56 protein-coding genes and 3 tRNA genes (1 of these 59 running past the window's edge) are annotated in these 55,574 nt (G+C 70.4%); 27 read left to right on the forward strand and 32 right to left on the reverse strand.

All coding sequences use genetic code 11. From position 1 onward, the window contains the following. The 6 genes from H7A69_RS03560 to H7A69_RS03585 all read right to left on the reverse strand — a co-directional run. Nucleotides 1-239 (reverse strand): WXG100 family type VII secretion target (locus H7A69_RS03560; RefSeq protein ID WP_182045834.1); only part of this gene is annotated, 239 nt, incomplete at its 3' end. Nucleotides 240-473: 234 nt separating this feature from the next. Then, on the reverse strand, nt 474-926 hold the full coding sequence (gene rplI, locus H7A69_RS03565) for a 50S ribosomal protein L9 (protein ID WP_069712629.1): 453 nt from the start codon (nt 924-926) through the stop codon (nt 474-476). Nucleotides 927-940: 14 nt separating this feature from the next. Then, nucleotides 941-1,198 (reverse strand): 30S ribosomal protein S18, encoded by a 258-nt coding sequence (gene rpsR, locus H7A69_RS03570; protein ID WP_017887834.1) that lies wholly within the window; start codon nt 1,196-1,198, stop codon nt 941-943. Between the two features lie 50 nt (nt 1,199-1,248). Further along, complete coding sequence (locus tag H7A69_RS03575) at nt 1,249-1,827, reverse strand: single-stranded DNA-binding protein (RefSeq protein ID WP_182045835.1); 579 nt, start codon at nt 1,825-1,827, stop codon at nt 1,249-1,251. A 3-nt stretch (nt 1,828-1,830) separates the two neighbouring features. Next, nucleotides 1,831-2,202 carry a 30S ribosomal protein S6 gene (gene rpsF, locus H7A69_RS03580; RefSeq protein ID WP_069712631.1) on the reverse strand — a complete coding sequence of 124 codons (372 nt, stop codon included), beginning with the start codon at nt 2,200-2,202 and terminating at the stop codon, nt 1,831-1,833. 177 nt (nt 2,203-2,379) lie between these two features. Further along, nucleotides 2,380-3,816 carry a CCA tRNA nucleotidyltransferase gene (locus H7A69_RS03585; RefSeq protein ID WP_182045836.1) on the reverse strand — a complete coding sequence of 479 codons (1,437 nt, stop codon included), beginning with the start codon at nt 3,814-3,816 and terminating at the stop codon, nt 2,380-2,382. A 124-nt stretch (nt 3,817-3,940) separates the two neighbouring features. On the opposite strand from H7A69_RS03585, the gene H7A69_RS17265 reads away from it, so the two are divergent. The 6 genes from H7A69_RS17265 (at nt 3,941) to H7A69_RS03615 (ending at nt 12,771) form a co-directional block, all read left to right on the forward strand. Further along, on the forward strand, nt 3,941-8,092 hold the full coding sequence (locus H7A69_RS17265) for a DUF6049 family protein (RefSeq protein WP_220456186.1): 4,152 nt from the start codon (nt 3,941-3,943) through the stop codon (nt 8,090-8,092). Nucleotides 8,093-8,180: 88 nt separating this feature from the next. Next, entirely contained in the window at nt 8,181-9,179 is a 999-nt protein-coding gene (gene trxB / locus H7A69_RS03595) for a thioredoxin-disulfide reductase (RefSeq protein ID WP_182045837.1), read from the forward strand. 62 nt (nt 9,180-9,241) lie between these two features. Further along, entirely contained in the window at nt 9,242-9,568 is a 327-nt protein-coding gene (gene trxA, locus H7A69_RS03600) for a thioredoxin (protein ID WP_022832611.1), read from the forward strand. A 202-nt stretch (nt 9,569-9,770) separates the two neighbouring features. Next, a complete protein-coding gene (locus H7A69_RS03605; protein WP_182045838.1) occupies nt 9,771-11,075 on the forward strand; it encodes a PLP-dependent aminotransferase family protein in 1,305 nt (434 codons plus the stop codon). A gap of 41 nt (nt 11,076-11,116) precedes the next feature. Continuing rightward, the gene (locus H7A69_RS03610; RefSeq protein WP_182045839.1) at nt 11,117-12,079 is read left to right on the forward strand and encodes a D-alanine--D-alanine ligase; all 963 of its coding nucleotides are present in this window, start codon (nt 11,117-11,119) and stop codon (nt 12,077-12,079) included. A 218-nt stretch (nt 12,080-12,297) separates the two neighbouring features. Then, the gene (locus tag H7A69_RS03615) at nt 12,298-12,771 is read left to right on the forward strand and encodes a YdcF family protein (protein WP_182045840.1); all 474 of its coding nucleotides are present in this window, start codon (nt 12,298-12,300) and stop codon (nt 12,769-12,771) included. A 21-nt stretch (nt 12,772-12,792) separates the two neighbouring features. On the opposite strand, the gene H7A69_RS03620 is transcribed toward H7A69_RS03615, so the two are convergent. The 9 genes from H7A69_RS03620 to rpmH all read right to left on the reverse strand — a co-directional run bounded on the left by H7A69_RS03620 (nt 12,793) and on the right by rpmH (nt 18,355). Continuing rightward, nucleotides 12,793-12,987, reverse strand: coding sequence for a hypothetical protein (locus H7A69_RS03620; protein WP_182045841.1), 195 nt, complete (start codon nt 12,985-12,987; stop codon nt 12,793-12,795). A 268-nt stretch (nt 12,988-13,255) separates the two neighbouring features. Then, nucleotides 13,256-14,233, reverse strand: coding sequence for a ParB/RepB/Spo0J family partition protein (locus tag H7A69_RS03625; RefSeq protein WP_182045842.1), 978 nt, complete (start codon nt 14,231-14,233; stop codon nt 13,256-13,258). Further along, nucleotides 14,233-15,126, reverse strand: a complete 894-nt coding sequence (locus H7A69_RS03630) for a ParA family protein (protein ID WP_069712637.1) — start codon at nt 15,124-15,126, stop codon at nt 14,233-14,235. The genes H7A69_RS03625 and H7A69_RS03630 overlap by 1 nt, the downstream gene beginning before the upstream one ends. Before the next feature lie 81 nt (nt 15,127-15,207). After that, the gene (gene rsmG / locus H7A69_RS03635) at nt 15,208-15,852 is read right to left on the reverse strand and encodes a 16S rRNA (guanine(527)-N(7))-methyltransferase RsmG (RefSeq protein WP_182045843.1); all 645 of its coding nucleotides are present in this window, start codon (nt 15,850-15,852) and stop codon (nt 15,208-15,210) included. After that, nucleotides 15,849-16,385, reverse strand: coding sequence for a protein jag (locus H7A69_RS03640; RefSeq protein ID WP_411469346.1), 537 nt, complete (start codon nt 16,383-16,385; stop codon nt 15,849-15,851). Before H7A69_RS03640 ends, rsmG begins: the two co-directional genes overlap by 4 nt. Next, complete coding sequence (gene yidC, locus H7A69_RS03645; RefSeq protein ID WP_182045844.1) at nt 16,386-17,348, reverse strand: membrane protein insertase YidC; 963 nt, start codon at nt 17,346-17,348, stop codon at nt 16,386-16,388. It abuts the gene before it with no gap. Nucleotides 17,349-17,356: 8 nt separating this feature from the next. Beyond that, on the reverse strand, nt 17,357-17,737 hold the full coding sequence (gene yidD, locus H7A69_RS03650) for a membrane protein insertion efficiency factor YidD (protein ID WP_182045845.1): 381 nt from the start codon (nt 17,735-17,737) through the stop codon (nt 17,357-17,359). Next, nucleotides 17,734-18,096, reverse strand: a complete 363-nt coding sequence (gene rnpA / locus H7A69_RS03655; protein ID WP_182045846.1) for a ribonuclease P protein component — start codon at nt 18,094-18,096, stop codon at nt 17,734-17,736. Before rnpA ends, yidD begins: the two co-directional genes overlap by 4 nt. Nucleotides 18,097-18,217: 121 nt before the next feature. Beyond that, on the reverse strand, nt 18,218-18,355 hold the full coding sequence (gene rpmH, locus H7A69_RS03660; RefSeq protein ID WP_019181680.1) for a 50S ribosomal protein L34: 138 nt from the start codon (nt 18,353-18,355) through the stop codon (nt 18,218-18,220). A gap of 485 nt (nt 18,356-18,840) precedes the next feature. Here rpmH and dnaA point away from each other — a divergent pair, with 485 nt between their 5' ends. The 10 genes from dnaA (at nt 18,841) to H7A69_RS03710 (ending at nt 30,234) form a co-directional block, all read left to right on the forward strand. Next, on the forward strand, nt 18,841-20,307 hold the full coding sequence (gene dnaA, locus H7A69_RS03665; RefSeq protein WP_069712642.1) for a chromosomal replication initiator protein DnaA: 1,467 nt from the start codon (nt 18,841-18,843) through the stop codon (nt 20,305-20,307). Nucleotides 20,308-20,830: 523 nt separating this feature from the next. Continuing rightward, nucleotides 20,831-21,976, forward strand: coding sequence for a DNA polymerase III subunit beta (gene dnaN / locus H7A69_RS03670; protein ID WP_069712643.1), 1,146 nt, complete (start codon nt 20,831-20,833; stop codon nt 21,974-21,976). Nucleotides 21,977-22,042: 66 nt separating this feature from the next. Beyond that, on the forward strand, nt 22,043-22,930 hold the full coding sequence (gnd, locus tag H7A69_RS03675; RefSeq protein ID WP_182045847.1) for a phosphogluconate dehydrogenase (NAD(+)-dependent, decarboxylating): 888 nt from the start codon (nt 22,043-22,045) through the stop codon (nt 22,928-22,930). Nucleotides 22,931-22,963: 33 nt separating this feature from the next. Next, on the forward strand, nt 22,964-24,142 hold the full coding sequence (gene recF / locus H7A69_RS03680; protein ID WP_182045848.1) for a DNA replication/repair protein RecF: 1,179 nt from the start codon (nt 22,964-22,966) through the stop codon (nt 24,140-24,142). Further along, nucleotides 24,142-24,642 (forward strand): DUF721 domain-containing protein, encoded by a 501-nt coding sequence (locus H7A69_RS03685; RefSeq protein WP_182045849.1) that lies wholly within the window; start codon nt 24,142-24,144, stop codon nt 24,640-24,642. Before recF ends, H7A69_RS03685 begins: the two co-directional genes overlap by 1 nt. Before the next feature lie 133 nt (nt 24,643-24,775). Next, the gene (gene gyrB, locus H7A69_RS03690; RefSeq protein ID WP_182045850.1) at nt 24,776-26,785 is read left to right on the forward strand and encodes a DNA topoisomerase (ATP-hydrolyzing) subunit B; all 2,010 of its coding nucleotides are present in this window, start codon (nt 24,776-24,778) and stop codon (nt 26,783-26,785) included. Between the two features lie 133 nt (nt 26,786-26,918). Further along, entirely contained in the window at nt 26,919-29,576 is a 2,658-nt protein-coding gene (gene gyrA / locus H7A69_RS03695; RefSeq protein WP_182045851.1) for a DNA gyrase subunit A, read from the forward strand. Continuing rightward, nucleotides 29,569-29,976, forward strand: a complete 408-nt coding sequence (locus H7A69_RS03700) for a DUF3566 domain-containing protein (protein WP_182045852.1) — start codon at nt 29,569-29,571, stop codon at nt 29,974-29,976. The genes gyrA and H7A69_RS03700 overlap by 8 nt, the downstream gene beginning before the upstream one ends. 76 nt (nt 29,977-30,052) lie before the next feature. Then, nucleotides 30,053-30,129: transfer RNA gene (locus H7A69_RS03705), tRNA-Ile, on the forward strand. Between the two features lie 32 nt (nt 30,130-30,161). Further along, nucleotides 30,162-30,234, forward strand: a tRNA-Ala gene (locus H7A69_RS03710). 693 nt (nt 30,235-30,927) lie between these two features. Here H7A69_RS03710 and H7A69_RS03715 read toward each other — a convergent pair. Next, complete coding sequence (locus H7A69_RS03715; RefSeq protein WP_182045853.1) at nt 30,928-31,503, reverse strand: hypothetical protein; 576 nt, start codon at nt 31,501-31,503, stop codon at nt 30,928-30,930. 117 nt (nt 31,504-31,620) lie between these two features. Between H7A69_RS03715 and H7A69_RS03720 the strand changes: the two genes are divergently transcribed. Then, nucleotides 31,621-32,160, forward strand: coding sequence for a peptidylprolyl isomerase (locus tag H7A69_RS03720; RefSeq protein WP_069712650.1), 540 nt, complete (start codon nt 31,621-31,623; stop codon nt 32,158-32,160). A gap of 5 nt (nt 32,161-32,165) precedes the next feature. Then, nucleotides 32,166-33,032: a rhomboid family intramembrane serine protease gene (locus tag H7A69_RS03725; protein ID WP_182045854.1), complete on the forward strand. Its 867-nt coding sequence runs from the start codon at nt 32,166-32,168 to the stop codon at nt 33,030-33,032. A 336-nt stretch (nt 33,033-33,368) separates the two neighbouring features. Here H7A69_RS03725 and H7A69_RS03730 read toward each other — a convergent pair whose 3' ends face one another. Further along, the gene (locus H7A69_RS03730) at nt 33,369-33,623 is read right to left on the reverse strand and encodes a cell division protein CrgA (RefSeq protein WP_069712652.1); all 255 of its coding nucleotides are present in this window, start codon (nt 33,621-33,623) and stop codon (nt 33,369-33,371) included. An 82-nt stretch (nt 33,624-33,705) separates the two neighbouring features. On the opposite strand from H7A69_RS03730, the gene H7A69_RS03735 reads away from it, so the two are divergent. Next, nucleotides 33,706-34,350 (forward strand): anthranilate synthase component II, encoded by a 645-nt coding sequence (locus H7A69_RS03735; protein WP_069712653.1) that lies wholly within the window; start codon nt 33,706-33,708, stop codon nt 34,348-34,350. Between the two features lie 157 nt (nt 34,351-34,507). Here H7A69_RS03735 and pknB read toward each other — a convergent pair whose 3' ends face one another. The 7 genes from pknB to H7A69_RS03770 all read right to left on the reverse strand — a co-directional run bounded on the left by pknB (nt 34,508) and on the right by H7A69_RS03770 (nt 43,733). Next, the gene (gene pknB, locus H7A69_RS03740; protein WP_259346072.1) at nt 34,508-36,343 is read right to left on the reverse strand and encodes a Stk1 family PASTA domain-containing Ser/Thr kinase; all 1,836 of its coding nucleotides are present in this window, start codon (nt 36,341-36,343) and stop codon (nt 34,508-34,510) included. 121 nt (nt 36,344-36,464) lie between these two features. Beyond that, nucleotides 36,465-38,237 carry a protein kinase domain-containing protein gene (locus H7A69_RS03745; protein WP_182045855.1) on the reverse strand — a complete coding sequence of 591 codons (1,773 nt, stop codon included), beginning with the start codon at nt 38,235-38,237 and terminating at the stop codon, nt 36,465-36,467. Next, a complete protein-coding gene (locus H7A69_RS03750; protein WP_182045856.1) occupies nt 38,234-39,688 on the reverse strand; it encodes a peptidoglycan D,D-transpeptidase FtsI family protein in 1,455 nt (484 codons plus the stop codon). Before H7A69_RS03750 ends, H7A69_RS03745 begins: the two co-directional genes overlap by 4 nt. Next, on the reverse strand, nt 39,685-41,124 hold the full coding sequence (locus H7A69_RS03755; RefSeq protein ID WP_182045857.1) for an FtsW/RodA/SpoVE family cell cycle protein: 1,440 nt from the start codon (nt 41,122-41,124) through the stop codon (nt 39,685-39,687). Before H7A69_RS03755 ends, H7A69_RS03750 begins: the two co-directional genes overlap by 4 nt. Beyond that, nucleotides 41,121-42,491, reverse strand: a complete 1,371-nt coding sequence (locus H7A69_RS03760) for a Stp1/IreP family PP2C-type Ser/Thr phosphatase (protein WP_182045858.1) — start codon at nt 42,489-42,491, stop codon at nt 41,121-41,123. The genes H7A69_RS03755 and H7A69_RS03760 overlap by 4 nt, the downstream gene beginning before the upstream one ends. 7 nt (nt 42,492-42,498) lie before the next feature. After that, nucleotides 42,499-43,056, reverse strand: a complete 558-nt coding sequence (locus H7A69_RS03765; RefSeq protein WP_182045859.1) for an FHA domain-containing protein — start codon at nt 43,054-43,056, stop codon at nt 42,499-42,501. Then, nucleotides 43,053-43,733: an FhaA domain-containing protein gene (locus H7A69_RS03770; RefSeq protein WP_182045860.1), complete on the reverse strand. Its 681-nt coding sequence runs from the start codon at nt 43,731-43,733 to the stop codon at nt 43,053-43,055. The genes H7A69_RS03765 and H7A69_RS03770 overlap by 4 nt, the downstream gene beginning before the upstream one ends. A gap of 110 nt (nt 43,734-43,843) precedes the next feature. On the opposite strand from H7A69_RS03770, the gene H7A69_RS03775 reads away from it, so the two are divergent. Then, nucleotides 43,844-43,930: transfer RNA gene (locus H7A69_RS03775), tRNA-Leu, on the forward strand. 296 nt (nt 43,931-44,226) lie between these two features. After that, complete coding sequence (locus H7A69_RS03780) at nt 44,227-45,222, forward strand: matrixin family metalloprotease (RefSeq protein ID WP_182045861.1); 996 nt, start codon at nt 44,227-44,229, stop codon at nt 45,220-45,222. Nucleotides 45,223-45,224: 2 nt separating this feature from the next. On the opposite strand, the gene H7A69_RS03785 is transcribed toward H7A69_RS03780, so the two are convergent. The 3 genes from H7A69_RS03785 to H7A69_RS03795 all read right to left on the reverse strand — a co-directional run bounded on the left by H7A69_RS03785 (nt 45,225) and on the right by H7A69_RS03795 (nt 48,197). Next, the gene (locus tag H7A69_RS03785; protein ID WP_182045862.1) at nt 45,225-45,911 is read right to left on the reverse strand and encodes a response regulator; all 687 of its coding nucleotides are present in this window, start codon (nt 45,909-45,911) and stop codon (nt 45,225-45,227) included. Continuing rightward, on the reverse strand, nt 45,908-47,197 hold the full coding sequence (locus tag H7A69_RS03790) for a sensor histidine kinase (RefSeq protein WP_182045863.1): 1,290 nt from the start codon (nt 47,195-47,197) through the stop codon (nt 45,908-45,910). The genes H7A69_RS03785 and H7A69_RS03790 overlap by 4 nt, the downstream gene beginning before the upstream one ends. A 316-nt stretch (nt 47,198-47,513) precedes the next feature. Next, the gene (locus H7A69_RS03795) at nt 47,514-48,197 is read right to left on the reverse strand and encodes an SDR family NAD(P)-dependent oxidoreductase (RefSeq protein WP_182045864.1); all 684 of its coding nucleotides are present in this window, start codon (nt 48,195-48,197) and stop codon (nt 47,514-47,516) included. A gap of 148 nt (nt 48,198-48,345) precedes the next feature. Between H7A69_RS03795 and H7A69_RS03800 the strand changes: the two genes are divergently transcribed. Then, the gene (locus tag H7A69_RS03800) at nt 48,346-49,227 is read left to right on the forward strand and encodes a manganese catalase family protein (protein ID WP_182045865.1); all 882 of its coding nucleotides are present in this window, start codon (nt 48,346-48,348) and stop codon (nt 49,225-49,227) included. Between the two features lie 98 nt (nt 49,228-49,325). On the opposite strand, the gene H7A69_RS03805 is transcribed toward H7A69_RS03800, so the two are convergent. The 3 genes from H7A69_RS03805 to H7A69_RS03815 form a co-directional block, all read right to left on the reverse strand. After that, on the reverse strand, nt 49,326-49,640 hold the full coding sequence (locus tag H7A69_RS03805; RefSeq protein ID WP_182045866.1) for a hypothetical protein: 315 nt from the start codon (nt 49,638-49,640) through the stop codon (nt 49,326-49,328). 11 nt (nt 49,641-49,651) lie between these two features. Beyond that, nucleotides 49,652-50,092 (reverse strand): Hsp20/alpha crystallin family protein, encoded by a 441-nt coding sequence (locus tag H7A69_RS03810; protein ID WP_069712665.1) that lies wholly within the window; start codon nt 50,090-50,092, stop codon nt 49,652-49,654. 108 nt (nt 50,093-50,200) lie between these two features. Next, entirely contained in the window at nt 50,201-50,671 is a 471-nt protein-coding gene (locus H7A69_RS03815; protein WP_182045867.1) for a MarR family winged helix-turn-helix transcriptional regulator, read from the reverse strand. 62 nt (nt 50,672-50,733) lie between these two features. Between H7A69_RS03815 and H7A69_RS03820 the strand changes: the two genes are divergently transcribed. Together H7A69_RS03820 and H7A69_RS03825 are read left to right on the forward strand one after the other, a co-directional pair. Continuing rightward, nucleotides 50,734-51,261: a phenolic acid decarboxylase gene (locus H7A69_RS03820; protein WP_182045868.1), complete on the forward strand. Its 528-nt coding sequence runs from the start codon at nt 50,734-50,736 to the stop codon at nt 51,259-51,261. Continuing rightward, nucleotides 51,261-52,052 carry an alpha/beta hydrolase gene (locus tag H7A69_RS03825; RefSeq protein ID WP_182045869.1) on the forward strand — a complete coding sequence of 264 codons (792 nt, stop codon included), beginning with the start codon at nt 51,261-51,263 and terminating at the stop codon, nt 52,050-52,052. Before H7A69_RS03820 ends, H7A69_RS03825 begins: the two co-directional genes overlap by 1 nt. 50 nt (nt 52,053-52,102) lie before the next feature. Here the strand turns inward: H7A69_RS03825 and mgrA are convergent, their stop codons facing one another. Continuing rightward, nucleotides 52,103-53,146, reverse strand: coding sequence for an L-glyceraldehyde 3-phosphate reductase (gene mgrA / locus H7A69_RS03830; RefSeq protein WP_182045870.1), 1,044 nt, complete (start codon nt 53,144-53,146; stop codon nt 52,103-52,105). Nucleotides 53,147-53,345: 199 nt separating this feature from the next. On the opposite strand from mgrA, the gene H7A69_RS03835 reads away from it, so the two are divergent. The 3 genes from H7A69_RS03835 to H7A69_RS03845 are packed head-to-tail and all read left to right on the forward strand — an operon-like array spanning nt 53,346 to nt 54,751. Next, entirely contained in the window at nt 53,346-53,483 is a 138-nt protein-coding gene (locus H7A69_RS03835; RefSeq protein WP_182045871.1) for a hypothetical protein, read from the forward strand. 47 nt (nt 53,484-53,530) lie between these two features. Further along, on the forward strand, nt 53,531-54,088 hold the full coding sequence (locus tag H7A69_RS03840; protein ID WP_182045872.1) for a MarR family winged helix-turn-helix transcriptional regulator: 558 nt from the start codon (nt 53,531-53,533) through the stop codon (nt 54,086-54,088). Between the two features lie 48 nt (nt 54,089-54,136). Beyond that, the gene (locus tag H7A69_RS03845) at nt 54,137-54,751 is read left to right on the forward strand and encodes a TetR/AcrR family transcriptional regulator (RefSeq protein ID WP_182045873.1); all 615 of its coding nucleotides are present in this window, start codon (nt 54,137-54,139) and stop codon (nt 54,749-54,751) included. A 102-nt stretch (nt 54,752-54,853) separates the two neighbouring features. On the opposite strand, the gene H7A69_RS03850 is transcribed toward H7A69_RS03845, so the two are convergent. Beyond that, nucleotides 54,854-55,574, reverse strand: partial view of a beta-N-acetylhexosaminidase gene (locus tag H7A69_RS03850; protein ID WP_182045874.1) — the 3' portion only. It continues 983 nt past the right edge of the window; only the last 721 of its 1,704 coding nucleotides appear in the window; its start codon lies off the right edge, out of view; the stop codon is at nt 54,854-54,856.

Below are 55,574 nucleotides of genomic sequence, written 5' to 3' on the forward strand. Positions count from 1 at the left end.
TTGTTGAGGTACATCGACATGCCCTCGAGACCCTCGATGGTCTTCGTCGCGCCGTCGTTGAACTCCTGGTACGAGCTGCCGAACGCGACCGACGACTGGTCCGTGACGTAGCCGCCGCTGATCAGCGAGTCGACGAGGGCCTTCAGCTCACGCAGCTTCGAGGTGATGTCCTGCTCACCGTTCACGAGTCGGGTCGCGGCGTCCTGCATCTCGCCGTAGGTGACGTTCAAGTTGGGCATGTCGTGCTCCTGGTCTCGATGTCGTTCGCCTCCGGTACCGGAAGCCGAGACGACGGTACCGGCGGGGATGCCCCCGAACGGGGGTGTTCGAGGGTTGTTCACCTGGAGTTCCGCAGCACGCGTCGGCGATGAACACGACGTGCACACCCGGCCGTCCGACAGACGCGACCCGCGGGCACGACGAAGGGCGGGCCTCCCGGAGGAGACCCGCCCTTCGACGGTGGTGGCGCTGCCCTACTTGGCGGCGACGACCTGGAGGGAGATCACCGCGGTGATGTCCTCGCGCAGGCGGACGGTGGCCTCGTGGTCACCGACGGTCTTGATGGTCGCGGGGACCTCGACCTTGCGCTTGTCGAGCGAGCCGACGCCCTGCGCCTGGACGGCGTCGGCGACGTCGCCCGGACGGACGGAGCCGAACAGACGACCGTCCTTGCCGGCCTTGACGGTCAGCTTGATGGTCGCGTTCTCGAGCTTCATCTTGAGGTCCTGGGCCTCTTCGATGGTGGCGAGCTCGCGAGCGGCACGGGCCGCACGGATCGACTCGACCTGCTTCTCGCCGCCCTTGGACCACGCGACGGCGAAGCCCTGGGGGATGAGGTAGTTGCGGGCGTAGCCGTTCTTGACGTCGACGACGTCACCGGCGGAACCGAGGCCGGAGACCTCGTGGGTGAGGATGAGCTTCGACATGGGAAGTCCTCCGATCAGCGGCCGGAGCCGGCGTAGGGGAGGAGCGCCATCTCACGGGCGTTCTTCACGGCACGGGCGATGAGGCGCTGCTCCTGGACGGAGACGCCGGTGATGCGACGGGCGCGGATCTTGCCACGCTCCGAGATGAACTTGCGCAGGGTCGCGACGTCCTTGTAGTCGATGACGCCGACCTTGATCGACTTCGCGGGAGCGGCGTTCTTGCCGCCCTTGCCGCGAGGCTTCCGGCGGTCGCCGGTGCTCTTTCCAGCCATTGTGATTCCTTAGAGAAGAAGAAGTTGTGTGTCCGTCAGACCGCTGAGGATCAGAACGGGGTCTCGTCGTCGTACGAGCCACCGGGCTGGCTCCACACGTCGTTCGACTGTGCGTTGCCACCCTGCTGGCCGCCCTGGGGCGACCACGGTGCGTCCGACTGACCGCCGCCGCTGTTGTTGCTGTTGCCGTTCCAGCCGCCGTTGCCGCCCTGGCCACCGGAGGCGTTGCCGCCACCGACCTGGCCACGACCGCCACCGGAGCCACCCGCGGCACGGGTGACCTGTGCGGTCGCGTAGCGGAGCGACGGGCCGATCTCGTCGACCTCGAGCTCGATGCTCGTGCGCTGCTGGCCCTCACGGTCCTGGTAGGAGCGCTGACGCAGACGGCCCTGCGCCATGACGCGCATGCCCTTCGTCAGCGAGCCCGCCACGTGCTCGGCGAACTCGCGCCACACGCTCGCCCGGAGGAACAGCGCGTCGCCGTCCTTCCACTCGTTCGCCTGACGGTCGAACGTGCGAGGGGTGGATGCGATGGTGAAGTTCGCCACCGCGAGCCCGTTCTGCGTGTAGCGCAGCTCGGGGTCCGCGGTGAGGTTGCCCACCACCGTGATGACGGTTTCGCCGGCCATGAGCTACTCGGCGGTCGCGGTCGCGTTGGCGGCCTTGCGGGCCGCACGGGCCTCGTCGCGCTGCTTCTGGGCGGCGACCTGGGCGATCGCCTCCTCTGCGCGGAGGACCTTCGTGCGGAGCACGGCCTCGGAGAGACCGAGCTGACGGTCGAGCTCCTTGGCGGCCTCGGGGCTCGAGGTGAAGTCGACGACGGCGTAGATGCCCTCGGACTTCTTCGCGATCTCGTAGGCCAGGCGACGACGGCCCCAGACGTCCACGTTGTCGACGGTGCCACCGTCGTTGCGGATGACCGCGAGGAACTTGTCCAGGCTGGGAGCGACGGTGCGCTCGTCGATCTCGGGGTCGAGGATCGCCATCAGTTCGTACTGGTGCATGCGGAACCCACCTCCTTTGGTCTCGGCGGCTCCGGGCGGTTCCCGGAGCAGGAGGGTTGATGCATGTGTCCGGACACGCAGGAGCGCGTGGACAACCCCACTAGCCTAGCTCACGGCCTGGAGGCGCGCCACCGGCTGTGCAGAGCGGCTCCGGCCCGCCAGGCGGTCCCGCGACACTCAGGCGGTCGCGTCGCGTTCGGCCCACCAGGCGCGCAGGCGGGCCTCGGCCTCGTCCGCGCCGAGGGGTCCCTCGTCCATCCGGACCTCGAGCAGGTACCGGTACGCCTCGCCCACGGCGCGTCCCGGCGAGATGTCGAGGATCCGCATGATGTCGTCGCCCGTCAGGTCCGGGCGGATCGCGTCGAGCTCCTCCTGGTCGGCCAGGGTCGTGATGCGTGCCTCGAGGTCGTCGTACGCGAAGCCCAGCCGGTCGGCCTTCCGCCGGTTCCGGGTGGTCACGTCGGAGCGGGTCAGCTCGTGGAGCCGTTCGAGCAGGGGACCGGCGTCCCGCACGTACCGGCGCACGGCCGAGTCGGTCCAGGCGCCCTCGGTGTAGCCGAAGAACCGCAGGTGCAGCTCGATCAGGCGGGCGACCGCGGCGATGGTGTCGTTGTCGAAGCGCAGCGCCCGGAGTCGCTTCTTCGCGAGCTTCGACCCGACCAGGTCGTGGTGGTGGAAGCTCACCGCCCCGCCGGGCTCGAGCTTCCGGGTGGCTGGCTTGCCGATGTCGTGCAGGAGCGCCGCGAGCCGCAGCACCGTGTCGGGCGCCTCGCCCGGGTGCCGCTCGACCTCGTACCCGATGGCCTGCTCGAGCACGATGAGCGAGTGCTCGTAGACGTCCTTGTGGTGGTGGTGCTCGTCGATCTCGAGCCGCATCGCCGGCAGCTCCGGCAGGAACCGCTCGGCCAGGCCGGTGTCGACGAGGAGCCGGATCCCGGGGACCGGGTCCGACGTGTCGAGCAGCTTGACCAGCTCGTCCCGCACGCGCTCGGCGGAGACGATGTCGATCGAGTCGGCGAGCGCGGTCATGGCGTCCCGGACCTCGTCGGACACCGTGAAGCCGAGCTGTGCGGTGAAGCGCGCGGCCCGCATCATCCGCAGCGGGTCGTCGCGGAACGACACCGGTGCGGCCTGGGGCGTGTGCAGGCGCTGCGCCAGCAGGTCCTCGACGCCGCCGTGCACGTCGACCAGCTCGCGCTGGGGGAGTCGGAGTGCCATCGCGTTCACCGTGAAGTCCCGGCGGAGCAGGTCGTCCTCGATGGTGTCGCCGAACGCGACCTCGGGCTTGCGCGTCTCGCCGTCGTAGACGTCGCTGCGGTAGGTCGTGATCTCGACCTGCTCGCCCCGGATGCGTGCGGCGATCGTGCCGAACTGCCGACCGACGTCCCAGGTCGCGCTCGCGATCGGCTCGACGATCGCGAGCGTCTGCTCGGGGGTGGCGTCCGTGGTGAAGTCGAGGTCGGTCACGGGGCGGCCGAGGAAGGCGTCGCGCACCGGTCCGCCGACCAGGGCCAGCTCGTGTCCGGCGTCGGCGAAGGACCGAGCGAGGAGGGCGACGGGCTCGGTGGCGGCGAGTGCGTCGAGTCGTTCGACGGCCTGGGCAACGGACTGCATGACGGACCTCATCCTCCCAGAAGACCGTCCACGAGTTCTGCACGGACCGAGCGCCCACGGGATCGTCCCCGTCTGCCCCTCGTACACTCGTGCTCGGCCGGAACCGACCCTCGGGCCTCCCTGTATGCAGATCCTCCGCTCCACGCTCGCCGCCGCAGCGACGGCCCTCGTCGCCATCGGTCTCGTCACCACGCCCGCGGCCACCGACGCCGTCCTGGCAGCCGGGACCTCGACGACGCAGACCGCAGCCTCCGGCACGACCACCCGGACGGCCGAGCCGACGGCCGCCGACCAGGGTCGGACCACCGTCTCGATCGCACCGGCGGACCGCGGGATCGTCCGTCGCGACGAGGACCTCGAGCTCACCCTCACCGTCACGAACGACACGGACCGGGACGTCCCCGCGGGACGGGCCGAGCTCGACATCTTCCGGTCCGAGAGCACGCGCGACGTCCTCGCCGACTGGCTCGACGACACCAGCACGTCCGGTTACCTCGGCGCCCCGATGGACACCGTGGACGTCCCGGCGGTCCCGGCGCACCGGACGGTGACCCAGACGGTGACCATCGTGCCGGGCAACGTCGCACTCGGTGGGTACTCGTCCTTCGGGGCCCGACGCATCGCCGCCGAGTACACCGCGGGCGACACCACCGCCGTCGCGCGGTCCGCCGTCACCTGGTACCCGGACTTCCAGCAGGCCCCGCTCGGCGTCTCGGTCGCGATGCCCGTCACGCTCCCCGCCACCCCCGACGGGGTCATCGGCGCGAACACCCTGGCCGCCGCGACCTCCGTCGACGGCACGCTGCAGCAGCAGCTCGACGCGGCGGAGGACCACAACGTCGCGGTGGCGGTCGACCCGCGGATCATCGCGTCGATCCGACTCCTCGGGCAGGACGCCCCGTCGACGGCGACGGCCTGGCTCGACCGGCTCGAGGGCCTCCGCAACGAGACCTTCGCGCTGCCGTGGGCCGACGCCGACGTCACCGGGCTCCGGCAGGCGGGTGCGGACGGCATCCCGGGCGTCATCTCCCTCGACCAGCAGGTCGACGAGGACCACTTCCCCGGCGCGAGCACCCCGACGCCGACCCCGACGGGTCCCACGGCCTCCGCCACCCCGGGCGACACGGCGTCGCCGTCCGACGCACCCACCCCGTCCGACGACGCCACCGCCGGCAGCACCGGCACCGAGACGGCACCGACCCTCCCCACCACCCGGGACCTGCTCGACTTCCCCTGGTCGCTCGACGACGTCTCCTGGCCCGTCGAGGGCACCGTCGCCACCGACGACCTGCCCGCCCTGGCGAAGGCCGGCACGGACACGACGATCGTCTCGAGCGGCAACACCTCCGCCGGTCCGGACACGACCGTCGCCGCGTCGGAGCGGATCGGCGACCAGCGCGTGCTCGTCTCCGACCAGGGCATGTCCGCCCTGCTGCGCGACGCGGCCGGGGCCACCGACCAGCAGCGCTGGGACGCGGCGATGGCGGAGCTCACCGCCACCATGGCGACCGCCGCACGGGCCGGCTCCGCCACGAGCCCCGTCCTGCTGACCCTCGGGCGCGACTGGCCGAACGACTCCGCGCGGTTGGGCCAGGCGCTCGACGCGATCGAGGGCACGCCGTGGGTCGCCCCGGCCGACCTCTCGACGGCCGCGAAGGCGACCGCTGGCTCGCTCACCCTCGCGCCGGCCGACGACGGCGAGCAGCGCCTCGCGCAGCTCCGGCGCCTCGTCGCCTCCGAGCGTGACCTGATCGGCTTCGCATCCGCCGTCGACGACCCGGTCGTGGTCACCGCCCCCGCACGCCTCGACCTGCTCGCCCTCGCCTCGAACGCCTGGCGGGTGGAGCCGGACGCGCTCGACACCGCCGTCGACTCCCAGGTGCAGGACTGGACCCGGACCACGAGCGAGGTGAGCATCCCGGACTCGAGCTCCCTGACGCTCCTCGGGGACCGCTCGTCGCTGCCGGTGTCGATCCGGAACCGGTCCGAGTACCCGGTCACGGTGCGCCTCACCGTGCAGCCGTCGAGCTCCGCCCTGCGCATCGTCCGCAACGACATCCTGGTCGAGCTCCAGCCGCAGTCCTCCACCCGTGCGACGGTCCCGGTCCGCTCGGTCGCCAACGGCAAGGTCACGCTGACGATGTCGCTGACGACACCGACCGGCGTCACGATCTCGCAGCCGTCCACCGTCGAGCTCAACGTGCAGGCGCAGTGGGAGACCGTCATCACCGCCGTCGCGGCGATCGGCCTCGTCGCGCTGTTCGGGTTCGGCATCTTCCGCAGCGTCCGGAAGCGCATCCGCCGCCGCAACGGCGAACTCGACGACGAGGACGACGACGACCCGAACCGGCCGCTCGAGGTCCAGCCCGACGCCCCCGGTGCGCCCCGCCGGACGGGAGGCACGCCCACCGTCGCGCAGGCGGCTCCCGCCGCCGCTGCGGCCGGCACCACCACCGTGACGGCTCCCACGCGACCCGCACCGCAGCAGGCGGGTCCGCGTCCTGCGGACGCGCCCGTGCACGACGGGGGTGCGCCGCGCCTCCAGTCCGGACCGCGCGACGAACCCGTCGTCGACCCCGACCGTGAACCCGAGGAGCCGACCATCAGCACGCAGCAGCAGCCCGCCGTCGACGCGGAGCCCGCGGCCGAGCGGAACCTCGGACGGGCGAGTGCGATGCTCGCGGCGGGCACGATGCTGTCGCGCGTCCTCGGCTTCGGCAAGACGTTCGTGCTCGCGTACGCGATCGGCCAGGCCCACTCGCCGGGTGCCGACGCCTTCGCGCTCGCGAACCAGCTGCCGAACAACATCTACGCGCTCATCGCCGGCGGCCTGCTCTCCGCGGTCCTCATCCCGCAGATCGTCCGGTCGATGCAGCAGAGCCGCGACGGCGGGACGGCGTACGTCAACAAGATCGTGACGCTCGGCGCCACCGTCTTCGTGGTCATCGCGGTCGTCGCCACGCTCGTCGCGCCGTTCCTCGTCTGGCTGTACAGCCAGCAGGCCAGCGGTGACGGCAAGGGCTTCACGCCGGCCCAGACGGACCTCGCGGTGGCGTTCGCCTTCTGGTGCCTGCCGCAGATCCTCTTCTACGCCCTGTACTCGCTCCTCGGCGAGGTCCTCAACGCGAAGCAGGTCTTCGGCCCCTTCACGTGGGCACCGCTGCTGAACAACGTCATCGCGATCGCCGGTCTCGTCGTGTTCATCGCCATGTTCGGCGGCCAGGAACTGAACTCCTCGGTGGGTGCCTGGACCCCGCTCAAGATCGCCGTGCTGGCGGGCAGCGCCTCGCTCGGGGTGCTGGCACAGGCCGCGTTCCTGCCGTTCTTCTGGAAGCGCGCCGGCCTGTCGTTCCGGCCGGACTTCCGCTGGCGCGGAGTCGGCCTGAAGGCGACCGGCACGGCTGCCGGGTGGCTCTTCGCGATGATCCTCGTGACGCAGCTGGCCGGGATCGTGCAGTCGCGCGTCGCCTCGCTCGGCACGGGTGCCGCGGGCAACGCGGTGCTGCAGAACGCCTGGCTCCTGTTCATGCTGCCGCACTCGATCTTCGCGGTGTCGATCGCGACGGCGTACTTCACGCGGATGAGCCACGACGCCGAGCGCGGGGACCTGGACGCCGTCCGGCGCAACCTGTCGCTCTCGCTCCGGATCGTCGGGCTCTTCACGGTGTTCGCGTCCGTGGCGCTGATCGTCGTGTCCGTGCCCTTCGGACGGATGTTCGCCGGCACCTTCGACCAGGCGCTCTCCATCGGCGCGGTGCTCCTCGCCTACATGCCCGGACTCGTGCTGTTCAGCATGCTCTTCATCATCCAGCGGGTGTTCTGGGCGATGCACGACCACCGGACCCCGTTCCTCATGCAGTGCGTGCAGTCGGTGCTGTTCGTCGTCGGCGCGCTGGCCGTCGCCACCTTCCCGCAGTCCGTCGTCGGTGTGTCGATCGCCGGGTGCACCACCCTCGCCGGCACGGCCCAGACGATCGTCGCGCTCGTCCTGGTCCGCCGCCGCCTGGACGGCATCGAGGGTCCGGTCGTCACCCGATCACACCTGCAGTTCGTCGTCGCCGCGCTCGTCGCCGGTGTCGCCGGTGCCGGCGTCGTGACCGCGCTCGGCGCCTTCGCGGCGGACGGGTTCGCGATGTCCGACCGCACCGGGGCCTTCGTCACGATCGTGCTCGCGGGTGCCGTCATGGCGGGCGTGTACTTCGGCGCACTCGTCGTCGCCCGCAACGGCGAGGTCTCCGGCGCGGTGTCCCTGCTCCGGAAGCGTCTCGGTCGCTGACCCCCGCCTGCGCGCACACCGGATCGGCGGAATGTCCCGCCGCTACCATGGGTTGACCCGGTCAGTACGCAACGGAAGGGCACCAGGCATGCGCCAGCTCATCATCATCGGTTCCGGTCCCGCCGGGTTCACCGCCGGCATCTACGCCGCGCGCGCGGAGCTCAAGCCCCTCATCGTCGCCTCGAGCGTCGAGACCGGCGGCGAGCTCACCAAGACCACCGAGGTCGAGAACTTCCCGGGCTTCCCCGAGGGGATCCAGGGCCCGGACCTCATGATCAAGATGCAGGAACAGGCCGAGAAGTTCGGTGCCGAGGTCCTGTACGACGACGCCGTGTCGGTCGACCTGACCGGTGAGGTCAAGAAGGTCACCGTCGGCTCCGGCGAGACGTACGAGGCCCTCGCGGTCATCTACGCCACGGGCTCGGCGTACCGCCACCTCGGCCTCGCCGACGAGGAACGGCTCTCCGGCCACGGCGTGAGCTGGTGCGCCACGTGCGACGGCTTCTTCTTCCGCCAGAAAAACATCGCTGTCGTCGGCGGCGGTGACTCCGCGATGGAGGAGGCCACGTTCCTCACCCGCTTCGCGGACAAGGTGACGGTCATCCACCGCAAGGACTCCCTGCGGGCGTCGAAGATCATGCAGGACCGCGCGACGAACGACCCGAAGATCGAGTTCGCGTGGAACAAGGAGGTCACCGCCATCCAGGGTGACTCCGCGGTCACCGGCGTGACGCTCAAGGACACGGTCACCGGCGAGGAGTCCGAGCTCGCGCTCGACGGCCTCTTCATCGCCATCGGCAACGACCCCCGCACGCACCTGATCCACGGCCAGATCGACATCGCGCCCGAGGGCACGATCGCGGTCCAGGGCCGCTCCTCGAAGACGAACCTGCCGGGCGTCTTCGCCGCCGGCGACGTCATCGACCCCACCTACCGCCAGGCCATCACGGCCGCGGGTTCCGGTACCGTCGCGGCGCTCGACGCCGAGAAGTACCTCGCGGAGCTCGACGACGCCCTGACCGACCAGGCCGAGGGCGTCACCCCGGAGTCGCCCGCGACGATCGACGTCGAGGCCGCACGGGTCTGACCCACTCGGAATACCGCAGCGGCGCCGCCGTTGTACCCACTGAACTTCTCGAAGGAGCACACATGTCCAACGCAAAGGCCGTCACCGACGCCACCTTCTCGGACGAGGTCCTCAAGTCCGACAAGACCATCCTCGTCGACTTCTGGGCCGAGTGGTGCGGCCCGTGTCGCGCCGTCTCGCCGATCCTCGACCAGATCGCCGCGGAGCACGCCGACAAGATCGAGATCGTCAAGCTCAACGTCGACGACAACCCGCAGTCGGCCATGAACTACCAGATCACGTCGATCCCGGCGATGAAGGTGTTCAAGGGCGGCGAGGTCGTCAAGACGGTCATCGGCGCGAAGCCGAAGCCGGCGCTCGAGGCCGACCTCGCCGAGTTCCTGGCGTAGTCCACCCCAGCACCACCGGACGGCCCCGTTCTCCCCGGAGAGCGGGGCCGTCCGCCGTTCCCGGGTGCGGGCTGCGCGGCGTTCCCGGGCGCGGGCTGCGCGTGGCAGGGCCACAGCTTCAGGATCGGCCCCCGCCTCCCACCGCGGATCCGGCAACGGATGTCGTAGTGTGGCGGGAATGTCCCACTGAACGGAGTTCACGATGACGAACGGCAACAGTCTCGACCCCTGGTACGACTCCTACGCCCAGCGCACCGCCGGGCTGAGCGCCTCCGAGGTCCGAGCCCTGTTCGCCGTCGCCTCGCGGCCCGAGGTGGTCTCGCTCGCCGGCGGCATGCCCTACGTCTCCGCGCTGCCGCGTGAGCTCGTCACCGGGTCGATCGACCGCGTGATGACCGAGGACGCCGCGATGGCGCTGCAGTACGGCGGGGGACAGGGCCTGCGGTCCCTCCGCGAGCACATCGTCGACGTCATGAGCCTCGAGGGCATCCGCGCCAGCGCCGAGGACGTCGTCGTCACCACGGGGTCGCAGCACGCGCTCGACCTCGTCACGCGGCTCTTCATCGACCCGGGCGACGTCGTCCTGGCCGAGTCGCCCTCGTACGTCGGTGCCATCGGGGTCTTCCGGTCGTACCAGGCGGAGACCGTGCACGTGACGACCGACGAGCACGGCCTGGTGCCCGAGGCGCTCCGCGAGGCCATCGCGAACCTCCGGACCCAGGGCAAGCGGATCAAGTTCCTGTACACGATCCCGAACTTCCACAACCCGGCCGGTGTCACGATGAGCCGCGAGCGTCGCATCGAGGTGCTCGACATCTGCCGCTCGAACGGCATCCTCGTGCTCGAGGACAACCCGTACGGGCTCCTCTGGTTCGACGAGCCCGCGCCGCAGGCCATCCGGTCCATCGACGACGAGGGCGTCGTGTACCTCGGGTCCTTCTCGAAGACCCTCGCACCGGGATTCCGGGTCGGCTGGGCCCTCGCACCGCACGCCATCCGCGAGAAGCTCGTGCTCGCCAACGAGTCGGCCGTCCTCGCTCCGAACTCCTTCGGCCAGTACGTCGTGAACGCCTACCTGGACGCCGCGGACTGGAAGGGCCAGGTCGACACCTTCCGCGGCCTCTACGCGGAGCGCAGGGACGCCATGCTGTCCGCCCTGGGGGAGTTCCTGCCCGACCTGTCGTGGACGAAGCCGAACGGCGGGTTCTTCGTCTGGCTCACCCTGCCCGAGGCCCTCGACTCGAAGGGCATGCTGCCGCGCGCGGTGAAGGAGCTCGTGGCCTACACGCCCGGTACGGCGTTCTACGCCGACGGACGCGGCGGTGGCAACATCCGGCTGTCGTTCTGCTACCCGACGCCCGAACAGATCCGTCTCGGCGTCAAGCGCCTCGCGACCGTGGTCAACGACGAGCTCGAACTCCTCGAGACGTTCGGCCACGCCACGCGGCCGAGCGCTGTCCGCGAGCCGCGCACCTCGGTCGTCGCACCGCCGCCGAACGTCTCCTGACCAGCACTTTTTCGTTGTAGTACCACCCGGAGGACCCTCGCATGGCCGAGCTCACCCGTCGTCACGTCGTCGTCGTCGCGGGAGGGATCTCGCACGAGCGGGACGTCTCCCTCCGGTCCGGGCGGCGCGTCGCGGACTCGCTGACGGGGTACGGCTGGAAGGTCGACCTGCGCGACGCCGACGCCGGGCTCCTGCCCGCACTCCGCGACGACCGGCCCGACGTCGTGTGGCCGGCGCTGCACGGTGCCTCGGGAGAGGACGGCGCACTACGGGGCATCCTGGAGGCGCTCGACATCCCGTTCGTGGGCTCGCGTTCGACCTCGGCTCGTCTCGCCTGGGACAAGCCCACCTCGTCCGCGCTCGTCGCTCGCACCGGCGTGCGGACGCCGCGGTCGGTCACGCTGTCGCACGACGTCTTCCGGGAGCTCGGCGCGGTCGGTGTCCTCGAGGCCATCGCCGGCGAACACCCGGTCCCGCTCGCCGTGAAGCCCGCTCGGGGCGGCAGCGCCCAGGGAGTCACGCTCGTCGAGGATCCGCGCGATCTCCCGCGCGCGATGGTCACGGCCTACACCTACTGCGACGACGTGGTCGTCGAGCAGCTCATCCGCGGCACCGAGGTTGCGGTGGGGATCATCGACACGGGTGACGGCCCCGTGGCGCTCTCCGCCGTCGAGATCGTCCCGAAGAACGGCCCGTACGGGTTCGAGGCGCGGTACAACGCGGGGGAGACGACCTTCTTCACGCCGGCACGCCTGGCGCCGCAGTTCGCCGAAGCTGCCGCGGACGCGGCGAAGACTGCGCACGCCGCACTCGGTCTGCGCCACCTGTCCCGCGTGGACCTCATCATCGACGGGGCGGGCACCCCGTGGTTCCTCGAGGCGAACGTGTTGCCGGGGCTCACCGAGACCTCCCTCGTCCCGCAGGCACTCAGTGCCTCCGGCTTCGACCTCGGGTGGACCTACGCCGAGCTGGCCGAGCAGGCCATCCGCGACCACCGCGGCTGATCATGCGCCGGCTCGATGTTCCACGTGGAACGTCGATCGCGCGGACAGTCTTGATCGCCGCCGGTGCTCTGAGCGCAGTGCTCGCGTGGGGAGAGGCCGTACACGCGCGGGCACACGCTCGACAGGAGCTCGAGCTCCCCCCGGAGCGTGCACGAACGGCACGGGTCTGTGAGGCTCTAGGAAATCGTCGAGACACCCCTGCGCGGTGCGCCGTCCTCGTGCTCGGCTTCGCCGACCGCGGTCCTCGGGCCCACGCAGTCAACCGCTGGCGGGCTCGTATCGGCGCCCGTACCGCAGCACGACTCGTCGCCGAGGGCTTCGCGGTCGAGGTCGTGGCCTGCGGGGGAGCCGTGCGCGGAGCAGTACCCGAGGCCGACCTCCTGGCCGAGGCGTTGCGGGAGGCTGGCTGGCAGGGCCGAATCCTCCTGGAACGCGAGAGCACGACGACGTGGGGGAACATCGCGTCAGCGCGTGCACTCGTCGGCGACCTCGACGCGATCAGCATCTGCTCGAACGGTCTGCATGCAGAGAAGGCCCGTGCGTACCTCCGACGCCAGGATCCGGATCTCGGCTCCCGGCTGGTGTCAGCGGACGACTACCGCTTCCCCGAGATGAGTCTGCTCAAGCCGGTGTTCGCCGTCGTCGGCCTGAACAAGCTGCGTCAGCCCTGCCGGGCCGACTCGCACGGCTGAGCGCGTCGCAGCGCTGCAGCATCACGGTCGGTAGTCGGTTCGCGCCTGCGGCGGGTCGAGCGGAAGCTGCCGTTGGTGCGCACGGCCGTCGATGCCGGCGAGCACCGTCGTCACCGATCGCATCAGGATGCTCCAGGCGGTCGCGACCAGACCGCGGCGCCGCGGATCCTCGAACGCGTCGTCGCCCCATGGTCGATCCCGCTGCTGTTCCCTCACGGCCCCTCCTCCGTCGTCAGTGGCTCCCACGCTAGCGGTCGGCCGGGTCCGGGTCGAGAGGACATCCGAGCGCCACCTTCGGACGGCCGCGGTCACGATCACGGATGGTTCCACGTGAAACATCCGTGATGACGCAACCCGTGCCACCAACCTCTCCTGCTGCCGTCCGCTGCACGGCTCCCTGCGGGACGTTCTGCGCGGAAGTCACCCCGGAGGACGCCCGACGCGCCCGGTCCCGGCAGCGGGGCGTACAGCGCCCCTGACGGGATCACTGCGCGACGTCGCGGATGCCCAACTCCCCGAGGATGCGGTCGAGGTCGTCACCGTTCGCGAAGTCGATCGTCACCGAGCTCTTGCGTGCCCCGACCGCGATCTTCACGCGCGTGTTCAGCCGATCGCCGATCCGCTCCGCCAGGTCATTGAAGTGAGCCTGGCGCTTCGAGGGCTCCGGCTTGGCCTTCACAGGCGTCTTCGTGGCGAGCTGCTGGGCGATGGCCTCGGCAGCGCGGACCGACAGGTCCTCGTTGACGATCTTCTCGGCGAGGTACTCCATCGCCTCGGCATCCGGCGCCGCGAGGATCGCCCGTGCGTGTCCAGCCGACAGGACGCCTGCGGCGACGCGGCGCTGCACGGGGGAGGGCAGGCGGAGGAGGCGGATGGTGTTGGTGATCTGCGGGCGTGACCGACCGATCCGCTGCGCGAGCTGCTCCTGCGTGATTCCGAAGTCTGCGAGGAGCTGCTGGTAGGCCGACGCCTCCTCGAGTGCGTTGAGCTGTGCGCGGTGCAGGTTCTCGAGCAGAGCATCCCGGAGCATTGCGTCGTCCGGCGTCTCCTTGACGATCGCCGGGATGGTGGCGAGCCCGAGCTCCTTCGTCGCGCGCAGCCGCCGCTCGCCCATGATGAGTTCGTACTGCGGCTCCGTACCGCCGGCGCCGGGGATCGGTCGCACGACGATGGGCTGCAGCACACCGATCTCGCGGATCGAGTGCACGAGTTCCTGGAGCTCCTCCTCGCGGAACTCCTTCCGGGGCTGCTGCGCGTTCGGCACGACGTCGAGCGGGTTGAGGTTCGCCAGTCGAGCGCCCGGGACGGCGACGAGGTCCTCGGCGGTGCCGCCCGAACTCGGCGCCGATGCCGGCGAGCCACCCGTCGGGAAGAAGACGTCGACGGGTCGGTCCTGCTGGTCCGACACCGTCGGGATCAGCGCGCCGATCCCTCGGCCGAGTCCGGTTCGCTTCGGTGCCATCAGTGCTTCGCTCCTCGTGCTGCGATCTCGGCTGCTGCTTCCAGGTAGGACAACGACCCGGACGAGTTGACGTCGTACGACACGACGCTCTGGCCGTAGCTCGGCGCTTCGCTCACCCGCACTGATCGGGGGATCACGGCGCCCAGTACCTGATCGCCGAAGTGCTCCCGCACATCCGCCGCGACCTGGTTCGACAGGTTCGTCCGGCCGTCGAACATCGTGAGGAGGATCGTCGAGACCCGCAGGTTCGGGTTGAGGTGCCGCTCGATGAGCTCGATGTTCCGGAGCAGCTGGCTGAGGCCCTCGAGCGCGTAGTACTCGGTCTGGATCGGGATGAGCACCTCTTGCGCGGCGACGAACGCGTTGATCGTCAGGAGGCCCAGCGAGGGCGGGCAGTCGATGAAGACGTAGTGGTACGGCTCCTCGAGCGAGGAGAGGTACTGGTCGAGCGCGGTCCGGAGCCGCTGTTCACGCGCCACGAGGGAGACGAGTTCGATCTCCGCGCCCGCGAGGTGGATCGTCGCGGGGACACACCACAGCGTCTCCGACTCGGGGGAGCGCTGAACGGTGTCGGCGATCGGTGCCTCGTCGACGATCACGTCGTAGATGCTCGCAACCTCGGCCTGGTGGTCGACGCCGAGCGCCGTCGACGCGTTGCCCTGCGGATCGAGGTCGATGACGAGCACCCGAGCCCCACCGTGCGCCAGCGCTGCCGCCAGGTTGACCGTGGTGGTGGTCTTGCCGACCCCGCCCTTCTGGTTCGAGACCGTGAAGATGCGCGTCGCATCGGGCAGGGGGAACTGCTGCGTCGCGATCGCCCTGCGCCGGCGGTTCAGGTCGGCGACCTCGCGTGCGAGGGGCGTCGACGAGTCGTAGTTGGTCGATGAACTCAACGAAGGCCTCTTCCCCGGTTCGGTGTTCCACGTGGAACATCGGCATCCTCGCGCCCCGTGGAACCGGGCCGAGCAGCAGCGTCAGTCAACTGTAGCCCGGAAGACGCGGGTGGTCTCCTCGACCACACCGTCCCCGAGCTCGAGGACCTCGACGTCGGCGAGTCGCTTCCGCAGGATGACCTTGCGGGCCTTCTCGATCTCGTCGTCGACCCGGGCGCCCTTCATCAAGATGAGCTGCCCACCGGACCGCACCAGCGGCACCGTGAGCGGGATGAGCTTCGAGAGCGCGCTGACCGCTCGCGCCGTGACCTGGTCGACGACGACGGAGTCGGCGACGTCCTCCGCGCGGCCCCGGAGGACCGTCACGTTCTCGAGCCCCAGGCGACCAGCCTCGGCGTTCAGCCAGTCGCAGCGTCGCTCCATCGGCTCGATGAGCGTGAAGGACACGTCGGGTCGTGCGATCGCCAGCACCAGGCCGGGCAGGCCCGCACCGGAGCCGACGTCTGCCACGCGGCCGTTCGCCTGCAGCAGCGGCGCCAGCAGCGCAGAGTTGAGGATGTGTCGCGTCCAGAGGCGTGGCAGCTCGAGCGGTCCGATCAGACCGAGCTCCTCGCCACGGCGCGCGAGCTCACCCGTGAAGGACCGAGCCAGCTCGATCCGGTCGCCGAAGAGCGTGACCGCGGCCGCCGGCTCCTGCTCGAGGACCGGCGCAGCGTCGTCCGTCATCGGGTGACGACCGTGTGGCGGTCTCGTCCCTCGCCCTCGGACTCCGAGTGGAAGCCCTTCTCGGCGACCAGGTCGTGGACGAGCTTGCGCTCGTACGAGGACATCGGGGGGAGGGCGGCCGTTGCCGAGCCCGCCTCGATGCGCTCGACGGCGGTGTCGACGAGCCGCTGGAGCTCGGTCGCACGGGCGTCCCGCGACCCACCGACGTCCAGGATGAGCCGGCTGAACTCACCCGTCTCCGCCTGTACGGCGATGCGCGTGAGCTCCTGCAGCGCCGACACCGTGTCCGGCTTCGACAGGACACGCAGGGCGCCGCCCTCGTCGGTCACCGAGAGGTAGACGCGACCGGCGCGCTCCTCGATCTCGATGTCGCCGTCGAGGTCGCAGATGTCGAGCAGTTCCTCGATGTAGTCGGCCGCGATGTCGGCTTCGTCACGAGTGTCGTCGTCGACGCTCGTCGCGTCCTCGGTCGCTGCCGCCACGATCGCGGCGTCCTCGGTCGTGTCAGCGGCGGCGGTGTCCTGCTCGGTCACTTACTTCTTCCCGTTCTTCTTGGAGCGGTTCTTGCCCACCGGCTGCTGCCGCTGCGTGGTCACTCGGACGGGCTCGACCTCGACGGCGCCGACACCCGCGCCGGCCTCGGCGAGCACCGGGGTACCGCGTCGCTGTGCCTTCTTGGCGAGGCGGGCCTCGCGGGCGAGGGCGGCCTCGGAACCCGGCGTCGGCATGCTGCGGATGACGAAGTACTGCTGCGCCATGGTCCAGATGTTGGAGGCGAGCCAGTAGAACATGACGCCGAGGGGGAAGCTCAGGCCCGAGATCACGAAGACGAGCGGGAGGATGTACAGCATCATCTTCTGCTGCCGGTACATCGGCGACGCCTTGGTCTCCGGCGACATGTTCTTCGCGACGAGCTGCAGCTGGGTGACGAACTGCGACGCCGTCATGACCACGATCATGAAGCCCGCGATGATGCGGACCTCCCAGCCTGAGGCGTTCGTGAAGGTCTCGTGCAGGGGCGCTCCGAACAGGGCGGCGTTGCCGAAGTCCTGGGCCAGGGTGTTCGTGAGCAGACCGATGCCGGTCTTGTTGATCTGCGCCTCGTGCAGCACCGAGTACAGCGAAAAGAAGATCGGCATCTGGATGAGCAGCGGCAGGCAGGAGCTCAGCGGGTTCGTCCCGGTCTCCTTGTAGAGCGCCATGGTCTCGCGGCTCATGGCCTCACGCGAGAACTGGTCCTTCTTGCCCTTGTACTTGTCCTGGATCTTCTTGAGCTGCGGCGCGACCTCGAGCATCCGGCGCTGCGACTTGATCTGGCGCACGAAGATCGGGATCAGCGCGGCGCGGACCACGAAGGTCAGGAAGATGATCGACAGCACCCAGGTCAGACCGGCGGACGGGTCCATGCCGATCGACTCGAAGATCCAGTGGAAGGCCACGAGGATCGCCGAGACCACCCACTTCAGTGGCCAGAGGATCGTTCCGATGAAGTCCATGAGGACGGTCACGCCTTTCGAGTGCGCTGGGGGAGCAGGACCGGGCGACGGGCATCGCCGGACGGCTGTGGGGACGACGAGGACGGGGGGAGCACGAACCCGAAGCGGCTCAGCCGGAAGGGACGGGCGCGCTCACGCACGTCGTCGATCCCGCCGGCTGCCCACGGGTTGCAGCGTGCGATCCGCCAGGCGCCCATCGCCGAGCCGCGGACGACGCCGTACTGCTGGATGGCCTCGAGCGCGTACCGGGAGCACGACGGGTGGTAGCGGCAGACGTTCCCGTACAGCGGCGAGACCACCGCACGGTAGGCGCGCAGCACGACCACGCACACGTTGCGCGGGAGCAACGCGACGACCCAGGCCAGCCGGGTCCACAGGGTGCGGTTCATGCTGCCTTCTCGAGCCCGCGCGCGAGGGAGCGCGAGACGTCTCCGAGCAGGGTAGGCCATGTGGCCTGCGCTGCGGCTGGCAAGGCCCTGATCACCACGTCGTGGCCGGTGGGGACCTCGGTCAGCAGGCCGTGCGCGATCGCCTTGAGCCGTCGTCGCACGCTGTTGCGCGTGACGGCGTTGCCCACGGTCTTCGCGACGATGAAGCCGAAGCGCGTGGGACCGTCGGGCGGGACCTCGGCGCCGGCGGGGCGACGGACCACGGATACGACGACGTGCGCCGTGGCGCTCCTGCGACCACGACGCACGACGGACCGGTAGTCCTCACCGCGGACGATGCGGTTGGCGCGTGCCAACACGATCGCTACCGGGTTCCGATCCGGGACCGGACCGAACGCTGCCCGGATCCGTACCGCGCAGGCCCGGACACCGTGGACGCGTCCAGCGGAGCGGGGTGCAGTGCGGACCGGCGCAGCGCGATCAGGCGCTGAGCTCGGTGCGGCCCTTGCTGCGGCGCGCGGCGAGGATCGCGCGGCCGGCACGGGTGCGCATGCGGGCGCGGAAGCCGTGCTTCTTGGCGCGACGACGGTTGTTCGGCTGGAAGGTGCGCTTGCTCATGATGATCTCCACACGGCTGCGCGCGAGGATGGGCCCGGCGCGAACCGTCACGTATGTCTACAGCCGCTCGACGAGGCCGAACAGCACGATGGGCGCGACCGAATGGCCGCAGTCAACTGGTTAACGGTACGTGACAGCGGCGTGGAGGTCAAACGGCGCCGGGCGGGTGCTCCGCCACCGGCCTGCGCACGATCATCATCCACATTGGGGAAAACGTGCGTTCGGTACGACACGCTCCGACCCTTTACAGTGGTGTGATCGATCGGCCCGTTCCGCGGAGCGACGGGGGAGTCGCCTCCCCGCCCGCGACCTGGTCGACGTGGACAGGACTGTGGACAACCCTGTGGATCACCGCCCGGGGCGACCGTGACCAGGACCGACGAGGGTGCCGCCCGGACACGACCGCCCGTTCGCCGGGCCCGACCACGTCCGGGGCCGCCCGACAGCAACCGACCACCGACAGCAGACCAGGAGACGATCGCGACATGACGATGCCGGCCGACCCCGTCGAGGACCTCTGGTCCTCCGTCCTGGGCCTCCTCTCCGAGGACGACCGCATCACCCCGCAGCTGCACGGCTTCCTCAACCTGGTCGAACCGAAGGGCGTCCTCGCCGGCACCCTCTACCTCGAGGTCCCGAACGACCTGACCCGCGGGATGCTCGAGCAGCGCATCCGCATCCCGATCACCGAGGCCGTCTCCCGCGTCGGTGACGACTCGGTCGCCAACTTCGCGATCACGGTCAACCCGGACATGGCCTCCGAGCCCCGCGTCGACCCGGTCGTGCCGAGCCACCTGCCGGAGTACGCCGAACCGGTGCAGCAGCCCGTCGAGCAGAGCGCCGCGCCCCGGCAGTACATCGAGGCGCCGTTCGTCCCGAGCCAGATCGACGCACCGGGCACCAGCGGCCGCCCGGAGTCCCGGCTCAACCCGAAGTACAACTTCGACAACTTCGTCATCGGCTCGTCGAACCGGTTCGCCCACGCCGCGGCGGTCGCGGTGGCCGAGGCGCCGGCCAAGGCGTACAACCCGCTCTTCATCTACGGCGACTCCGGTCTCGGCAAGACGCACCTGCTGCACGCGATCGGGCACTACGCCGAGAGCCTCTACCCGGGGATCCGGGTGCGGTACGTGTCGAGCGAGGAGTTCACGAACGACTTCATCAACTCGATCGCGAACAACCGCTCGAACCAGTTCCAGCAGCGGTACCGCGACATCGACATCCTGCTGATCGACGACATCCAGTTCCTCCAGGGGAAGGACTCCACGCAGGAGGCCTTCTTCCACACGTTCAACACGCTGCACGACCACAACAAGCAGGTCGTCATCACGTCGGACGTCGCGCCGAAGCACCTCACCGGGTTCGAGGACCGGATGCGCTCGCGCTTCGAGTGGGGCCTGATCACCGACGTGCAGGCGCCGGAGCTCGAGACGCGCATCGCGATCCTCCGCAAGAAGGCGCAGTCCGACCACCTGCAGGTGCCGGACGACATCCTCGAGTTCATGGCGTCGAAGGTGTCGAGCAACATCCGGGAGCTCGAGGGCACGCTCATCCGCGTCACGGCCTTCGCGAGCCTGAACCGCACGGCCGTCGACATGGCCCTGGTGCAGACCGTCCTCAAGGACCTCATCACGCTCGACGACGACAACGTGGTCGCGCCGACGGACATCATCAACCACACCGCGGAGTACTTCAAGCTCTCCGTCGACGACCTGTACGGGTCCTCGCGGTCCCAGGCGATCGCGACGGCACGGCAGATCGCGATGTACCTCTGCCGTGAGCTCACGAGCCTGTCGCTGCCGAAGATCGGCCAGCTCTTCGGCAACCGCGACCACACCACCGTGATGTACGCGAACAAGAAGATCACCGAGCTCATGAAGGAGCGCCGGTCGATCTACAACCAGGTCACGGAGCTGACCAGCCGCATCAAGCAGGACCGCCGCTACCGCTGACGCGAGCGGGACCACCCGACGGACGGGAGGCGCGGGGCCAGACGGCACCGCGCCTCCCGTCCGTCGTTCCGTCACCATCCCGTCGACGACCGTGCGGCAACGCCGCGACCACCTCGGATCGGCCCACTCCGGCGCGCATCCACCATCTGAGACGGTTCCATGCGCCGAGTTTCCCCCAGTGTGGAAAGCCTGTGGATAACTGTGGAGGACACGCGGTCCCGTTGTTCACAGTTCTGCCCCCACCTGTGGAGACTGGGGATGGAAGCGGATAGATGACTTTTCTTCATCCCGAGGCCGTCAACACGCGACTCACAACTCACACGTGTGTAGTTCCCTGTGGAGAAGCGGGATGCACAGAGTTATCCACACTGTGCACAGGCGTTAACACCATTGATCCTGGTTAACGATGAAGTTCCGCGGGCCAACCTTGTGGACGGCGGGATGACAAGAAATCCGGGCCCTGCTCCGCTGTGCCACAATGGGGCGGCCGGACAGTCCGCACCGATCGACAGGGGTCCCAGCTGTGAAGTTCGAGGTCAACCGGGACGTCTTCTCCGAAGCCGTCTCCTTCGCGGTGAAGCTCCTCCCACAGCGCACGACCCTCCCGATCCTGTCCGGTGTCCTCATCCACGCCGAGGGCGACCGGCTCACGCTGTCGTCGTTCGACTACGAGGTCTCGGCGCAGACGTCGATCACGGCGCACATCGAGGACTCCGGCACGGTCCTGGTCTCCGGTCGGCTGCTGAACGACATCGCGAGCCGCCTGCCGAACGCCCCGGTCACCTTCACGACCGAGGAGTCCCGGATCTCGGTCACCTGCGGTTCGGCGCACTTCACGCTGCTGTCGATGCCGGTCGAGGAGTACCCGACGCTGCCCGAGGTCGGCGAGCAGACCGGCGTGATCCCCGGCGACTCGTTCTCGGAGGCCGTGTCCCAGGTCGCGGTCGCCGCCAGCCGTGACGACGTCACCCCCGTCATCACCGGCGTGCAGCTCGAGGTCGGCGACAACGACCTGTCCCTGATCGCGACGGACCGCTACCGCGTCGCCGTCCGGACCATCGCGTGGGACTCCGGCCGTGTCGGCTCGGACCCGTTGCACGCCCTCGTCCCGGCCCGCACGCTGCAGGAGGTCGGCCGCACGTTCGGTTCCGCCTCGACCGTGTCGGTCTCGATCAGCGGCACCTCGGACCGCGAGCTCATCGCGTTCCACGCCGACGACAAGACGGTCACCTCGCTGCTCATCAAGGGCAACTACCCGCCGGTCCGCCGGCTCTTCCCGGAGACGGTCGACGACCACGCGGTGATCAACACCGCGGAGCTGGTCGAGGCCGTCCGACGGGTCTCCCTCGTCCTGGAGCGCGAAGCGGCGCTCCGGTTCTCCTTCTCGGTCGACGGGCTCACGCTCGAGGCGATCGGTTCCGAACAAGCGCAGGCGTCAGAGTCGATCAGTGCGTTGCTGACCGGGGAGGAGACGGTGGTCTCGCTGAAGCCCGCCTTCCTCCTGGACGGGCTGAACGCGGTGCACTCCGAGTTCGTCAGGATCTCCTTCACCAAGACGGAGAACCCCAACAAGCCGGGCCCGGTGCTCATCACCGGCCAGACCTCGCAGGAGGCTCCGGCGACGGACGGGTACCGGTACCTGCTGCAGCCCAATCTCCTGCTGCGATAGCGGCAGCCGTACCACTGCGCTGACTCGCGACGAGCATCAGCGCGACGACGAACAGAAGAGGAAATCATGCACATCGGTCTTGTCGGCCTCGGTCGCATGGGCAACAACATGCGTGCCCGTCTCCGCAACGCAGGCATCGAGGTCACCGGCTACGACGCGAACCCCGCCGTGTCGGACGTCGCCGACCTCGGCGCCCTCGCCGCCGCACTGCCCGAGGGCAAGAAGCTCGTGTGGGTCATGGTCCCGCACGGCAAGATCACCCACGACGTGATCACCGACCTCGCCGAGGTCCTCGGCGAGGGCGACCTCGTCATCGACGGTGGCAACTCGAAGTGGCTCGACGACGAGGTGCACGCGAAGCAGCTCGACGCCAAGGGCATCCGCTACATGGACGCCGGCGTCTCCGGTGGCGTCTGGGGCAAGGACAACGGCTACGGCCTCATGGTGGGCGGTGCCCCCGAGGACGTCGAGTTCGCCATGCCGGTCTTCGACGCGCTGCGTCCCGAGGGTCCCCGCGAGGAGGGCTTCTCGCACGCCGGCGGCGTCGGCGCGGGCCACTACGCGAAGATGGTCCACAACGGCATCGAGTACGCCATCATGCAGGCGTACGGCGAGGGCTACGAGCTCCTCGAGGCCAAGGACATCGTCCACGACGTCCCCGCGGTCTTCGCCGGTTGGCAGCGCGGCACCGTCGTGCGCTCCTGGCTGCTCGACCTGCTCGTGCTCGCCATCAACGAGGACCCGAAGCTCGACGAGCTCGAGGGCTACGTGGACGACTCGGGCGAGGGCCGTTGGACCCTCGAAGAGGCGATCGAGCTCGCGGTGCCGATGCCCGCGCTCTCCGCGGCCATGTTCGCCCGCTTCGTCTCGCGTCAGGGCAGCCAGTCCCCGACGATGAAGGCCGTCGCGGCGCTCCGCAACCAGTTCGGCGGCCACGCCGTCAAGAAGGCGTAGCTCAGGTAACCACCTGAGCTCGTCTCGGCCCGCGTGCACGTCGACCACCTGCAACTCACCGACTTCCGGAACTACCGGGAGGCGGAGGTCGACCTCGCACGCGGGCCGAACCTGTTCGTCGGACGGAACGGGCAGGGCAAGACCAACCTGGTCGAGGCCATCGGCTACCTCTCCACCCTCGGGTCGCACCGCGTGCCGACGGACGCCGCCCTCGTCCGCCAGGGCTGCGACGCGGCGATCGTCCGCGCGCGCCTGGCGCACGAGGACCGCAGCATCCTCGCCGAGGTCCAGATCAACCGGACGGGCTCGAACCGCGCGCAGGTGAACCGCGCGGCGATCAAGCCCCGGGAACTCCCGCGGTACTGCACGAGCGTGCTCTTCGCGCCCGAGGACCTGGCGCTCGTCCGCGGTGAACCGTCAGGCCGCCGCCGGATGCTCGACGAGCTCCTCGGCCAGATCGCCCCGCGGATGCAGGGCGTGCTCGCCGACTACGACCGGACGCTCCGGCAGCGCAACACCCTGCTGAAGTCGGCCCGTGCCACCGGTGCCCGCGCCGGGTCGCTCGCGACGCTCGACGTCTGGGACGACCGGCTCGTGGCGTTCGGCTCCGAGATCGTCGCGGCGCGCGACCACCTGACCCGACGGCTCGCCCCGTTCGTGACGGACGCCTACGCGACCGTGGCGGGCGAGCGGCACGAGGCCACGATCGCAGGCGTGCTGAGCATCCGCGGCGGGGACCCCGAGGACGCCGGCGCGACCGACCCGGTCCTCGGGACCCCGGAGGAGCCCGTGTCCGTGGCCGCCGCGGCCGAAGCGTTCCGCGCGGCGCTCGAGCGCCGCCGACGCGACGAGCTGGACCGCGGCCTGACCCTCGTCGGACCCCACCGGGACGACGTGCTCTTCGAGCTGAACGGGTTACCCGCCCGCGGGTACGCGAGTCACGGCGAGTCCTGGTCGTTCGCACTCGCCGTGCAGCTCGCCAGCGCCGCGGTGCTCCGCGCCGAGTCGACGCTCGGCGACCCGATCATCATCCTCGACGACGTCTTCGCCGAGCTCGACGAGTCGCGCCGGGAACGCCTCGCCGGCGCGGTCGCGGACTACGAGCAGGTGCTCATCACCGCGGCCGTGTTCGGCGACGTGCCCCCGCAGCTCGCGGCGCACACGGTCCGGATCGAGGCGGGCACGATCGTGACCGACGAGGTGGACGCCTGATGCCGAAGCCGTGGCGGCCCACCGAGCCCGCACGGGTCTACCGACACCTGCGGGCCGTCCTCGGCGACCCGTCCCTGCGCACCGTCGACGCTCGACGCCGGCGCTCCCGCGAACTCGACGCCGACACCGTCCCCTACGGCTCCGGGCGCGAACCGCGCGGACTCGGCGACGTCGTCGGTTCCCTCGCCCAGGAGCTCGGCTGGACGGAGCCGCTCGCCCGCTCCGAGCTGTTCGTCGACTGGCCCGCGGTGGTCGGCGAGGAGCTCGCGAAGCACTCCCGCCCGATGACGATCGACGACGGTGCGCTCGTGATCCGCTGCGACTCGACGGCCTGGGCGACGCAGCTCCGGCTCATGCGCGCGACGGTCACGACGACGATCGCCGAACGGCACCCCGAGGCCGGCGTGCAGTCCATCCGGGTTTCCGGGCCGGACGTCCCCACCTGGAAACGCGGCCCCAGGACCGTCCAGGGGCGCGGTCCTCGCGACACCTACGGTTGACGGGACGAAATCGTCCTCGGGGACGAAGAACTCCCGTCCAGCGGCGGAATCAGCCCCGGGGGCGGGGGTCGCTGCGGTAGACTGGCGAGTGCAGTGTGCGGGCGTTCCGCGCGCAGGCAGGAGCAATCCCGACATGACATCAGAATCTGACGACGACCGGACGATCCCGCAGGACGAGACCGAGCAGGCCCCACCGACGGAACCATCGTACGGCGCAGACCAGATTCAGGTGCTGGAGGGACTCGAGGCCGTCCGCAAGCGCCCCGGTATGTACATCGGTTCCACCGGTCCGCGCGGTCTCCACCACCTGGTGCAGGAGATCGTCGACAACTCCGTGGACGAGGCCCTCGCCGGGTACTGCGACACCATCGACGTCACGATCCGTGAGGACGGCGGCGTCCGCGTCGTCGACAACGGCCGCGGCATCCCGGTCGACGTGCACGCGGCCGAGGGCGTCTCGACGCTCCAGGTCGTGCTGACCGTCCTGCACGCCGGCGGCAAGTTCGGCGGGGGCGGCTACGCGGTCTCCGGTGGTCTGCACGGCGTCGGTTCCTCGGTCGTGAACGCCCTGAGCTCGGAGCTCGACGTCGAGGTCCGCCGGCAGGGCAGCGTCTGGCGCCAGAGCTACACCGACGGCGTCCCGGTCGCACCGGTCTCCCAGGACGAGGCGACCGAAACCACCGGCACGACGATCACGTTCTGGCCGAACGCCGACATCTTCGAGACCGTCGAGTTCGACTACGAGACGCTCCGCACACGCTTCCAGCAGATGGCCTTCCTCAACAAGGGCCTCCGCATCAACCTCACCGACGAGCGCACCCCGGACGAGGGCGAGGACGCACGGAAGGACTCCTTCCGCTACGAGCGCGGGCTCCCCGACTACGTCGAGTACCTCAACGCGCAGAAGAAGGCGGACCTCGTCCACCCGGACGTCATCGCGATCGAGGCCGAGGACACCGAGCGGAAGATCGCGCTCGAGCTCGCGATGCAGTGGAACACCTCGTACCAGGAGAGCGTCCACACCTTCGCGAACACGATCAACACGCACGAGGGCGGCACCCACGAGGAGGGCTTCCGCGCTGCGCTGACGAGCCTCGTCAACCGGTACGCCCGCGAGACGAAGATCATCAAGGAGAAGGACGACAACCTCACGGGTGACGACATCCGCGAAGGCCTGACGGCCGTCATCTCCGTGAAGCTCGGTGAGCCGCAGTTCGAGGGCCAGACGAAGACGAAGCTCGGCAACACCGAGGCGAAGTCCTTCGTGCAGCGCGTCGTCGGCACCGAGCTCACCCACTGGTTCGAGAGCAACCCGGCGCAGGCGCGCGACGTCGTGCGGAAGGCGATCCAGGCCTCGCAGGCCCGGCTCGCCGCGCGCAAGGCCCGCGAGACCACCCGGCGCAAGGGTCTGCTCGAGTCGGGCGGCATGCCCGGCAAGCTCAAGGACTGCCAGTCGAAGGACCCGACGCTGTCGGAGATCTTCATGGTCGAGGGTGACTCCGCCGGCGGTTCCGCGGTGCAGGGCCGCAACCCGATGACGCAGGCGATCCTGCCGCTGCGCGGCAAGATCCTCAACGTCGAGAAGGCCCGCCTGGACCGCGCACTCGCGAACCAGGAGATCCAGTCGATGATCACGGCGTTCGGCGCCGGCATCGGCGAGGACTTCGACCCGGACAAGGCCCGGTACCACAAGATCGTGCTCATGGCCGACGCGGACGTCGACGGCCAGCACATCACGACGCTGCTCCTGACGCTGCTGTTCCGCTACATGCGGCCGCTCATCGAGCGCGGCTACGTGTACCTCGCACAGCCGCCGCTGTACCGCCTGAAGTGGTCGAACTCCGCGCACGAGTACGTCTTCAGCGACCGGGAGCGCGACGCCCTGATGGCGTCCGGCCTGGCGGCCGGCAAGCGCATCCCGAAGGACAACGGGATCCAGCGCTACAAGGGTCTCGGCGAGATGGACTACAAGGAGCTCTGGGACACCACGATGAACCCGGACACCCGCACGCTCCTGCAGGTCACCCTCGAGGACGCCGCCGCGGTCGACAGTGTCTTCGCGACCCTGATGGGTGAGGACGTCGAGTCACGACGCCAGTTCATCCAGCAGAACGCGAAGGACGTCCGCTTCCTGGACATCTGACCCGGGTCCCCGTCTCGAGCCGGACGGGAGGCGCGGTGCCAGCCGCGCGTCCCGGTCCGGACCACCTGTGGTCGCGCCCACCGCGACGAACGTCACCACGGCCTCCAGGCCGTCAGAAAGGGAACGCAAGCCAATGGCTGACGAGAACGAGAACGGCGCCGACGAGCAGCCCGAGATCGTGCACGGCGACAGCGGGGACATCGTCGTCTCCGGCGACCGCATCTCGCAGGTCGACCTGCAGCTCGAGATGCAGCGGTCGTACCTCGACTACGCGATGTCCGTCATCGTCGGTCGTGCGCTGCCGGAGGTCCGCGACGGCCTGAAGCCGGTGCACCGGCGCGTGATCTACGCGATGTTCGACGGCGGCTACCGGCCGGACCGGGCGTTCTCGAAGTGCTCCCGTGTCGTCGGCGACGTCATGGGTCAGTTCCACCCGCACGGTGACAGCGCGATCTACGACGCGCTCGTCCGCCTCGTGCAGCCGTGGTCGCTCCGCTACCCGCTCGCGCTCGGCCAGGGCAACTTCGGTTCCCCGGGCAACGACGGCGCCGCGGCCCCGCGGTACACCGAGACCAAGATGGCGCCGCTCGCCATGGAGATGGTCCGGGACATCGACGAGGACACCGTCGACTTCCAGGACAACTACGACGGCCGCACCCAGGAGCCGGCGATCCTGCCGGCCCGCTTCCCGAACCTGCTCGTCAACGGGTCGGTCGGCATCGCGGTCGGCATGGCGACGAACATCCCGCCGCACAACCTCCGCGAGGTCGCCGAGGGCGCGCAGTGGGCGCTCGCCCACCCGGACGCGACGCGCGAGGAGCTCCTCGGCGCGCTCATGCAGCGCATCAAGGGCCCGGACTTCCCGACCGGGGCGCAGATCCTCGGCACGAAGGGCATCCAGGACGCCTACCGCACGGGCCGTGGCTCGATCACGATGCGTGCCGTCGTGAACGTCGAGGAGATCCAGGGCCGCACGTGCCTGGTCGTCACCGAGCTGCCGTACCAGGTCAACCCAGACAACCTCGCGATCCGCATCGCCGAGGGCGTGAAGGACGGCAAGCTCTCCGGCATCGCCGACATCCGCGACGAGACCTCGGGTCGCACCGGCCAGCGCCTCGTCATCGTGCTGAAGCGCGACGCGGTCGCCAAGGTCGTGCTGAACAACCTGTACAAGCACACGCAGCTGCAGGAGAACTTCGGCGCGAACATGCTCGCGATCGTCGACGGTGTGCCCCGCACGCTGGCGCTCGACGGGTTCATCTCCGCCTGGGTCGACCACCAGATCGACGTCATCGTCCGTCGGACCCAGTACCGGCTGCGCGAGGCCGAGAAGCGCGCGCACATCCTCCGCGGCTACCTGGCGGCGCTCGACGCCCTCGACGAGGTCATCGCGCTCATCCGTCGCTCGCCCGACGTCGAGGAGGCGCGAACCGGCCTGATGGACCTGCTCTCGGTCGACGAGATCCAGGCCCGCGCCATCCTCGAGCTGCAGCTCCGCCGCCTGGCCGCGCTCGAGCGCCAGAAGATCCACGACGAGGCCGACGAGCTCGAGCGCAAGATCGCCGACTTCCAGGACATCCTGGGCTCCGAGACCCGGCAGCGCACGATCATCGGCGACGAGCTCGCGGAGATCGTCAACCGCTTCGGCGACGACCGTCGCAGCGAGATCATGCTCGGCTACGACGGCGACATGTCGATCGAGGACCTCATCCCCGAGGAGGAGATGGTCGTCACCATCACCCGCGGCGGGTACGTCAAGCGCACGCGCAGCGACAACTACCGCTCGCAGCACCGCGGTGGTCGTGGGGTCAAGGGTGCCCAGCTCCGTGCGGACGACATCGTCGAGCACTTCTTCGTCACGACGACGCACCACTGGCTGCTGTTCCTGACCGACCAGGGCCGCGTCTACCGGGCCAAGGCGTACGAGCTGCAGGAGGCGAGCCGTGACGCCAAGGGGCAGCACGTCGCCAACCTGCTCGCGATGCAGCCCGACGAGCAGATCCAGCAGGTGCTCGACATCCGTGACTACGAGGCCGCGCAGTACCTCGTCCTCGCGACCGAGCAGGGCCTCGTCAAGAAGACCGCGCTGACCGAGTACGACACGAACCGCACCGGCGGCATCATCGCGATCAACCTCCGCGAGGGCGACAAGCTCGTCCAGGCGCTGCTGGTCGACGAGACCGACGACCTGCTCCTCGTGTCGAAGCACGGCATGTCGCTCCGCTTCACCGCGACGAACGACACCCTGCGCCCGATGGGTCGCTCGACCTCCGGCGTGAAGGGCATGTCCTTCCGCGGCGACGACGCGCTCCTCGCGGCCCGGGTGGTCTCGGACGACGGCTACGTCTGGGTGATGACCGAGGGCGGGTACGCCAAGCGCACCGCCGTCGAGCACTACCGGGTCCAGGGCCGTGGTGGCCTCGGCATCAAGGTCGCCAAGCTCGCGGCCGACCGGGGCGACCTCGTCGGGGCGCTCATCGTCGGCGCGGACGACGAGGTGCTCGTCGTGCTGCAATCGGGCAAGGTGGTAAGGTCCTCCGTGTCCGAGGTGCCCGCCAAGGGTCGCGACACGATGGGTGTGGTCTTCGCGAGGTTCGCGGAGAACGACCGGATCATCGCGGTGGCTCGGAACAGTGAGCGGAACCTGGACGACCAGGACGACGCCGAGATCGAGCCTGCGGGCCCGGTGGAGACGGTCAGCCCTGACGAAGCGGCCCCGGAACCCGCCGACCCCGCCGACACCGAGCCTGTCGAGGACGAGGCCGGAGAGGACCAGTCGAACAATGAGTAGTGTCGCCGAGAAGCTCCAGAAGAAGGCGAAGCGGCCCGTCGGCACCCGTCAGGTCCGTCTGCGGCTGGTGTACCTCGACTTCTGGTCGATGGTGAAGCTCAGCTTCCTCATCGCCCTCGCCGGGTCGATCGTGATCGTCGTCGCGACGGCGCTGGTGTGGGTCATCCTCAACCAGACGGGCGTGTTCACGCAGATCGACGCCCTGCTGCGGGACGTGACCGGGCAAAGTGGTTACTCGATCATGGACCAGTTCTCCCTCGGGCAGGTCCTCGGGTTCTCCGTCGTGGTCGGCATCCTCAACGTGGTCGTCGGCACCGTGCTCGGCGCGATCGTGAGCGTGCTCTACAACCTCAGTGTGCGGATCACGGGCGGGCTGCTCGTGGGCTTCACGAACAACTGACACACCCGGCCGGATGGGTTCCCACCGCTCGATTTCGTTCTGCGGGATCGTTGGGGTAGGCTTTCATCCGGTCTGAGGGGCTATAGCTCAGGCGGTTAGAGCGCTTCGCTGATAACGAAGAGGTCCAAGGTTCAAGTCCTTGTAGCCCCACCACTTCCCTCCGGGGCCGGTACGCTGGCCCGAACGGGGCCTTAGCTCAGTTGGTAGAGCGCCTGCTTTGCAAGCAGGATGTCGGGAGTTCGATTCTCCCAGGCTCCACTCCCGCAAGCCCCCGGGTGCCACGTCGTGGCCCCGGGGGCTTCGTCGTGTGCTCGCGCTGCTCCGCTCCGCTTCGTGGTGGTGGCGGCCGCTCCGGTGGGGCGCCCCGGGTTCCGCAATGACGGCATCTCGCGCGGCTGGCGGGCTCTCCGTGGGACCCGGACGGCGTCCGGGCGGCGTGTTCCGGGACCTCGCGGGGTGCATGCGGGCGCGTCTGTGGTGCGGTGCGCCGGACGGGAGGCGCGTGGCGGGGGTGCAGTGCGCCTCCCGTCCGACGGGTCGTCGCCCGTGCGCCGCAGAGGCCGGTCCGATGAGGCGAGCGTCGTGCACTGCGCCTTGCCACGGCTCCCACGGAAGCCGGGCGGGTGATCTCGCGCCGAGCGGGCAGGACATGCCGCGTGCGTGGCGCCGAGCGGGCGGTTCCCGTCGCCGTCGACCGCCGAGCGATGCGGAAGAGGCCCGCTCACGGCGGTCTCGGCGGTGGCGCGCAACTCGGGTCCTCGGCCCGGGTATCCGGTTGTCCAGTCGCCGAGCGGGCAGGACGTGCCGCGAGCGTGACGCCGGGCGGGCGCGATCTGTCGGCGAAGGCTGCTGAGAGTGACGGAAAGTGCCCGCTCGCGGCGGCGGGCGGGCCGGCGCGGGACGACGAAGGGCCCCGGCGCAGTGCCGGGGCCCTTCGATCGAACCGGGAGGTCAGGCGGCGGGCTTCTCCGCCGAGTCGGCGTCGTCGGCGACCCAGAGGTCGTCGTCGGCGCGGAGCGTCTGGTACGCGGCGTAGGCGGCACCGGCGACGGCGACCACGCCGACGACGATCAGGGCGACCCCGCCGAAGCCCAGCCCCTTCTTCTGGTGGCCGGGCGTGTACTTCGCCGCGACCTTGCCAGCCTTCTTGCCCTTCTTCTGGGCTTCCTTCACGATCTTCTTGACGCGCGGGTCCTTCGCCAGGTCCTTCACGCTCAGCACGGAGCCGGCGGTCGCGACGAGACCGGGGACGACCTCGGTCTGGAAGCGGTGCGAGGCGCTCTGCGCGGCCGACGTCGCGGCGTGCACACCGGTGGCGACCGCGGGGCGGATGCCGTTGTCGATCGCGTTCTGGACACGCGGTGCGATGTCCTTGCGAGCTGCGTCTGCTGCGTGCGAGCGGGCCTCGGCGAGGATCGCGTTCGCGTGCTCGAGGACCTTGCGCTGCTCGCCGAGGAGCGAGGCGGTCTTGCCCTTGAGCTTCTTGATCTGCTTCCGACGCTTGCGCGGGATCTCGATCGTCGTCATCTGGTACCTCCATCGGAACGGCGTGACCCCCATCCTGCCACCGAGCACCCTGACAGGTCACGGATCGTCGGCTGTGTGATCCGTGTCACCGTCGGGAGTACATGCGAGAATCGACACATGTCTCTGCACACCGCTGTCGCAACGATCCACACGAACAAGGGCGACGTCCGCGTCAACCTGTTCGGCAACCACGCTCCGAAGACCGTCAAGAACTTCGTCGACCTCGCGACCGGCAAGCAGGAGTGGACGCACCCCGGCACGGGCAAGGTCTCGACCGACAAGCTCTACGACGGTGTCGTCTTCCACCGCATCATCAAGGACTTCATGATCCAGGGCGGCGACCCCCTGGGCCAGGGCATCGGTGGCCCGGGCTACCGCTTCGACGACGAGATCTCCCCGGAGCTCACGTTCCAGGAGCCCTACATCCTGGCGATGGCGAACGCCGGCATCCAGGGTGGTCGTGGCACGAACGGCTCGCAGTTCTTCATCACCACCGTGGCCACCCCGTGGCTGCAGGGCAAGCACACCATCTTCGGTGTGGTCGCTGACGACGAGTCCCGTGCGGTCGTCGACGCGATCGAGGGCGTGCCGACCGACGGTCGCGACAAGCCCGTCGACGACGTCGTCATCGAGAGCATCGACGTCGAGGACGTCTGAACTCGGTGACCGACCAGGGCTCCGACCGGGCGAACTACTGCTACCGGCACCCCGACCGGCAGAGCTTCATCCTCTGCCAGCGGTGCGGACGGACGATCTGCACCGAGTGCCAGACGCCGGCCGCCGTGGGTGTGCACTGTCCGGAGTGCGTGCGTGAGCAGCGGGCGCAGTTCCAGTCGAACCGTCGCGCGTCCGGCGCACCGAGCAGCCTGACGGTCGCTCGGCGCCGGTTCGCGATGGTCGACCAGAAGGCGACCGTGGTGATCATCGCCGTCTCCGTCGTCATCTGGTTGGTGAACCTGCTCTCCGGCGGCCTCGTCAACCAGTGGTTGGCCTACTGGACGCCGCTGGTGGGCACGCAGCCGTGGCGCCTCGTCACCGGCCTGTTCGTGCACTCCTCGTTCCTGCACATCGCCTTCAACATGCTCGCGGTGTTCATCTTCGGGCGGATGCTCGAGAACCTGCTCGGCACGTGGCGCTTCCTGGCGCTGTACTTCCTGGCCGGGCTCGGTGGCGACCTCGCCGTCTCCCTGTTGACGCCGGGGACGCCGGTCGTCGGGGCCTCTGGTGCGATCTTCGGGCTGTTCGCGGCGTTCTTCGTGATCCAGCGGAGCCTCGGCAACAACGCCGTGCAGCTCCTGGTCATCATGGGCCTCAACCTGCTGCTCGGCTTCCTGCCCGGGGCGAACATCTCCTGGCAGGCGCACGTCGGCGGGATCGTCCTCGGGTTCGTCACGGGGTTCGTGTTCTCGAAGACCCGGAACATCCGGCAGCGCCGGCTGCAGGTCGGCCTGCTCGTGGCCGAAGCGGTGGTGCTCGTCGCCGGCATCGGCGCCGCGTACCTCACCGTCGGCGGCTACGTGATCGGCTGATCGGCCGCACGGCTCCTCGAACGCCCCGCTCCACCACTCGGTGGAGCGGGGCGTTCGTTCGTTCTCCACACCTCGGGCGCGAGTTCTCCACAACTGGGGACAACTCGGTGAGTTACACCAATGTGATTATCCCCACTGTGGACTCCGCTGTGGATAACTCGGGGGCCGGGATGTGGATGACCGTGTGGAATGTGTGGAGAACTGTGGACAAGCCACCGTTCTGGTGTGGACGAGCGTGCATCAGCGACCGCGACCCTGTGGAGAGCGCGATCGAGGCCGGAACGACGACGCCCGCCGTACCGAGGGGTACGACGGGCGTGTGGTGGTCGGAGAGGGTCAGCGCCACCGGGTGGTCATGAGGAACCCGACGAACATGATGCCGAAGCCGATGAGGATGTTCCAGGAACCGAGGGTCGGCACCGGCAGGGTCGTGTTCGAGATGTAGAAGACGATCACCCACGCGAGGCCGACGAGCATGAAGCCGAACATGACCGGCTTGAACCACACGGGGTTGGGCTGGTCACCCGCCGTGTCGACCGAGTCGGCTCGGGTCCTCCGGGCGGGCTTGGTGCGGTCCTTGTCCTTGGCCATGGCCGGTATCCTACCGTGACCGCGTGTGTGGGAAGACCCTCAGGAGCCTGCGCACATCCCCCACGAGTACGGTGATCCGACCATGACCAAGATCCTCGTCATCGACAACTACGACAGCTTCGTCTACACGCTGAACGGGTACGTGCAGCAGCTCGGCGCCGAGACCGACGTCGTGCGCAACGACGCCTTCGCCGAGGACGAGATCGCCGAGCGCATCGCCGACTACGACGGCGTGCTGCTCTCCCCGGGGCCCGGCACACCCGCGGACGCCGGCCTGTCCATCCCGACCGTGCACGCCGCGATGGCGGTGGAGAAGCCCCTGCTCGGGGTCTGCCTCGGGCACCAGGCCATCGCCGAGGCCCTCGGGGCGACGGTGACGCACGCCGAGGAGCTCATGCACGGCAAGACGTCGCAGGTCGACCACGACGACAGCGTGCTGTTCACGGGGGTGCCGCACCCCTTCACGGCGACCCGCTACCACTCGCTCGCGATCGTCGACGGCACCGTGCCCGACGAGCTCACCGTGACCGCCCGGACCGGCGGCGGCGTCATCATGGGCGTCGAGCACCGGGACCACCCGCTCTACGGGGTCCAGTTCCACCCCGAGTCGGTCCTCACCGAGGGCGGCTACCGGATGGTCGGCAACTGGCTCGAGACCACCGGTCTCGAGGGCGCCGCGGAGCGGGCGGCCGCGCTCAACCCGCTGATCGCCGAGCACCGCGCCTGAGCGCACCGACCGCCTGCGACAGCAGCGCGTCCGGGGCGCGACGATCGCGCGAGAGGTGCGCGGCGGGGGACGGTACCGGCTGACCACGCCGGACCGGCGGGGCGGGCGCGAGCCGTGCCTCCCGGCCGGACCGAGCGGTCGCGACAGCGTGCGCGGACTACTGCCCGTCGCCGCCCTGGTCGCCGCCGCCCTGGCCGCCGTCACCCTGACCACCGTTGCCCTGGCCGCCGTCCTGCGCGGGTGCCGACGGCTGCTGCGACGGCTGCCGAACCGGAGCGGCGCAGTAGGTGAGGACGACCGTGCTGCCCTGGGCGATGTCACCCTCCGGGGCGCTCTGCTGCGTCACCGTGTTGCCCGTGCAGGTGTAGGTCGGCGACGCCTGCACGTCGAGCCCGAGGTTCGCGAGCGTCGTGTTCGCCGCCGAGATCGGCTGCTGCGTGACGTTCGGCAGCCGGACCTTGCCGTTCGACACCGTCAGGTTGACGACGGAGCCCTTCTCGAGCTGCGTGCTGCTCGCCGGGTCGGTGCTCATGACCGTGCCCTCCGGCACGTCCGGTGAGTAGTCGGAGTTGATCGCGCCGACCTCGAAGCCCGCTGCCTCGAGTGCCTGCTGGGCCGCGTCCTGGCTCTGCTTCGCCACGTCGGGCACGGCGACCTGCTCCGGTCCGAGCGACACCACCACGCGGATGCTCTGGTTGCGGGCGACGTTGGTGCCGGAGCCGGGCTCCGTGCGGATCACGGTGTCCTTCGCGACGTCGTCGGAGTTCTCGCCGACCTCCACGGCGCCGAGGTCGCGCTTCTCGAGCTCGCCGCGCGCGGAGTCCCACGTGGCACCGACGACGTTCGGCACCGACACGGACGACGACACGGGGGCCTTGCCCGGCTGGAGGTTGGCGACGAAGAAGACGACGCCGGCGATGACCGCGGCGGTGAGGATGATGCCGAGCCAGATCCACGCGACCGGCGGACGGTTCTGCGTGCGCTGCGGACGGTGTTCCGCGGTGTCGTCGTCGAGCTCGCGGAAGGCGACGGCCGGGTTGGACGTCGTGCGCGGGTTGACGCCGAACAGCATGGTCGAGGCGTCGTGCGCGGCGTTCTGCTGGAGCGTGCGCGTCGAGACGGGGACCCGACCGGCGGCGGCCTGCTGCAGGTCGGTCCGGAACTCGGCGGCGTTCTGGAACCGCCGGGTGCGGTCCTTCACCATGGCGTGCAGCGTCACGGCGTCGAGTGCCGGGGACACGTCCGGCGAGAGGGTCGACGGGGCGACCGGCTGCTCGCTGACGTGCTGGTAGGCGACGGCGACCGGCGAGTCGCCGGTGAACGGCGGTCGGCCGGTCAGGAGCTCGAAGAGCACCACGCCCGTGGAGTAGAGGTCCGTCCGGGCATCGACGGTCTCGCCGCGCGCCTGCTCCGGGGAGAAGTACGACGCGGTGCCGAGGATCGACGTCGTCTGCGCGACCGTGGCGGAGGTGTCGGTGATCGCCCGCGCGATGCCGAAGTCCATGACCTTGACCTGGCCGCTGTGCGTCACCATGACGTTCGCGGGCTTGATGTCGCGGTGCACGACGCCGGCGCGGTGCGAGTACTCGAGGGCGGTGAGGATGCCCTCGGTGATGCGGACCGCCTCGGCCGGGGCGAGCGGGCCGTCGTCGAGGACGTCGGACAGCGCGCGGCCGTCGACGTGCTCCATGACGATGTAGGGCACCTGCACCTCGGCGCCGGAGGGCTCGGTGACCGTCTCCTCGCCGGCGTCGTAGACGCGGACGATGGTCGGGTGCGCCATGCGGGCGGCGGCCTGTGCCTCCTGCCGGAAGCGGATCCGGAAGGCGGGGTCGTTCGCCAGACTCGGCTTGAGGAGCTTGACGGCGACCTTGCGTCCGAGCCGGGTGTCCGTGCCCACGTGCACCGTCGCCATGCCGCCGCGACCGATGACGTCACCGATCTCGTAGCGGTTCGCGAGGAGCGTGATCCCCGCGGTCACACCTTCAGGCACGTACTCCTCCGAATGTCCGTCCGAGTCAGTGTACGGCAGCCCTCTCTGGTGGGAGGCTGACCACGGGGGCCGCCGACGAACCGTTACAGAACGGTGTCGACAGCCCCCGTTCGGGTGACGGTCAGTTCGAGTCCTGCGGGGCGTCCGTGGAACCCGTGCCGTCACCCGGGTCGACCGGCGTGCCGGTGTCGGTGGGCTCCCACGTCGCGGTCGCCGAGTCGGAGTTCTCCGAGGCGGCGAGCGTGCCACCGGACTGGCTCGTGCAGGTCACGTTGTACGCGAAGACGACCTGGTCGCCCGCGGCGTCCGCCTGGATCGTGACCGCGGTCGACGAGGTGTCGCCGGAGGTCGCGCCCGAGGCGTCCTTGCCGTTCGACACGGTCCACGTGTACTTCGACACCGAGTAGCCGTCCGGGCACGTCGCCGCGGACCAGCTGAAGGTGACCTGACCGGTCTCCGACACGGTGCCGGCGTCCGGGGTGTTCGGCTTGTTGGCCGTCGGCGGGGTCGTGTACTGCGTGATCGTGACGAGTGCACCCTTGGTCACGCTCCCCGTCGGGGTGAGGTCGGCCACCGTGTTCGCCTGGTCGGCGGACGGTGCCGGGCTGCCGTCCTGCACGGTCACCTCGAAGCCGAGACCGCGGAGCGCCGACGCGGCGTCGTCGGTGGCGCGGCCGACGTAGTCGCTCTTGTTCAGGAACAGGCGCGACGCCGTGGGCGTGGCGCTCGGCGTCTGGCTCGGCGGCGGGGTGGTCCGCGTCGGTGCCGGCCGGGACGACGAGGCACTCGGGTCGGGCTGGCTCGAGCCACCGAGCGCGAACGCCGCGACGACCGCGCCGATGACGAGGAGGGCGACGATGCCGACGACCCACCAGATCCAGGCGCGCTTCTTCCGCGGTTCCTCGTCCTCGGGCCCGACGGGCGAGCCCGGGGTACCGGGCGGACCACCGACCGCGCCACCGGCTTGGGTGCCGATGAGCGCCGTCGCGGCGTCGTTGCCGGCGCCCTGCGGCGGGTTGAACGCAACCGTGCCGTCGCCGCCGATCGCGGGGACCGCCACGGTGGCCGCCGCGACGTCGCCACGGCGCAGTGCCTGGGCCGCCCGGGCGAGGTTCGCCGCGGTGGCGGGCCGGTCGGCCGGCTTCTTGGCGATGCAGGAGAGCACGAGCGCGGAGACCGGCTCGGGCACGTCGCCGGGCAGCGCGGGCGGCTGCTCGTTGATGTGCGCCATCGCGATCGCGACCTGCGACTCCCCGGTGAAGGGGCGACGGCCGGCCAGCGCCTCGTACGCGACGATGCCCAGCGAGTAGATGTCCGTGGACGGCGAGGCGGGGTGGCCGCTCGCCTGTTCCGGCGACAGGTACTGCACGGTGCCCATGACCTGACCGGTGGCCGTCAGCGGCACCTGGTCGGCGATGCGGGCGATGCCGAAGTCGGTGATCTTCACCCGACCGTCGGGCGTGATGAGCAGGTTGCCGGGCTTGATGTCGCGGTGCACCAGGCCGACCGCGTGCGCGGCCTGCAGCGCGTTCGCGGTCTGCGCGACGATGTCGAGCACCTTGTCGACCGGCAGCGTGTGCTCCCGCTCGATCATGGTCGACAGTGCCTCGCCCGGGACGAGCTCCATCACGAGGTAGGCGCTGCCGTCCTCCTCGCCGTAGTCGAAGACGTTGGCGATGCCCTCGTGGTTGACGAGGGCGGCGTGCCGGGCCTCGGCGCGGAAGCGCTCGAGGAAGCCCGGGTCGCCGAGGTACTCGTCCTTCAGGATCTTGAGTGCGACGGTCCGGCCGATGACGAGGTCGGTCGCCTGCCACACCTCGCCCATGCCGCCGATCGCGACCCGGGAGGAGAGCTGGTACCGCCCACCGAAGGTGAGTCCGCTGGTGGGTCTCATTTGTTCAGCACCGCCTCCATGACCTTCTTCGCGACCGGAGCCGCGACCGTGTTGCCGACGCCGGACTGCCCGAGCCCGCCGCCGTTCCCGACGACGACCGCGACGGCCACCTCAGGGTTCTTCGCCGGGGCGAACCCCGTGAACCAGAGCGTGTACGGGTCACCCGTACCGCCTTCCGCCGTCCCGGTCTTCCCGGCGACGTCGACACCGTCGATCCTGGCATTCGTGCCGGTCCCGCTGCTGACGACGCTCTGCATCGCCTCGGTCAGGTCGGCTGCCTCGGAGCCGGACAGCGGATCGCTGTACTGCTTCGGCGAGAAGGACTGGACGGTCTTCAGGTCGCTGGTCGTGACCGAGTCGACGAGCGTCGGCTGCATGACCTTGCCACCGTTGGCGATCCCCGCCGAGACCATCGCCATCTGCAGCGGCGAGACGCGGACGCTGGCCTGGCCGAAGGCGCTCAGCATGAGCTGGGCGGTCGAGTCGACGTCGGGGTACTGGCTCGCGGTCGCGCGCATCGGGACCTCGATCGCGTCACCGAAGCCGTACTCGTCCGCGACGGACTTGATGGCGTCGTAGCCGAGCTTCTGGCCGAGCTCCGCGAAGGGGATGTTGCACGAGTTCTGGATCGCCGTGCGCAGCTTGACCGTGTCGCCACCGCCACAGGAGCCGCCCTCGGCGTTGTTGATGTACGACGAGGTGCCCGGCAGCTGCAGGCGCGACGGGTTCGGGAACTCGGAGTCGAGGTCGTACTTGCCGTCCTTGAGGGCCGCGGACGCCACGATGAGCTTGAAGACCGATCCCGGCGTGTACAGGTCGCCGCCGATCGCGCGGTTCTGCAGCGGCGTCGGGGTCTGCTGGAGCAGGGCGTCGTACTGCGCCTTGACCTCGGCGGTGTCGTGCGAGGTGAGCGCGTTCGGGTCGTAGTCGGGCTTCGACACCATCGCGAGGATCTTCCCCGTCGACGGTTCGATCGCGACGACCGCACCCGTGTTCGTGCCGAGCGCGTCGTACGCCGCCCGCTGCACGTCGGGGTCGATCGTCAGGTTGACGTTGTCGCCCTGGACGTCCTGTCCGGTCAGGATGGCGTTGAGGTTCTGGAAGAACGACGCGTCCGAGTTGCCGGAGAGCACGGCGTTCTCGGCGCTCTCGATGCCGGCGTTCCCCTGACCGATCGTGAAGTACCCGGTGACGGCCGAGTACAGCCCGCCGTTCGTGTACTTGCGCTGGTACTGGTACTGGTCGTCCGAGGGGGTCGACTCGGCGATCGGACTGCCGTCGACCAGGATCGCGCCGCGCTTGGTCGAGTAGCTGTCGAGGATCGTGCGCGAGTTCCGTGAGTCGGCGCGCAGCGAGTCGGCGGCGAAGAACTGGATGGACGTGGTCGACACGAAGAGCGCGACGAACATGAGCACGATGACGGTCGAGACGCCGCGGAGCTGTCGGTTCACCGGGTGCGCTCCTTCCTGGACGATCCGCGACCGCGAGCGGCGGCCGGGATCGCGCCCTGCTGGACGCGTTGTTCGGCAGGGATCGCGTCGGTGAGGCGCAGCAGCATCGCGGCGATGATCCAGTTGGCGATGAGCGACGATCCACCAGCGGCCATGAACGGCGTCGTGAGCCCCGTGACCGGGATGATGCGGGTGATGCCGCCGACGACGACGAAGACCTGCAGCGCGATGATGAAGCCGAAGCCCACGCCGAGGAGCTTGCCGAAGTCGTCCTGCGCCATGAACGCGACGCGCAGGCCCCGGGATGCCAGGACGATGAAGAGCGCGAGGATCGCGAAGACGCCGATGAGCCCGAGCTCCTCGCCGAGCGACGCGACGATGTAGTCCGCGTTGGCGACCGGGGTGATGTACGGACGCCCCTGCCCGAGGCCGGTCCCGGTGATGCCGCCGTTCGCGAAGCCGAACAGGCCCTGGACCAGCTGGTAGCTGCCCTGGGTCTGCCGGTCGAAGATCGTCTGGTCGAACGGGTCGAGCCACTGCTCGAACCGGCCCCGCACGTACACGAGGACCGACTGCGCGACGAGGGCGCCGCCGACGAAGAGGCCGAGGCCGATCACGACCCAGCCGAGCCGGGCCGTGGCGACGTAGATCATCACGAGGAAGAGCCCGAAGTAGAGCAGCGCCGTGCCGAGGTCGCGCTGGAACACGAGGACGGCCATCGCGGCGGCCCACATGACGAGGATCGGGCCGAGGTCGCGCGCTCGGGGGAACGTCATCCCGGCGAACTTCTTGCCCACGATCGACAGCGAGTCGCGCGCGGTCACGAGGTACCCGGCGAAGAACAGCGCCATGGTGATCTTCGCGAGCTCACCCGGCTGGAACGAGAAGGGGCCGATCCGGATCCAGACGCGCGCACCGCCGACGTTCGACCCGATGCCCGGCAGCATCGGCAGGAGGAGCAGCGCGATGGTGGCGGCCATGAAGATGTAGCGGTACCGCTGCAGGAAGCGGTGGTTCCGCACGGCCAGGAGCGTGATCGTCGCCAGGACCATGGCGAGCATCGTCCAGACGATCTGCTTGACGCCGATCGCGTCCCAGCCGGTCAGGCCGTTGTGGACGTCGATGCGGTAGATCTCGGCGATGCCGATGCCGTTGAGCACGAGCGCGATCGGCAGGACGAACGGGTCCGCGTTCTTGGCGACGACCCGGAGCACCACGTGCATGACGAGCGCGAGTCCGAGGATGCCTCCGCCGACCCACAGCACGCCGGTGTCGAACAGGCGTCCCTTGGTGCCGAGCTGCACGAGCACCATCGCACCGGCGCAGATGCCGCAGGCGATGACGAGCAGCACGAGCTCGAGGTTCCGGGCGCGGGCGGGCTCACGCAGCTTGATCGTGATCGCCTGCGTGAACGACTGCGCGGTCGCGGCGCTCACCGACGGGCTCCCGGCGACGCGGAGGGCGAGGCGCTGCCCGACGGTGCGGCGGAGCGGGACGGCGTCGGCGTGGGTGACGACGATCCGCCGTCCCCACCGGTGCCGGCCTGGTCCTGCCCGGTCTCAGCGGCCTTGCGCAGGCGGTCGACGATGTCGCGCGCGTCGGACAGGGACTGCGCGTTGATCGTCGAGCGGACGTTCTCCCGCGTGTAGTCGGGCAGCGACGAGACGGTGACGTCGGTGTCCTCGTACACGTCGGAGAGGGCGATCGGACCGATCGACTGCTGCACGCCGCGGTAGATCGCGACGGTGCCGCGGTCGGTCCCGACGTAGTAGTGCGCCTGCGTGATCCGCCAGCCGAGCCAGACGGCGCCGACGAGGGCGGCGACGGCGACCACGAGGGCGATCGTCCACGCGATCCGACGACGGATGCGTCGCCGGCGGTCCTCGGCGATGAGCTCGGCGAAGAACTGGTCGGACTCCGGCTCGAAGTGCGAGTCCTCGGGGGCGGTGGAGACCTTGAGCGGGTGGAGCAGGATCGTGGGGAGGCGGATCGGCTTGCGACCGGTCGACGCCTCGAACGTGAGCGGAGCGGCCGCGGACCCGACGGTCGTCGCGGCGTCGTCGTCGTCCTCGGGCTCGGTGTCGGTGACGTCCATGACGACGACGGTGACGTTGTCCGGGGCGCCGTGGTCGAGCGTCTCCTTGACGAGTCGCTGCGTCACCTGGTTGGCGTCCATCGTGGACGCCAGCGCGTGCCGGATCCGCTCCTCGGCCAGGTACGACGACAGACCGTCCGAGCAGAGCAGCCAGCGGTCCCCGGTCTGGATGTCCATGACGGCCGTGTCGACCTCGGGCGCGGCGTCGACGTCGCCGAGCACGCGCATGAGCACCGAGCGGCGCGGGTGCACGGCCGCCTCCTCCGGCGTGATCCGGCCGCTGTCGACCAGCCGCTGGACGAACGTGTGGTCCGACGTGATCTGCTGCAGCTCGCCGTCGCGCATCCGGTAGATGCGCGAGTCGCCGATGTGGGCGATGGCGATCTGCTCGCCGACGCGGATGAGGGCGGACACCGTGGTGCCCATGCCGGTGAGCTCCTGGTGCTCGAAGACCGTCTCGGTGACGAGCTGGTTCGCGGCGATGAGCGCGGACTGCAGGGCGAACTCGGCGTCGTGCGCGGAGGGGAACTCGCGGTCGACCTCGCGGATCCGGCGGATGGCGATCGCCGAGGCGACGTCGCCACCGGCGTGCCCGCCCATGCCGTCGGCGACGGCGAACAGGTGCGTGCCGGCGTACCCGGAGTCCTGGTTGTTGGCGCGGATGCGCCCCACGTGGGACACAGCGGCGCTCAGCGTGCGAGCCGTCATGTCCCGGTTACCGCCGCAGCTCGAACGTCGTCGTCCCGATCGTGATCGGCGTCCGTTCCGCGACGTGCACGGGAGCGGTCACCTTCTGACCGTCGACGAACGTGCCGTTCGTGGACTCGAGGTCGGACAGGACCCAGCCGTCGGCCCGGAGGTCGAGGCGGGCGTGGTTGGTCGAGGTGTAGTCGTCACGGATGACGACGTTCGACTCGCTGGAGCGCCCGATGGTGATGGGGCCGCCGCCGAGGGGCATCTCGAGGCCCTCGCGCGAGCCCTCGGTGATGACGAGCCGCGTGGGCGTGCCCGTGGCGGACGGACGCTGCTGTCCGCCGGCGGGCTGGCCGATGATCTCGGTGAACGCACCCGCCCCGGCGGGAGCCGCGGCGGCCGCTGCCGGCACCGTCGGGGTCGTCGGACCGGACGCGCCGGCCTTCGGATCGGTCGGGACGGTGCGGACGCGTTGGCCGAACAGGTCGCTCCGCAGCGCGAAGACGATCACGAAGACGAACAGCCACAGCACCGCGAGGAAGGCGAAGCGCAGGACGAGCAGGGTCAGGCCTGTGGTCATCGAGCACCTCCGTCGCTCTCGGGGATCACCCGGAACACCATACGGGTACGACCGATCTCGATGGTCGAGTCCGGCTCGACGATGGCCTGCTCGAAGCGCTGCCCGTCGAGCTTCGACCCGTTCGTGGACCCGAGGTCGTTCGCCTGGGCGTGCTTGCCGTCCCAGATGACCTCGACGTGCTTCCGACTCGTCCCGGTGTCCGCGACGGTGATGTCGGCGTCGGTCCCGCGCCCGATCACGGTGCGGCCGCGTCGGAGCCGGTGGCGCTGCGATCCGATGTCGAGCACGGCGACCCAGGCCACGTCGCGCTGCACGGTCGAGGCGTCGATCTCGAGGAGACCCGTCGAGAGCGTGCCGTCCTGCTGCAGCCGGATCGAGACCGGGCCGGAGAACGAGTAGTTCTGCGCGACGGCGTGCTGCTGCACCATCTGCGTCAGTTCGTCGATGAGCGGCTGACCGACGTCGTGCATGCGCGAGTGGTCCGGCGGGGCGAGCCGCACGGTGAACTCGTTGGGCACGAGGATCCGCTCGCGGGAGACCACGGCCGCCTTCGTGTCGAGCTCGCGGCGCAGGGCGCTCGAGATCTCGACGGGCTGCACGCCGGAGCGGAAGGTCTTCGCGAACGCGCCGTTCACGGCGCGCTCCAACCCACGCTCGAAGCTGTCCAAGAGGCCCATGTGTCTTCCCGGTCGTCGGTCAGGGACCCCTGCATGGTAGTGGCTGGCGCTCCTGCTCGTCTGTGCGTGGTCACGGGCACCGTCCGCCGCGTGCTAGTGTTGCCGGGCTGGCGCGAGTGGCGGAATTGGTAGACGCGCACGGTTCAGGTCCGTGTGCTGGAAACGGCGTGGGGGTTCAAGTCCCCCCTCGCGCACCAGGTGAGGAACGGCCCCCGGGAGGAATCCCGGGGGCCGTTCCGTGTTCCCGCCCGGTCGTCCGGACCCGCGGGACCCGGCCTGGAGGCTCGCCCCGCCCCCGCCTCGTCGGTCACCCGGTCGGTCGGCACGGTCCGGCGCACGGCCGGGTCGAGCGGAGCGCTCGGTGCCCGGGCAACGGGGTCGACACCCGGACGGGGCATCCCGGGTCGGGGGGTTGACCACCCCGCGGAGCGTTGCGCACACTGATCGGCGTCGCTCCGGGTCCGTCCGGTGCTCGTGCCCCAGGAGGACCATCGTGCGGACGCCGTCCGTGACCGCTGCCGCGGTCGCCCTCTCGACCGTGCTCGTCGCGATCGTGTCCACGTCCGTCGGGGTCGCGCCCGCCGAGGCCGCGTCGACGTGCAGCGGTGACCGCATCACCGTCCGCGACCTCGGCCGCGGGTGCGCCGTCGAGCGCGGTACGGTCACGCTGCCGGACGGCCGTCGCTTCGTGGTGCCGTCGCCCGGCACGACCGTGTCGGCGCTCCCGGTCGCGGCCGCCGGCGCGGTCGACCCCGGGGACGTCTCGATCACGAACACGGGTCGCTCGGGCGTCGCGGTGGCGGTCGAGGGCGAGTGGTCCGGTGCGCCGGCGGCGATCCGGAAGGTCCGGAGCCTGCACGAGCGGCTGACCGGTGGTGGTACGACCGCGCACCCGATGGCGGCGACCGCGACGAAGCCCGCTCCCGCGTCGAGCTGCACGAACCGCACGTACGCGCTGCTCGGGTACCGGTGGACGTCGCCCGTCCGCTGGTCGTCGAACCCGTCCGGGGCCCGGGCGACGGACGCCGCGGCGCTCAGGGCGGCCGCGAACGCCTGGACCGGGACCCTGAAGACCTGCGGTCGGACGATCACCTCCGGTGCCGCGAACACCTACCTCGGCACGACCACGCAGGCTCCGGCCGTCACGGCGAACGGTGGGTGCGGTTCGCCGAGCGGTGCGAGCGTCACCGGGTGGGGGTCGCTGCGCTCGGGCACCCTCGCCACCACGTGCGTGTGGTCGCGTTCCGGTGTCGCGGTCGAGATGGACCAGCGGTACACGACCTCGTACGCGTGGTCGTCGTCGGCGACGTGCTCCGGCGCGCGGTTCGACCTGCGCGGCGTCGCGACGCACGAGTGGGGGCACACCTACGGGCTCGGCCACACGGCGCAGGCGTCCGGACTCGTCATGAAGCCCGCGTCGTCGCAGTGCGACCTGGCGCAGCGCACCCTCGGGCTCGGCGACGCCCTGGGGATCGACGCCGCGAGCTGACCTCAGGCGGGGGCCGGTCCGTCCTCGCGGGTGCCGGCCAGCCCGTGGTCGTGCGCGTAGACGACGAGCTGCACCCGGTCGCGCAGCGCGAGCTTGCCGAGGATGCTCGAGATCTGCGTCTTCACGGTCGACTCGGTGACGAACTCCCGGGCGGCGATCTCCGCGTTGGAGAGCCCTCGGGAGGCCCACCCGAACACGATGCGCTCCCGGTCCGTCAGCGTCTGGAAGGCCTCGGGCTGCGGGGCCGGTGCCCGGTCGACGTCCGCGCCGAACAGCTGCGACAGGTCGTTCGGCGCGATCACCGAACTGCCCTCGTGGACGGCCCGCACCGCCGCGAACAGGAAGGGCGGGGTGGTGTCCTTGAGCAGGAAGCCGCTCGCGCCGAGGCGGATCGCGGTCGCCGCCGCCGGGTCCAGCCCGAAGGTCGTGAGCACCACCACGCGGGGGAGCGGTCCCTCGACCTCGCCGGAGAAGAGCCGACGCACGGTCTCCACCCCGTCGACGCCCGCCATCCGCATGTCGAGCAGGACCACGTCGGGGTGGAGCTCGCGGACGCGGTCGAGTGCCTCGGCACCGTCGGAGGCCTCGCCGACCACCTCCATGTCGGGCTGTGCGTCGAGCACGACACGCAGCCCGGCGCGGAAGAGCGCCTGATCGTCGGTGAGCAGGATGCGGATCGGGTCGGTCATCGTGTCGTCCCCCCTCGGACGTCGAACGGGATGCGGGCGCGCGCGACGAACACGGCGTCCAGCACGGCGGCGTCGAACGACCCGCCGATCGTGGTCAGTCGGGTCTGCATGCCGGTCAGCCCGCGCCCGGAACCGCGGGTGCCGGCGACCGTCGGCTGCTCGCCGGTGACGGGGCGCGCGGCGAGTTCCTCGAGTCCGAGCTCGCCGCCGACGGGCAGGGCGGCGGTCGGCACGGCGTTCTCCACCTCGAGCACGAGGTCGGCCGAGCGCCAGGTCTCGCGGACCTCGACGGAGCCGCCGGGCACCCCGTGGCGCAGCGCGTTCGTGAGCATCTCCTGCAGGACCCGTCGTGCCGCCGTGCCGTGCACCGCGCCGAGGGGCCGGGCGACACCGCGGACGGCGTGCTCGACGTCGACGCCGGCCTCGCGGATGCCGCGGACGATCTCGTCGAACGACGTCGGGTCCGCTGCGGCCTCGGACCCGTCGATGTGCCCGAGCACCTGCCGGACCTCGACGAGGGAGCTGCGGGCGGTGCTCGCGATGGTGGCGCTGACCTCGCGGATGCGGGCCTCGTCGTCGAGGAACGGTACCGAGTCGGCCTGGGCGATGATGACCGCGAGCGAGTGCCCCACGACGTCGTGGACGTCGCGGGCGATGTCGGCGCGGATGCGTTCGGCCTCGGCCTCGTCGACCGCGCGGGTGGCGACGGCCTCGGCCCGGTTCGCCACGGCCTCGGCGCGGCTCGCGGCCGCCTCGGCCTCGGCACGCCGTGCGGCCTCGGCGACCTGCGAGCGGACGGCCCGCCCGGCGAGTCCGCCGGCCCACACGGAGAGCAGGACGAGCGACGGGGCCGCGAGGACGAGGGCGACCTGGTCGCTCGGTCCGTTCAGCAGCAGGGCGTAGCGGTAACCGGTCGTGGAGAGGTACATGGACGCCGAGACCCCGGCGACCACGGCGAGCATGCCGGCGACCACGGCCTCGGTCCGGGTGCCGAGGACGGCGGCGGTGCCGATGACCACGGCGATGGCGAGGTCGACGAGGGAGGGGCGCTCGCCGCCCGTGACCTGCACGGCCCCGAGGACGACCGTCATCACCATCGCGCCGCTCGGCGTCAGACGGCGCAGGGCGATCGCGGCGCACGCGGCGACGACCGCGAGCAGGCTCGCGCGCTCGAGCTCGAGCTCGATCGGCGCGGTGAAGAGCAGCGCGGCGAGTGCGGCCCAGACGAGGTCGGCGACGATCGACCGGGTCCGCATCGGCCGGAGGAACGTGCGCCGGTCCGTCACGGCTCGATCATCGCACGCCGGCCGCGCGGCCACCGGCTCACGGGACGGGCGACATCGCGACGAGCGCGACGGCGGTCACCACGACGATGGCGGCGCAGGTGGCGAGGGTGGCGATCACGTGCTTGGTCGAACTCTCCATGCCACCGAGCCTCGCCGACCGCCCGGTACCGGGGCATCGGGCGGAGGGACGAAGGCCGTCGTCCTGCAGGACGAAGCGAGCAGGGCTCGTGACCTGCCACGCGTCGGACGGGAGGCCCGTGGCGGCCGCACCGCGCGCCTCCCGTCCGGCACGGCGTCCCGTCAGATCGGTGCCCCGTCAGATCGTGAGCTGCCCGAGCACGCGGTGCGCGATCGACACGGACTCGCCGCTCACCGCGGACCGCGGTGAGGCGAGGAACGCGACCAGGTCCGCGATCTGCTGCGGGCTCGACTCCCCACCCGCGCCCCGCTGCACCTCGGCGGCCGGCTCGTCCGTCACGGAGCCGGGGTTCACGACGTTCACGGCGACCCCCGTGCCGGCCACCTGGTCGGCGAGGTTCTTCGCGATGATGCTCGTCGCCGCGTTCCGGAGCGACGTCGTGACGTTCCCGGCCAGGTAGGCGTTCTGCCCGCTGATCACCACCACGCGCCCGGACCCGGCCGCGCGCTGGTGCGGCAGCACCGCGTTCGCGACCCGCAGGAAGCCGAGGGCCTTGCCGTCGATCGCCGCCGCGACCTGCTCCGGGTCCGACGCGCGCTCGGGGTCCAGGGTGCCGGCCGCCGGCGCCGCGGTCACGACGAGGACGTCGATGCGGCCGTGCTGCTCGAGCACCCGGGCGACGGCCGCGTCGACCGACTCCTGCGAAGCGGTGTCCATCGCGACGGCGTCGTCGCCGTCCGCGCTCCGCGAGGCGACCACGACCCGCGCGCCCTCCCGACGGAGGGTCTCGGCGACGGCGGCGCCGATGTACCCCCGTCCGCCGACGACGAGGGCGACACGGTCACGCAGTTCGAGGTCCATGCCGCACACCGTAGGCCGATCCGGCAGCGGCGGTCCGCGCGATCCGGCCATCGATCCCGCGCCATCCGTCCAGCCCGGACGGGCACCCAGACGGCCGCGCGGACCGTTGGCACCGACGACCCGACCGCCAGCGACGCAGGAGAACGCGATGTACTTCCACAAGCAGGAACTCCAGTTCAAGTCGACCCCGGACAAGCCGGACGCCGTGTACGCACGCAAGCTGCAGGAGGTGCTCGGCGGTCAGTACGGCGAGATCTCCGTCGCGATGCAGTACCAGTTCCAGGCGTGGAACATGCACATGCCCGGCAAGTACCGCGACATGGTCTTCGGCATCGGTGCCGAGGAGATGGGCCACGTCGAGATGCTCGCGACGATGATCGCGCAGCTGCTCGAGAAGAGCCCCCTCGGCATCACCGAGGACGCCGTGCAGGACGACCCGACGGTCGCCGCGGTCGTCGGGGGCACCGACATCCAGCAGGGCATCGTCGCCGGCGCGGGCGCGCGCCCCGTCGACAGCAACGGCAACCCCTGGCAGGGCAGCTACATCACCGCGAGCGGCAACCTGCTCGCCGACTTCACGGCGAACGCCAACGCCGAGATGCAGGGCCGCGTCCAGGTCGCCCGGCTGTACCACATGACCGACGACCACGGCGTGCGGGACCTGCTCTCGTTCCTCCTGGCCCGCGACACGATGCACCAGAACATGTGGGCCACGGCGGCCGCCGAGCTGCGCGAGAAGGGGATCGAGGACTTCCCCGTCCCGAACAAGTTCCCGCAGGCGAAGGAGCACACGGAGTTCAGCTACCAGTACCTGAACTTCTCGGACGGGAAGGAGGCCGGTGACGGCCCGTGGGCGAGCGGTCCGTCGTTCGACGGCAAGGGCGAGTACTCGTACCACGACGGCCCCACCTCGTCGGTGCCGATGCCGCCGCCCACGCACCCGGACGTGCGGTTCTACGGCACGACCGAGCTGCCGAACGTGGTCGAGAAGACGGCCGGCCTGGTGCAGGACAAGCTCGGCAAGGAGTGACGGTCACCCGGGTCGCCTGACGGGATCGTCCGGCGCGACCCGACGGCGGACGGGAGGCCCGGTGCGAGCGTGCACCGGGCCTCCCGTCCGTCAGGTGGTCACTGCTCCGCGCCCACGGTTGCCAGGGCCGCCGTGTCGTCGTCCGCGACCGGTCGCGGCGGATCGAAGATGCCGGACCACATCCGCGTCGCGCTCCACAGCGCGATGAGCGCGACCGTCCCGGCGGCCGCGGCGAGCCACGGCACGACCGGGATCTCCGACCAGGCGTCCGGCGCGACGAGCCAGGTGAGGAAGCTGCCCGTCGTGCTGCCGGCCGCGCCGAGGAGGACCGCGGTCCGGCGGTCGAGACTCGTCACGACGAGGGCCGCCGTGACGACCGCGACGGCGAGGAGCGCGTTGATGAACGTCGTCACCGCGCCCCCGCCTACTGCTCGGCGGTGCCGACCGCGAGCTGCTGGGCGCCGCCACCGGTGGTGACGTCGATCCGGCGGGGCTTCGCCGACTCCTTGACCGGGATCGTCACGCTCAGCACGCCGTTGTCGTACGCGGCGGTGATGCGTGCGGTGTCGAGGTGGTCGCCGAGCGTCAGCTGCCGGACGAACGTGCCGGGCTGGCGTTCGCGGGTGAGCCACTGCGAGCCCTCCGGAGCACCGAGGGTGCGCTCCGCCCGGATGGTGAGCACGGAACCGTCGACGTCCACGTCGACCGAGCCCGGGTCGATGCCCGGCAGGTCGACGTCGAGGACGTAGTGGTCACCCGTGCGGTACAGGTCCATCGGCATCGAGCGCGGAGCACCGGCTCCGGCCCCGAGCAGGGAGCCGGCGAGTCGGTCGAGCTCGCGGAACGGGTCGAACTGCATCGTCATCGAGATCAACTCCTTCGTGTCCTGGTTGAGTCCCCTCGACTCAACTGCGATCTGTTCTAGCACTCTCGCCTCAGGAGTGCCGAGAGACCGCTCGGAAGGAACTGGGAGTCAGGATGCGGGCGGCGGGGTGATCTCACGGTGCAGGCGCTCGAGGGCGGGGAGGGCGGCGGCCAGCGCGGCGCGGTCGTCCGCGGACAGGCGACCCAGGGCGTCCACGAGGACGGTGGTCGCGGCCTCGTCGTATGTGCGGAGTCGCTCGGTCGCGAGCGGGGTCAGGTGCACGGTGGCACGCCGTCCGTCGCCGCCGACGAGCCGCCGCTCGACCAGGCCCGCCTGCTCCATCGACGACACGAGGTTGCTGACGGTCGAGCGCGCCAGGCCGAGGCGGGACGCCAGTGCCGACGGTGCGGAGCCGGCCTCGTCGGCCCCGAGTGCCCGCATGACCTCGACCTGGGCGTCCGGGATGTCGGGCAGGCCGGCGGCGACGCGCGAGGTCCGCAGGAGCGTCCGGCGGAACGGACCGATCCGGTCGCTCAGGCGCCGTGCGACCCGTGCCGTCTCGTCCCCGGTACCCCGCATGCTCGGCAGACTACCAGGCAGTTTTGTTTGCAACAAAACCACTTCGGGTGCACGCTGGGGGCATGGACACCACCACCTCCGTCGAGCACCCCGAACCGTCCCAGGACCTGACCGGCATCGTCGGCCACCGCTTCGTCTACACGTACGCCAACGGCTGGCAGTACGAGATGTACGTCAAGAACGCCACGACCATCGACTACCGCATCCACACCGGCCACGTCGGCGGTCGCTGGGTCAAGGACCAGACGGTCGACCTCGTCGCGCTGGCGCCCGGCGTCTACAAGGTCTCCTGGAACGAGCCGACCGGCACCAGCGTCGTCGTGAACGTCCTGCCCGAGCAGCGCGTCCTGCACGGCACCATCTTCTTCCCGCGCTGGATCGAGCTCGACGGGCAGAAGACCGTGCTCTTCCAGAACGACCACCTCGACGAGATGCAGCGGTTCCGCGACGAGGGACCGACCTACCCGATCTACGTGGTCCCCGAGTTCGCGCACATCACGCTGTTCGAGCACGTCGGCGAGGACGACGAGTCCGTGGTCGACACCGCGCCCGGCGACCTGCCGGCCGGGTGGGCGGACCGGACGAACTGATGGGTGGCGTGCCCCTGCGCGGGGTCGACCCCCGGACCACCGCGACGACCCTCGAGCACCGCGGGTCGACGATCCGCGGGTGGCAGTGGGAACCGCGGGACGGCGCCGCACCGGACGCCCCCGTCGTGCTGCTCGTCCACGGCTTCAGCGACAGCGCCCTCGGCGGTCACCAGTTGTTCGTGCAGACCGCACGGCACCTGGTCGCCCGGGGCGCGGTGGTCCGCAGCCACGACCGGCTCGGACAGGGCGCGAGCGACGGCGAGTTCGCCGACATCACCATCCGTGACGAGGTCGAGCAGGTCGTCGCGATGATCCGCGCCGCCGACCGGGGGCAGGGCGTGCACGTCGTCGCGCACAGCCTCGGCGCGGTGGAGTCGGCGCTCGCCGCGGCTCGGGTGCCGGACGCGGTCCGCAGCCTGACGCTGTGGTCGCCGGCGGGCGTCGTCGTCGACGACATCACCGAGCACGACGCGATCCAGGGCCAGCCCCTCGCCCCGGCGCGGGAGCAGGGGTGGTTCGACTTCGGTGGGATGGTGCTCGGCACGGCGTTCATCGCCGACGTCGAGGACGGTCTCGACGTGTACGCGCCCGTCGCCGACTACACCGGCCCGGCGGACGTCGTGCACGGCACCGAGGACGCGATCGTGCCGGTGTCGTACGGGCGCCGCTACGCCGAGCTCCTGCCGGGCGCCGTCCTGACGGTCGTCGAGGGGGCGGACCACGGGTGGTCGTCGGTGCCGTTCCGGCGGCGGCTGCTCGAGGTGCTCGACGCGCGGCTCGGCCTGGCCTGACGCGACCCTTCCGCCCCCGCTTCCGGAAGGGGCGGGGGCGCGGGCGGGGGTCAGCTCACCTGGCCGGAACGGGCGCCGGACCACAGGTCGACGTCGAGGACGCCGACCGAGTGCTCGTCGATCCGGCGGAGCTCGTCGTCGGTGAACGACAGGTTCCCGAGCGCCGCGACGTTCTGCTCGAGTTGCTCGACGCGCGAGGCGCCGATCACGAGCGATGTCACCCGCTCGTCGCGGAGCGCCCACGCGAGCGCGAGCTGCGCCAGGCTCTGGCCGCGCTCGGACGCGATGTCGTTCAACGCCCGGAGGTGCTCGACGACCTCGTCCGTCAGGGTGCCGGCGTCGAGGGACTTGCCGGCCGCCGCGCGCGAGTCCGACGGCACCCCGTCGAGGTACCGCCCCGTGAGCAGGCCCTGCGCGAGGGCCGTGAAGCCGATCACGCCGAAGCCCACTTCGCCGGCGGCGTCGAGGAGCCCCTCGGTCTCGATCCAGCGGTTGAGCATCGAGTACGAGGGCTGGTGGATGAGCAGCGGGGTCCCGAGGTCGCGGAGGATCGCGGCGGCCTGCCGGGAGCGCTCGGCGTCGTAGGACGAGATGCCGACGTACAGCGCCTTGCCCTGCTGCACGGCGGTGTGCAGCGCGCCCATCGTCTCCTCGAGCGGCGTCGAGGCGTCGAGGCGGTGCGAGTAGAAGACGTCGACGTAGTCGAGGCCCGTGCGCTGCAGGGACTGGTCGAGCGACGCGAGCACGTACTTCCGCGAGCCACCGCCCTGACCGTACGGGCCGGGCCACATGTCCCACCCGGCCTTGGTCGACACCACCATCTCGTCGCGGTACGGCCGGAAGTCCTCGCGCATGAGCCGACCGAAGTTCAGCTCGGCCGCGCCGTAGGGCGGCCCGTAGTTGTTGGCGAGGTCGTGGTGCGTGATGCCGAGGTCGAAGGCGCGGCGGCTGATCGCGCGCTGCGTCTCGAACGGCTTGTCGTCCCCGAAGTTGTGCCAGTAGCCGAGCGAGAGCAGCGGCAGGTCGAGGCCCGAGCGGCCGGTCCGGCGGTAGGGCATGGAGTCGTAGCGGTCGTCCGCGGCGATGTAGGCCATGGGACCCATCCTGGCCCCGCCCCGTGGGGTGCTGCGCGAACCGTACAGAACGCGAAAGGTTCGTTGCGCTGATCGTTCGCGCCGTGAAACAGTTCTGCCGTCCGGGCCGGACGACACCGACGGACGCCACCGACGCAGGAAGGCGGGACCACGCATGCACAGCACCTACTCCGGGATGCCGAGGACCGCACGACCCACCGTGACCTCCACGCGGGTGGGCCTGACCGACCCGGCCGTCATCGACGCCTACGTGTCCCGCCGGATCCACGACCCGGCGCTCCTGTCCGTGCGGACCGAACCGTCGTACGCTGACTTCTTCACGGCGCCCACCGCGTAGCCACCCGCTCCGACCGGATCCGCCCGACAGAGAGACCCGACCCGCAGATGCCACTGACCGTCGTCCGCCGCGAGCACGTGCACCTCTACGCCCGGGAGCCGCGGTCGCGTGCGGCCAAGGTCGCCGTGGACGCCCTGCTCCGGCTGCAGCACGCCGAGGAGCAGCAACTCGAGCAGGCCCGGACCGAGAGCGGTCTGACGAAGAACGAGTTCCTGACGGTCCGGTACATGCTGCAGGCGCACCGCGACGGGCGCGCGATGGGTCCGAAGGACCTCGCGGTGATGCTCAACGTGTCGAACGCCTCGGTCACCAAGATCGTCGACGGCCTGGTGGCGAAGGGCGACATCGTCCGCGTGCCGCACCCGACCGACCGGCGCGCACAGGTGCTCGAGCCGACGGTGCAGGCCGCCGAGAAGATCGACTCGTCCTACGCCCGGTTCCACGAGGCGGTCGTGGGCGTGATGGACCACCTGTCGAGCGAGGACAACGAGGTGCTCGCGCGGTGCCTCACGCAGGTCACCGACGCGCTCGCCAGCGGTGCCCCGATCCCGGTCGACGAGTACACGGTCGACCCCGACGGTGCCGCGGAGCCCATCGACTCGTAGTGCCCCGGCGTGGGTGGCGCGAAAACCTTCCAGCGGTAAGTTGGGGGGATGACGCACGAGGTCGACGACGACGCGACCCCGCCCCGGCGCGGCGGGTACCGCAAGGGCACCGAGCGTCGCGCCCAGATCCTCGACGAGATGATCCGGATGGTCGCCGCGCAGGGCGTGGACGCCTCGTCCCTCCGGTCGGTGGCCGACGCGCTCGGCATCACCCACGCCGCGCTCCGGCACTACTTCCCGAGCCGCGACGAACTCCTGCTCGCGGTCTACCGCGAACACGAGGTGCGCGAGCAGGACGCCCCCGACCGGATGCGGTCGGCGATCGGCGACATGCGCGAGAGCGCCTCGCGGAACCGCGAGGTGCCCGGGCTCGTGCAGCTGTACACGACCCTCGCGGCCGACGCGGTGCAGGAGGGGCACCCCGCGACGCGCGACTTCATGCGGGAGCGCTTCACCCGGCTCCGCGCGGACCTGGCGGAGCTCATCGCCGCCGACCAGGCAGCCGGACGCATCCGGGCCGACCTCGACCCGGTCGACCTGGCGAGCCTCGGCATCGCCGCGTCCGACGGTCTGCAGGTCCAGTGGCTGCTGGATCCGGAGGCCGTCGACGGTGAACGCGTGCTCCGGCTGCTCGAGACGATCATCCCGCCCGCGGACGGCTGATCCCGGCAGACGCGGGTGGATCGCGCGGTGGGGTGACCACGCGACGGACGGGAGGGGCGGTGCCGGGCCGCCCCGTGCCTCCCGTCCGTCGCATGGTGACGCCTACTGCGCCGGCGCACCGTCCGCGATGTTCGCCGTGATCGCGTCGATGTAGGCCGCGCGCTCCTCGCGGCTGTGCGGCCGCCCCGGCACGCCGGGCCGCTCCTCCCACGGTCGCGGGCCGGACTCGTGGCGGTACTCGACCCCGAGGGCGTCGAGCCGTGCGAGGTGCTCCTCGAGCCGCCGCCGGAAGTCCGCGACGTCCCGCGGTCGGGCGACGTCGGCCGACCAGAGTGCCTCGGACAGGGCGACCACGCGCGGGAACAGCTGGTAGTCGAGCCGACGGACGGTGTCGACGTGCTCGGTCCACATGTTGGCCTGGCCGCCGATGACGTGCGCGCGCTCCTCGTCGGTCAGCGAGGCGGGGACCGGGTCGAACGCGTACACGTCGTCGAGCGTCAGCACGATCGACACCGGGATCGGCTCGTTCGGCAGGTCGCTCTGGCGGTAGTCGAGGTACACCTGGTCGTCCGGCGTCGAGATGACGTCGTGCCCCCGGCGCGCTGCCGTGACCGCGCCCTGCAGACCGCGCCACGACACGACGGTCGCGGACGGCGAGAGCGTCCCGCCCTCGAGGATCTCGTCCCACCCGAACGCCCGACGGCCGTGCGACTCGAGGTGCGCGGCGAGCTGCCCGACGATCCACGCCTGCAGCTGCTCCTCGTCGTCGAGCCCGAGCTCGCGGATGCGCTCCTGGATCCGCGGGTCCTCCTCCCACTGGTCC

The organism is Curtobacterium sp. ME26 (genome assembly GCF_903970945.1).
Lineage (GTDB): Bacteria > Actinomycetota > Actinomycetes > Actinomycetales > Microbacteriaceae > Curtobacterium > Curtobacterium citri.

What these genes read in the sequence shown, in the direction of transcription:
- rplI (WP_069712629.1), bottom strand. Translation starts at nt 926, where the DNA reads ATGTCGAAGCTCATCCTCACCCACGAGGTCTCCGGCCTCGGTTCCGCC.
- rpsR (WP_017887834.1), bottom strand. Translation starts at nt 1,198, where the DNA reads ATGGCTGGAAAGAGCACCGGCGACCGCCGGAAGCCTCGCGGCAAGGGC.
- H7A69_RS03575 (WP_182045835.1), bottom strand. Translation starts at nt 1,827, where the DNA reads ATGGCCGGCGAAACCGTCATCACGGTGGTGGGCAACCTCACCGCGGAC.
- rpsF (WP_069712631.1), bottom strand. Translation starts at nt 2,202, where the DNA reads ATGCACCAGTACGAACTGATGGCGATCCTCGACCCCGAGATCGACGAG.
- H7A69_RS03585 (WP_182045836.1), bottom strand. Translation starts at nt 3,816, where the DNA reads ATGCAGTCCGTTGCCCAGGCCGTCGAACGACTCGACGCACTCGCCGCC.
- H7A69_RS17265 (WP_220456186.1), top strand. Translation starts at nt 3,941, where the DNA reads ATGCAGATCCTCCGCTCCACGCTCGCCGCCGCAGCGACGGCCCTCGTC.
- trxB (WP_182045837.1), top strand. Translation starts at nt 8,181, where the DNA reads ATGCGCCAGCTCATCATCATCGGTTCCGGTCCCGCCGGGTTCACCGCC.
- trxA (WP_022832611.1), top strand. Translation starts at nt 9,242, where the DNA reads ATGTCCAACGCAAAGGCCGTCACCGACGCCACCTTCTCGGACGAGGTC.
- H7A69_RS03605 (WP_182045838.1), top strand. Translation starts at nt 9,771, where the DNA reads ATGACGAACGGCAACAGTCTCGACCCCTGGTACGACTCCTACGCCCAG.
- H7A69_RS03610 (WP_182045839.1), top strand. Translation starts at nt 11,117, where the DNA reads ATGGCCGAGCTCACCCGTCGTCACGTCGTCGTCGTCGCGGGAGGGATC.
- H7A69_RS03625 (WP_182045842.1), bottom strand. Translation starts at nt 14,233, where the DNA reads ATGGCACCGAAGCGAACCGGACTCGGCCGAGGGATCGGCGCGCTGATC.
- rsmG (WP_182045843.1), bottom strand. Translation starts at nt 15,852, where the DNA reads ATGACGGACGACGCTGCGCCGGTCCTCGAGCAGGAGCCGGCGGCCGCG.
- yidC (WP_182045844.1), bottom strand. Translation starts at nt 17,348, where the DNA reads ATGGACTTCATCGGAACGATCCTCTGGCCACTGAAGTGGGTGGTCTCG.
- yidD (WP_182045845.1), bottom strand. Translation starts at nt 17,737, where the DNA reads ATGAACCGCACCCTGTGGACCCGGCTGGCCTGGGTCGTCGCGTTGCTC.
- rpmH (WP_019181680.1), bottom strand. Translation starts at nt 18,355, where the DNA reads ATGAGCAAGCGCACCTTCCAGCCGAACAACCGTCGTCGCGCCAAGAAG.
- dnaA (WP_069712642.1), top strand. Translation starts at nt 18,841, where the DNA reads ATGACGATGCCGGCCGACCCCGTCGAGGACCTCTGGTCCTCCGTCCTG.
- gnd (WP_182045847.1), top strand. Translation starts at nt 22,043, where the DNA reads ATGCACATCGGTCTTGTCGGCCTCGGTCGCATGGGCAACAACATGCGT.
- H7A69_RS03685 (WP_182045849.1), top strand. Translation starts at nt 24,142, where the DNA reads ATGCCGAAGCCGTGGCGGCCCACCGAGCCCGCACGGGTCTACCGACAC.
- gyrB (WP_182045850.1), top strand. Translation starts at nt 24,776, where the DNA reads ATGACATCAGAATCTGACGACGACCGGACGATCCCGCAGGACGAGACC.
- gyrA (WP_182045851.1), top strand. Translation starts at nt 26,919, where the DNA reads ATGGCTGACGAGAACGAGAACGGCGCCGACGAGCAGCCCGAGATCGTG.
- H7A69_RS03700 (WP_182045852.1), top strand. Translation starts at nt 29,569, where the DNA reads ATGAGTAGTGTCGCCGAGAAGCTCCAGAAGAAGGCGAAGCGGCCCGTC.
- H7A69_RS03715 (WP_182045853.1), bottom strand. Translation starts at nt 31,503, where the DNA reads ATGACGACGATCGAGATCCCGCGCAAGCGTCGGAAGCAGATCAAGAAG.
- H7A69_RS03720 (WP_069712650.1), top strand. Translation starts at nt 31,621, where the DNA reads ATGTCTCTGCACACCGCTGTCGCAACGATCCACACGAACAAGGGCGAC.
- H7A69_RS03730 (WP_069712652.1), bottom strand. Translation starts at nt 33,623, where the DNA reads ATGGCCAAGGACAAGGACCGCACCAAGCCCGCCCGGAGGACCCGAGCC.
- H7A69_RS03735 (WP_069712653.1), top strand. Translation starts at nt 33,706, where the DNA reads ATGACCAAGATCCTCGTCATCGACAACTACGACAGCTTCGTCTACACG.
- H7A69_RS03745 (WP_182045855.1), bottom strand. Translation starts at nt 38,237, where the DNA reads ATGAGACCCACCAGCGGACTCACCTTCGGTGGGCGGTACCAGCTCTCC.
- H7A69_RS03760 (WP_182045858.1), bottom strand. Translation starts at nt 42,491, where the DNA reads ATGACGGCTCGCACGCTGAGCGCCGCTGTGTCCCACGTGGGGCGCATC.
- H7A69_RS03765 (WP_182045859.1), bottom strand. Translation starts at nt 43,056, where the DNA reads ATGACCACAGGCCTGACCCTGCTCGTCCTGCGCTTCGCCTTCCTCGCG.
- H7A69_RS03770 (WP_182045860.1), bottom strand. Translation starts at nt 43,733, where the DNA reads ATGGGCCTCTTGGACAGCTTCGAGCGTGGGTTGGAGCGCGCCGTGAAC.
- H7A69_RS03785 (WP_182045862.1), bottom strand. Translation starts at nt 45,911, where the DNA reads ATGACCGACCCGATCCGCATCCTGCTCACCGACGATCAGGCGCTCTTC.
- H7A69_RS03795 (WP_182045864.1), bottom strand. Translation starts at nt 48,197, where the DNA reads ATGGACCTCGAACTGCGTGACCGTGTCGCCCTCGTCGTCGGCGGACGG.
- H7A69_RS03800 (WP_182045865.1), top strand. Translation starts at nt 48,346, where the DNA reads ATGTACTTCCACAAGCAGGAACTCCAGTTCAAGTCGACCCCGGACAAG.
- H7A69_RS03810 (WP_069712665.1), bottom strand. Translation starts at nt 50,092, where the DNA reads ATGACGATGCAGTTCGACCCGTTCCGCGAGCTCGACCGACTCGCCGGC.
- H7A69_RS03815 (WP_182045867.1), bottom strand. Translation starts at nt 50,671, where the DNA reads ATGCGGGGTACCGGGGACGAGACGGCACGGGTCGCACGGCGCCTGAGC.
- H7A69_RS03820 (WP_182045868.1), top strand. Translation starts at nt 50,734, where the DNA reads ATGGACACCACCACCTCCGTCGAGCACCCCGAACCGTCCCAGGACCTG.
- H7A69_RS03825 (WP_182045869.1), top strand. Translation starts at nt 51,261, where the DNA reads ATGGGTGGCGTGCCCCTGCGCGGGGTCGACCCCCGGACCACCGCGACG.
- mgrA (WP_182045870.1), bottom strand. Translation starts at nt 53,146, where the DNA reads ATGGCCTACATCGCCGCGGACGACCGCTACGACTCCATGCCCTACCGC.
- H7A69_RS03840 (WP_182045872.1), top strand. Translation starts at nt 53,531, where the DNA reads ATGCCACTGACCGTCGTCCGCCGCGAGCACGTGCACCTCTACGCCCGG.
- H7A69_RS03845 (WP_182045873.1), top strand. Translation starts at nt 54,137, where the DNA reads ATGACGCACGAGGTCGACGACGACGCGACCCCGCCCCGGCGCGGCGGG.